This window comes from Mesorhizobium sp. M0410 (assembly GCF_040321435.1).
In the GTDB taxonomy this organism is placed as follows: Bacteria; Pseudomonadota; Alphaproteobacteria; order Rhizobiales; family Rhizobiaceae; genus Mesorhizobium.
The window spans coordinates 1-55036 of record NZ_JAMYRN010000025.1 but is presented as its reverse complement, the minus strand read 5'-3'; the positions used below and the strand labels follow the sequence as shown (position 1 = coordinate 55036).

57 protein-coding genes and 4 pseudogenes (1 of these 61 cut by a window edge) are annotated in these 55036 nt (G+C 59.7%); 28 read left to right on the top strand and 33 right to left on the bottom strand.

The window, feature by feature from the left end; translation table 11 throughout:
* From trbE to NKI63_RS26275, 7 genes are all read right to left on the bottom strand, one after another.
* Positions 1 to 1978 carry the 5' portion of a conjugal transfer protein TrbE gene (gene trbE, locus NKI63_RS26310; RefSeq protein ID WP_352618781.1) on the bottom strand. The gene continues 473 nt to the left of window position 1, outside the view, so only the first 1978 of its 2451 coding nucleotides appear in the window; its start codon is at positions 1976 to 1978; the stop codon falls past the left edge of the window.
* Positions 1972 to 2244 carry a VirB3 family type IV secretion system protein gene (locus tag NKI63_RS26305; protein WP_023680309.1) on the bottom strand — a complete coding sequence of 91 codons (273 nt, stop codon included), beginning with the start codon at positions 2242 to 2244 and terminating at the stop codon, positions 1972 to 1974. The genes trbE and NKI63_RS26305 overlap by 7 nt, the downstream gene beginning before the upstream one ends.
* The gene (locus NKI63_RS26300; protein ID WP_023680310.1) at positions 2244 to 2552 is read right to left on the bottom strand and encodes a TrbC/VirB2 family type IV secretion system protein; all 309 of its coding nucleotides are present in this window, start codon (positions 2550 to 2552) and stop codon (positions 2244 to 2246) included. Before NKI63_RS26300 ends, NKI63_RS26305 begins: the two co-directional genes overlap by 1 nt.
* Positions 2553 to 2563: 11 nt before the next feature.
* Positions 2564 to 3532, bottom strand: a complete 969-nt coding sequence (gene trbB, locus NKI63_RS26295) for a P-type conjugative transfer ATPase TrbB (RefSeq protein WP_352467841.1) — start codon at positions 3530 to 3532, stop codon at positions 2564 to 2566.
* Positions 3529 to 3942 (bottom strand): CopG family transcriptional regulator, encoded by a 414-nt coding sequence (locus NKI63_RS26290; protein ID WP_352467842.1) that lies wholly within the window; start codon positions 3940 to 3942, stop codon positions 3529 to 3531. Before NKI63_RS26290 ends, trbB begins: the two co-directional genes overlap by 4 nt.
* Before the next feature lie 119 nt (positions 3943 to 4061).
* Complete coding sequence (locus NKI63_RS26285; RefSeq protein ID WP_352755438.1) at positions 4062 to 6089, bottom strand: conjugal transfer protein TraG; 2028 nt, start codon at positions 6087 to 6089, stop codon at positions 4062 to 4064.
* 970 nt (positions 6090 to 7059) lie between these two features.
* Positions 7060 to 7293 carry a hypothetical protein gene (locus NKI63_RS26275; protein ID WP_352508341.1) on the bottom strand — a complete coding sequence of 78 codons (234 nt, stop codon included), beginning with the start codon at positions 7291 to 7293 and terminating at the stop codon, positions 7060 to 7062.
* 172 nt (positions 7294 to 7465) lie between these two features.
* Between NKI63_RS26275 and NKI63_RS26270 the strand changes: the two genes are divergently transcribed.
* Positions 7466 to 7783: a KTSC domain-containing protein gene (locus NKI63_RS26270; RefSeq protein ID WP_352823905.1), complete on the top strand. Its 318-nt coding sequence runs from the start codon at positions 7466 to 7468 to the stop codon at positions 7781 to 7783.
* Positions 7784 to 8098: 315 nt separating this feature from the next.
* Here the strand turns inward: NKI63_RS26270 and NKI63_RS26265 are convergent, their stop codons facing one another.
* Positions 8099 to 8287: a hypothetical protein gene (locus NKI63_RS26265; protein WP_352503331.1), complete on the bottom strand. Its 189-nt coding sequence runs from the start codon at positions 8285 to 8287 to the stop codon at positions 8099 to 8101.
* Positions 8274 to 8582 carry a hypothetical protein gene (locus NKI63_RS26260; protein WP_352682161.1) on the bottom strand — a complete coding sequence of 103 codons (309 nt, stop codon included), beginning with the start codon at positions 8580 to 8582 and terminating at the stop codon, positions 8274 to 8276. Before NKI63_RS26260 ends, NKI63_RS26265 begins: the two co-directional genes overlap by 14 nt.
* 176 nt (positions 8583 to 8758) lie before the next feature.
* Here NKI63_RS26260 and NKI63_RS26255 point away from each other — a divergent pair, with 176 nt between their 5' ends.
* Entirely contained in the window at positions 8759 to 9097 is a 339-nt protein-coding gene (locus NKI63_RS26255; RefSeq protein WP_352823904.1) for a hypothetical protein, read from the top strand.
* Positions 9098 to 9393: 296 nt separating this feature from the next.
* Here the strand turns inward: NKI63_RS26255 and NKI63_RS26250 are convergent, their stop codons facing one another.
* Entirely contained in the window at positions 9394 to 9765 is a 372-nt protein-coding gene (locus NKI63_RS26250) for a hypothetical protein (protein WP_352508346.1), read from the bottom strand.
* Here NKI63_RS26250 and NKI63_RS26245 point away from each other — a divergent pair.
* From NKI63_RS26245 to NKI63_RS26235, 3 genes and pseudogenes are all read left to right on the top strand, one after another.
* The gene (locus tag NKI63_RS26245) at positions 9698 to 9925 is read left to right on the top strand and encodes a helix-turn-helix domain-containing protein (protein ID WP_352508336.1); all 228 of its coding nucleotides are present in this window, start codon (positions 9698 to 9700) and stop codon (positions 9923 to 9925) included. The two genes, NKI63_RS26250 and NKI63_RS26245, sit on opposite strands and share 68 nt — an antisense overlap.
* Before the next feature lie 244 nt (positions 9926 to 10169).
* A pseudogene (locus tag NKI63_RS26240) lies at positions 10170 to 10322 on the top strand (diguanylate cyclase); the annotation flags it as partial.
* A gap of 663 nt (positions 10323 to 10985) precedes the next feature.
* Entirely contained in the window at positions 10986 to 11270 is a 285-nt protein-coding gene (locus tag NKI63_RS26235; protein WP_023680323.1) for a DUF982 domain-containing protein, read from the top strand.
* 399 nt (positions 11271 to 11669) lie between these two features.
* On the opposite strand, the gene NKI63_RS26230 is transcribed toward NKI63_RS26235, so the two are convergent.
* Positions 11670 to 12227, bottom strand: a complete 558-nt coding sequence (locus NKI63_RS26230) for a 5'-3' exonuclease (protein WP_352508345.1) — start codon at positions 12225 to 12227, stop codon at positions 11670 to 11672.
* A gap of 153 nt (positions 12228 to 12380) precedes the next feature.
* On the opposite strand from NKI63_RS26230, the gene NKI63_RS26225 reads away from it, so the two are divergent.
* The 3 genes and pseudogenes from NKI63_RS26225 to NKI63_RS26215 all read left to right on the top strand — a co-directional run bounded on the left by NKI63_RS26225 (position 12381) and on the right by NKI63_RS26215 (position 13697).
* Positions 12381 to 12629, top strand: a complete 249-nt coding sequence (locus NKI63_RS26225) for a cyclophilin-like fold protein (RefSeq protein WP_352516146.1) — start codon at positions 12381 to 12383, stop codon at positions 12627 to 12629.
* A 150-nt stretch (positions 12630 to 12779) separates the two neighbouring features.
* A pseudogene (locus NKI63_RS26220) lies at positions 12780 to 12993 on the top strand (alcohol dehydrogenase catalytic domain-containing protein); the annotation flags it as partial.
* A gap of 446 nt (positions 12994 to 13439) precedes the next feature.
* Positions 13440 to 13697, top strand: coding sequence for a hypothetical protein (locus NKI63_RS26215; protein ID WP_352508334.1), 258 nt, complete (start codon positions 13440 to 13442; stop codon positions 13695 to 13697).
* Between the two features lie 340 nt (positions 13698 to 14037).
* On the opposite strand, the gene NKI63_RS26210 is transcribed toward NKI63_RS26215, so the two are convergent.
* Positions 14038 to 14895, bottom strand: a complete 858-nt coding sequence (locus NKI63_RS26210; RefSeq protein ID WP_352508333.1) for an alpha/beta fold hydrolase — start codon at positions 14893 to 14895, stop codon at positions 14038 to 14040.
* Positions 14896 to 15137: 242 nt separating this feature from the next.
* Between NKI63_RS26210 and NKI63_RS26205 the strand changes: the two genes are divergently transcribed.
* The 6 genes and pseudogenes from NKI63_RS26205 (at position 15138) to NKI63_RS26175 (ending at position 19443) form a co-directional block, all read left to right on the top strand.
* Positions 15138 to 16187 (top strand): YihY/virulence factor BrkB family protein, encoded by a 1050-nt coding sequence (locus NKI63_RS26205; RefSeq protein WP_352685986.1) that lies wholly within the window; start codon positions 15138 to 15140, stop codon positions 16185 to 16187.
* A 62-nt stretch (positions 16188 to 16249) separates the two neighbouring features.
* A pseudogene (locus NKI63_RS30785) lies at positions 16250 to 16818 on the top strand (transposase); the annotation flags it as partial.
* Positions 16819 to 17047: 229 nt separating this feature from the next.
* A complete protein-coding gene (locus tag NKI63_RS26190) occupies positions 17048 to 17395 on the top strand; it encodes a hypothetical protein (protein ID WP_352508329.1) in 348 nt (115 codons plus the stop codon).
* A 4-nt stretch (positions 17396 to 17399) separates the two neighbouring features.
* Complete coding sequence (locus NKI63_RS26185) at positions 17400 to 17795, top strand: phage holin family protein (protein ID WP_352508328.1); 396 nt, start codon at positions 17400 to 17402, stop codon at positions 17793 to 17795.
* Positions 17792 to 18676 (top strand): hypothetical protein, encoded by an 885-nt coding sequence (locus NKI63_RS26180; RefSeq protein WP_352508327.1) that lies wholly within the window; start codon positions 17792 to 17794, stop codon positions 18674 to 18676. The genes NKI63_RS26185 and NKI63_RS26180 overlap by 4 nt, the downstream gene beginning before the upstream one ends.
* On the top strand, positions 18673 to 19443 hold the full coding sequence (locus NKI63_RS26175; protein WP_352508326.1) for a hypothetical protein: 771 nt from the start codon (positions 18673 to 18675) through the stop codon (positions 19441 to 19443). The genes NKI63_RS26180 and NKI63_RS26175 overlap by 4 nt, the downstream gene beginning before the upstream one ends.
* Before the next feature lie 690 nt (positions 19444 to 20133).
* Here NKI63_RS26175 and NKI63_RS26170 read toward each other — a convergent pair.
* A complete protein-coding gene (locus tag NKI63_RS26170; RefSeq protein ID WP_352508344.1) occupies positions 20134 to 20643 on the bottom strand; it encodes a ferritin-like domain-containing protein in 510 nt (169 codons plus the stop codon).
* A gap of 644 nt (positions 20644 to 21287) precedes the next feature.
* Between NKI63_RS26170 and NKI63_RS26165 the strand changes: the two genes are divergently transcribed.
* The 5 genes from NKI63_RS26165 (at position 21288) to NKI63_RS26145 (ending at position 26761) form a co-directional block, all read left to right on the top strand.
* Positions 21288 to 21641 (top strand): hypothetical protein, encoded by a 354-nt coding sequence (locus NKI63_RS26165; RefSeq protein ID WP_352823903.1) that lies wholly within the window; start codon positions 21288 to 21290, stop codon positions 21639 to 21641.
* Between the two features lie 989 nt (positions 21642 to 22630).
* On the top strand, positions 22631 to 23014 hold the full coding sequence (locus tag NKI63_RS26160) for a hypothetical protein (RefSeq protein WP_352823902.1): 384 nt from the start codon (positions 22631 to 22633) through the stop codon (positions 23012 to 23014).
* Between the two features lie 392 nt (positions 23015 to 23406).
* Entirely contained in the window at positions 23407 to 23772 is a 366-nt protein-coding gene (locus tag NKI63_RS26155; RefSeq protein WP_023677855.1) for a hypothetical protein, read from the top strand.
* 1091 nt (positions 23773 to 24863) lie between these two features.
* Positions 24864 to 25388, top strand: coding sequence for a YciE/YciF ferroxidase family protein (locus NKI63_RS26150; protein WP_023677856.1), 525 nt, complete (start codon positions 24864 to 24866; stop codon positions 25386 to 25388).
* Positions 25389 to 25594: 206 nt separating this feature from the next.
* The gene (locus NKI63_RS26145; RefSeq protein ID WP_023677857.1) at positions 25595 to 26761 is read left to right on the top strand and encodes a glycoside hydrolase family 1 protein; all 1167 of its coding nucleotides are present in this window, start codon (positions 25595 to 25597) and stop codon (positions 26759 to 26761) included.
* Between the two features lie 134 nt (positions 26762 to 26895).
* Here NKI63_RS26145 and glf read toward each other — a convergent pair whose 3' ends face one another.
* Together glf and NKI63_RS26135 are read right to left on the bottom strand one after the other, a co-directional pair.
* A complete protein-coding gene (gene glf / locus NKI63_RS26140; RefSeq protein ID WP_352492345.1) occupies positions 26896 to 28038 on the bottom strand; it encodes a UDP-galactopyranose mutase in 1143 nt (380 codons plus the stop codon).
* A gap of 2 nt (positions 28039 to 28040) precedes the next feature.
* Positions 28041 to 29213 (bottom strand): glycosyltransferase family protein, encoded by a 1173-nt coding sequence (locus NKI63_RS26135; RefSeq protein WP_352457923.1) that lies wholly within the window; start codon positions 29211 to 29213, stop codon positions 28041 to 28043.
* 399 nt (positions 29214 to 29612) lie between these two features.
* On the opposite strand from NKI63_RS26135, the gene NKI63_RS26130 reads away from it, so the two are divergent.
* A complete protein-coding gene (locus tag NKI63_RS26130) occupies positions 29613 to 30536 on the top strand; it encodes a glycoside hydrolase family protein (protein WP_352473704.1) in 924 nt (307 codons plus the stop codon).
* Positions 30537 to 30769: 233 nt separating this feature from the next.
* Here the strand turns inward: NKI63_RS26130 and NKI63_RS26125 are convergent, their stop codons facing one another.
* On the bottom strand, positions 30770 to 31690 hold the full coding sequence (locus tag NKI63_RS26125) for an ArsR/SmtB family transcription factor (protein ID WP_352457921.1): 921 nt from the start codon (positions 31688 to 31690) through the stop codon (positions 30770 to 30772).
* 431 nt (positions 31691 to 32121) lie between these two features.
* Positions 32122 to 32709, bottom strand: coding sequence for an alpha/beta fold hydrolase (locus NKI63_RS26120; RefSeq protein ID WP_352823901.1), 588 nt, complete (start codon positions 32707 to 32709; stop codon positions 32122 to 32124).
* A 241-nt stretch (positions 32710 to 32950) separates the two neighbouring features.
* On the opposite strand from NKI63_RS26120, the gene NKI63_RS26115 reads away from it, so the two are divergent.
* A complete protein-coding gene (locus tag NKI63_RS26115; protein ID WP_352457919.1) occupies positions 32951 to 33277 on the top strand; it encodes a hypothetical protein in 327 nt (108 codons plus the stop codon).
* A gap of 83 nt (positions 33278 to 33360) precedes the next feature.
* On the opposite strand, the gene NKI63_RS26110 is transcribed toward NKI63_RS26115, so the two are convergent.
* The 3 genes from NKI63_RS26110 to NKI63_RS26100 form a co-directional block, all read right to left on the bottom strand.
* Positions 33361 to 33951, bottom strand: a complete 591-nt coding sequence (locus tag NKI63_RS26110) for a YidB family protein (RefSeq protein WP_352823900.1) — start codon at positions 33949 to 33951, stop codon at positions 33361 to 33363.
* A 206-nt stretch (positions 33952 to 34157) separates the two neighbouring features.
* Positions 34158 to 35027, bottom strand: coding sequence for an MBL fold metallo-hydrolase (locus tag NKI63_RS26105; RefSeq protein WP_352823899.1), 870 nt, complete (start codon positions 35025 to 35027; stop codon positions 34158 to 34160).
* A gap of 1166 nt (positions 35028 to 36193) precedes the next feature.
* The gene (locus tag NKI63_RS26100) at positions 36194 to 36508 is read right to left on the bottom strand and encodes an alpha/beta fold hydrolase (protein ID WP_352823898.1); all 315 of its coding nucleotides are present in this window, start codon (positions 36506 to 36508) and stop codon (positions 36194 to 36196) included.
* A gap of 373 nt (positions 36509 to 36881) precedes the next feature.
* Between NKI63_RS26100 and NKI63_RS26095 the strand changes: the two genes are divergently transcribed.
* A complete protein-coding gene (locus NKI63_RS26095) occupies positions 36882 to 37520 on the top strand; it encodes a hypothetical protein (RefSeq protein WP_352823897.1) in 639 nt (212 codons plus the stop codon).
* Between the two features lie 21 nt (positions 37521 to 37541).
* Here NKI63_RS26095 and NKI63_RS26090 read toward each other — a convergent pair whose 3' ends face one another.
* The 7 genes from NKI63_RS26090 to NKI63_RS26060 all read right to left on the bottom strand — a co-directional run bounded on the left by NKI63_RS26090 (position 37542) and on the right by NKI63_RS26060 (position 44401).
* A complete protein-coding gene (locus tag NKI63_RS26090) occupies positions 37542 to 39203 on the bottom strand; it encodes a DNA polymerase/3'-5' exonuclease PolX (RefSeq protein WP_352823896.1) in 1662 nt (553 codons plus the stop codon).
* 107 nt (positions 39204 to 39310) lie between these two features.
* Complete coding sequence (ligD, locus tag NKI63_RS26085; protein ID WP_352823895.1) at positions 39311 to 41209, bottom strand: DNA ligase D; 1899 nt, start codon at positions 41207 to 41209, stop codon at positions 39311 to 39313.
* Between the two features lie 521 nt (positions 41210 to 41730).
* On the bottom strand, positions 41731 to 41970 hold the full coding sequence (locus NKI63_RS26080) for a DUF982 domain-containing protein (protein ID WP_352473716.1): 240 nt from the start codon (positions 41968 to 41970) through the stop codon (positions 41731 to 41733).
* 8 nt (positions 41971 to 41978) lie between these two features.
* Positions 41979 to 42224 carry a DUF982 domain-containing protein gene (locus tag NKI63_RS26075; RefSeq protein ID WP_352823894.1) on the bottom strand — a complete coding sequence of 82 codons (246 nt, stop codon included), beginning with the start codon at positions 42222 to 42224 and terminating at the stop codon, positions 41979 to 41981.
* Positions 42225 to 42703: 479 nt separating this feature from the next.
* A complete protein-coding gene (locus tag NKI63_RS26070) occupies positions 42704 to 42958 on the bottom strand; it encodes a DUF982 domain-containing protein (RefSeq protein WP_352492321.1) in 255 nt (84 codons plus the stop codon).
* A gap of 354 nt (positions 42959 to 43312) precedes the next feature.
* Positions 43313 to 43540, bottom strand: a complete 228-nt coding sequence (locus NKI63_RS26065; RefSeq protein ID WP_352823893.1) for a hypothetical protein — start codon at positions 43538 to 43540, stop codon at positions 43313 to 43315.
* A 663-nt stretch (positions 43541 to 44203) separates the two neighbouring features.
* Entirely contained in the window at positions 44204 to 44401 is a 198-nt protein-coding gene (locus NKI63_RS26060) for a hypothetical protein (protein ID WP_352823892.1), read from the bottom strand.
* 110 nt (positions 44402 to 44511) lie between these two features.
* Here NKI63_RS26060 and NKI63_RS26055 point away from each other — a divergent pair, with 110 nt between their 5' ends.
* The gene (locus NKI63_RS26055; RefSeq protein WP_352823891.1) at positions 44512 to 44844 is read left to right on the top strand and encodes a hypothetical protein; all 333 of its coding nucleotides are present in this window, start codon (positions 44512 to 44514) and stop codon (positions 44842 to 44844) included.
* Between the two features lie 201 nt (positions 44845 to 45045).
* Here NKI63_RS26055 and NKI63_RS26050 read toward each other — a convergent pair.
* Positions 45046 to 45244 (bottom strand): annotated as a pseudogene (locus NKI63_RS26050) (transposase); the annotation flags it as partial.
* Positions 45245 to 45319: 75 nt separating this feature from the next.
* Between NKI63_RS26050 and NKI63_RS26045 the strand changes: the two are divergent.
* Positions 45320 to 45571, top strand: a complete 252-nt coding sequence (locus NKI63_RS26045; RefSeq protein WP_352457909.1) for a DUF6074 family protein — start codon at positions 45320 to 45322, stop codon at positions 45569 to 45571.
* 7 nt (positions 45572 to 45578) lie between these two features.
* Here NKI63_RS26045 and NKI63_RS26040 read toward each other — a convergent pair whose 3' ends face one another.
* Entirely contained in the window at positions 45579 to 45860 is a 282-nt protein-coding gene (locus NKI63_RS26040; protein WP_352502694.1) for a hypothetical protein, read from the bottom strand.
* A 436-nt stretch (positions 45861 to 46296) separates the two neighbouring features.
* Between NKI63_RS26040 and NKI63_RS26035 the strand changes: the two genes are divergently transcribed.
* From NKI63_RS26035 to NKI63_RS26025, 3 genes are all read left to right on the top strand, one after another.
* Positions 46297 to 47775, top strand: a complete 1479-nt coding sequence (locus NKI63_RS26035; RefSeq protein WP_352823890.1) for a serine/threonine-protein kinase — start codon at positions 46297 to 46299, stop codon at positions 47773 to 47775.
* A 102-nt stretch (positions 47776 to 47877) separates the two neighbouring features.
* Entirely contained in the window at positions 47878 to 50391 is a 2514-nt protein-coding gene (locus NKI63_RS26030; RefSeq protein ID WP_352823889.1) for a P-loop NTPase family protein, read from the top strand.
* 635 nt (positions 50392 to 51026) lie between these two features.
* On the top strand, positions 51027 to 51797 hold the full coding sequence (locus NKI63_RS26025; RefSeq protein ID WP_352823888.1) for a hypothetical protein: 771 nt from the start codon (positions 51027 to 51029) through the stop codon (positions 51795 to 51797).
* Here NKI63_RS26025 and NKI63_RS26020 read toward each other — a convergent pair.
* Positions 51777 to 51968: a hypothetical protein gene (locus NKI63_RS26020; protein ID WP_352823887.1), complete on the bottom strand. Its 192-nt coding sequence runs from the start codon at positions 51966 to 51968 to the stop codon at positions 51777 to 51779. The two genes, NKI63_RS26025 and NKI63_RS26020, sit on opposite strands and share 21 nt — an antisense overlap.
* A gap of 363 nt (positions 51969 to 52331) precedes the next feature.
* On the opposite strand from NKI63_RS26020, the gene NKI63_RS26015 reads away from it, so the two are divergent.
* Positions 52332 to 53705 carry a GTP pyrophosphokinase gene (locus NKI63_RS26015; protein ID WP_352823886.1) on the top strand — a complete coding sequence of 458 codons (1374 nt, stop codon included), beginning with the start codon at positions 52332 to 52334 and terminating at the stop codon, positions 53703 to 53705.
* 35 nt (positions 53706 to 53740) lie between these two features.
* Here the strand turns inward: NKI63_RS26015 and NKI63_RS26010 are convergent, their stop codons facing one another.
* The 3 genes from NKI63_RS26010 to NKI63_RS26000 are packed head-to-tail and all read right to left on the bottom strand — an operon-like array spanning position 53741 to position 54847.
* On the bottom strand, positions 53741 to 53887 hold the full coding sequence (locus NKI63_RS26010; RefSeq protein WP_352823885.1) for a phospholipase D-like domain-containing protein: 147 nt from the start codon (positions 53885 to 53887) through the stop codon (positions 53741 to 53743).
* A 7-nt stretch (positions 53888 to 53894) separates the two neighbouring features.
* Entirely contained in the window at positions 53895 to 54563 is a 669-nt protein-coding gene (locus NKI63_RS26005; RefSeq protein WP_352823884.1) for a hypothetical protein, read from the bottom strand.
* Positions 54560 to 54847 carry a hypothetical protein gene (locus NKI63_RS26000; RefSeq protein WP_352823883.1) on the bottom strand — a complete coding sequence of 96 codons (288 nt, stop codon included), beginning with the start codon at positions 54845 to 54847 and terminating at the stop codon, positions 54560 to 54562. Before NKI63_RS26000 ends, NKI63_RS26005 begins: the two co-directional genes overlap by 4 nt.
* Positions 54848 to 55036 lie beyond the last annotated feature (189 nt).

Genomic DNA, 55036 nt, shown 5'->3' with positions numbered 1-55036 from the left:
CGGCAAAGAGCGGGTTGTCGAGATAGACCCAGGCCTCGTCGAGCATGAGCAGTGTTGGCCGGCCGTCGAGCCGCTCCTCGAGGCGATGGAAGAGATAGGTGAGCACCGGCAGCGCGGCGCCTTCCTGGTGCATCAGCTCTTCGGTCTCGAAACACTGCACATCCGACAAAGCCAGCCGATCTTCATCGGCATCGAGCAGCCGGCCGAAGGGACCGTCGAGCGTGTAGGGCATCAACGCGGCCTTGAGTCCATTGGACTGAAGCAGAACCGACAGGCCCGTCAGCGTGCGTTCCCGCACCGGCGCAGTGGCAAGGCTGATGAGTGCCGACCAGATCGCCTCCTTTACCTCCGGCGTAACGGTGACATTCTCATGGGCAACGAGGCCGGCGATCCATTCCGCCGCCCAGCTGCGAGTAGCCTGGTCGCCGATATTGCTCAGTGGCTGGAAGGCAAGCGCACCATCCGCGCCCAGAGCGTGGTGTTCTCCGCCCATGGCCAGTGTTGCCGCACGAGCCGAATTGCCGTTGTCGAAGACATAGACCTGCGCCCCGGCATAGCGTCGAAACTGCAGAGCGACTAGCGCAAGCAGAACCGACTTGCCGGCACCGGTCGGACCAACGACCAGCATGTGGCCGACATCGCCGACGTGGGTGGAAAGCCGAAACGGTGTCGACCCGTTGGTCTCTGCGAAGAGAAGCGGCGGGGATTCGGTCCCAGTCACGTTGGTGAGATGCTCGTTATCCACCGGACCGGCCCACGCCGACGACAGCGGCATGACATGGGCAAGATTCAGCGTGTGAACGAGCGGCTGGCGAACGTTAGCGTAGACATGACCGGGCAACGAGCCGAGCCACGCCTCGACCGCATTGATGCTTTCACGGATCGTGGTGAAGCCGAGCCCATTGACTATGCGCTCAACCGCTCGGAGCTTTTCCGCGGCGGTCTGCCGGTCCTGGTCCCATACCGTCACCGTTGTGGTGAGATAGCCGAAGCCGACGTGATCGCCGCCCAATGTCTGAAGGGCGGCATCCGCATCGAGCGCCTTGTTGTCGGCGTCACTATCGACGAGAGGGACGGGTTCGTTGGTCACGACCTCGCGCAGGATGGCTGCGACCGATTTGCGCTTGGCAAACCACTGACGGCGCAACCGGGTCAGTGTCTTTGTGGCTTCCGTCTTGTCGAGCGGGATGAAGCGCGTCATCCAGCGGTAGGCGAAATCCTGATGGTTGAGCGCGTCGAGGATCCCTGGCCGGGTGACGTTCGGGAAACCAAGGATGGTGAGGGTGCACAGATGCTGCTCACCTAGCATCGGCTCCAGGCCGCCGGTAAGCGGCGCGTCAACCAGAACACCGTCGAGATACATTGGCGTTTCCGGCATGGCGACCGGATGGCGGTAGGTCGAGATTGTGCCGTGCAGATAGGTTAGCGTCTCGGCATCATCGAGGGCGCGCACTTCCGGCATGAAGCCGGACAGCAAATCCAGGACGCGGTCGGTCCCGTCGCGAAACCACGCCAGCTCCTGGCGCCAGTCTCTAGCCCCTCCCGAGTGATGCGAGTCGACCAGTGCGCTTTCCGCCCGCGCCTGGCCATCTGGCGCCGGCATGAAGACCAAGGTCAGATGATAGCGACTCTCGAAGTGCGCGACCTTGCCCTCGAAGGCCGCGCGCCGTTCCTCATCGACCAGCCATGAGGCAGCATCGGGAAAAGCCGAGCTCGGATAGCCCAGCGCTTCAACGCGCTCGGCCTCGAAAAACAACCCCCATCCGGAGCCCAACCTTCGTAGCGCATTGTTGGCTCGTGCGCAGATGCCGACCAATTCGGCTTCGGTCGCGCTTTCAAGGTCGGGGCCACGGAACCGGAAGGTTCGCTGGAAGCTACCGTCTTTATTGAGCACGATGCCGGGCGCCACCAAAGCGGCCCAGGGCAGATGATCGGCCAGCCGATCGGCTTTGCCGCGATACTCCGAAAGGTTCAGCATGCAAGCCACCCTTTCAGGCGAAGATGACGGACAAGCACGCTGGCGAAGTCCGGATCGCGGCGAGCGGCAAAGACCGCGAGCGTGTGGCCGGCGATCCAGAGCGCCAGTCCGGCGATCCACTGCTGCAGGCCAAGGCCTATTGCCGCGGCCACAGTGCCGTTGAGGATCGCCACCGCTCGCGGCGCGCCGCCCAGCAGGATCGGCTCAGTCAATGCCCTGTGAACGGGGACTTCGAAACCCTCGATATGCTGCTCTCCGGTGGCCATCAAACGAGTGCCCCGCCGCCGAAGGAGAAGAAGGAGAGAAAGAAGCTCGATGCCGCGAAGGCGATCGACAGGCCGAAGACAATCTGGATCAGCCGGCGAAAACCGCCTGCCGTGTCACCGAAAGCAAGGGTCAGGCCGGTGGTGATGATGATGATCACCGCGACGATCTTGGCGACCGGTCCCTGCACCGACTCAAGGATCTGCTGCAGCGGCTGTTCCCAAGGCATGCCGGAGCCCGCTGCGTGGGCCGGGACGGTGAGAAGAAACGCGAGCGCGGTGGACGAAAGGAAGCGAAGCTTCTTGAGCATGAGGTGACCTTTCAAAACTGCTGGAGTTGCGGAAGCGTGAGCGGGGTGACGGCGTAATCACCGCTGCTGTCGAGACCGGTGACCTCCGCGATCGCGTCAATGCGGCGCGAGGATCCGCGCCCAGCGATGAAGACGATCAGATCTACCGCATCAGCGATGAGGCGGCGGGGAACGGTGACGACGGCTTCCTGGGCGAGCTGCTCGATACGGTAGAGAGCGGAGCGCGCCGAATTGGCGTGAACCGTCGCGATGCCGCCGGGATGCCCGGTGTTCCATGCCTTCAGCATGTCCAGGGCTTCCGCGCCCCTGACTTCGCCCACGATGATGCGGTCGGGTCTGAGCCGCAGGGTCGAGCGCACGAGATCGGCGAGCGTGACCGACCCCCGCCTCGTCCTCAAGGCAACGCAATCCTTCGCCGCGCATTGCAGTTCGCGCGTGTCCTCGATCAGGATCACCCGCTCGTCGCAATCGGCGGCTTGTGCCAGCAGCGCATTGGCAAGTGTTGTCTTGCCCGACGACGTGCCGCCGGCGACGAGGATGTTGCGCCGCTCGCGGACCGCCTTCTTCAGCGCATCGGCCTGCAGCGGCAGCATGACCCGATCGGCGACATAGTCGGCCAACGTGTAGAGTTTCGCCGCAGGCTTTCGGATGGCGAAGCATGGCCCCAGCACGACAGGCGGCAGCAGACCCTCGAAGCGCTCGCCCGATGGCAATTCGGCGCTGACAATCGGATTGTCAGCATGCGCCTCGGCGCGCACGTGGGAGGCGACCAGGCGGATGATGCGTTCGGCCTCAGAAGGATGCATGTGCACGCCGGTGTCGACCCGGCCTTCACCCAACCGGTCGAGCCGCAGCGCACCGTCGGGATTGACCATCACCTCAATGACGGTCGGATCGGCAAGGGCTTCGGTGATCGCCGGACCCATGGCGGTGCGCAGCATGACGCGGCGGCGATGGTCGGCTTCCGGATGAGAACTCATCCTTCCCCTCCCCTGCGATCGTCGGTGCCAAGTGACCGTTTCCCGGAAGCGATTTGGCGGCCGACCTGTTCGACGAATTTGTCGAAGCGCTCCTGGGCAATCGCTTGCGTGGCCCTGTCCGGCACCGGCGTGTGAGCATGAAGCGTGATCGAAAAGCGGATGAAGAGCGCCAGGCTCTCCAGGATCATCTCGACATCGCGCCTGACATGTCCGAGGTCGCGGGAAAGACGGTCGAGCCTCTTGCCGTAGCGCTGGTCGAGTTCATTCTCCCCACGCCGCTCGATAAAGGCCTCGACCGCGTGCGCCACAATGGCCGATTTGGTGGTCGATGGATTGCGGCTGAGGTTCTCCAGCTTCTCGCTCAACTCGGGTTCAAGCAAAAACTGGTGACGAATGCGGTGGGGCTTCATGCTGCTCGTTCCTCTGACCGGCGCTGATGCACCGGCGACGGGAACGAGCATCGTCGAGATCCTCGAAATCGCTTACGGCCGTTATCTACGCTGAGATACGCCCGCGTATGGCGCGCCGTTCAGAAGCCGGGCACGATGTCCTTGTCGTCGCCCATTCCCTCATTGAGGCCGTACGCACGTGCTGCGGTGGAAATCCGATCCATGACGCGCTTGTCGGCGAGCGTCTCGCAGTCATCGTCTGCGGGCGTGAACAGATCGCCATGATCAGGCTCCTGGGCGACGAGGGTCCGTTCTTCGGGCAGGCCCGGATGGCGCTGCTGCTGGACACCTCCGTCTTCGATTGCCGCGCCGGCACTGTCGTCGTCGCCAGCAAGACGCCGATCCACGCCGCGCACCTGTCCGCTCCAATCGTCCGGGCGCGACGTGGGCCGATCCGCGTAGGCACCGTCGCGCAGCACCGGCGAAGGCAGCACTCGCTCCGTGAAATTCGGATCCTGGTAATAACGCAACTTCTTGGCGCGAATCGGCGGCAATCCCGAAACCAGGATTAGTTCGTCAGCCTGCGGCAACTGCATCACCTCACCCGGCGTCAGCAGGGGGCGAGCGGTCTCTTGGCGGCTTACCATGACGTGGGACAACCAGGGCGCCAACCGATGGCCGGCATAGTTACGCATCGATCTGAGTTCCGTCGCGGTACCGAGCGCGTCCGAGATGCGTTTGGCCGTGCGCTCGTCATTTGAGGAAAAGGCAATCCGCACATGGCAATTGTCGAGAATGGCGTTGTTCTCGCCATAGGCCTTGGAGATTTGGTTCAACGATTGCGCTATCAGATAAGCGCGGATGCCGTAGCCTGCCATGAAGGCGAGCGCAGTCTCGAAGAAGTCGAGCCGACCGAGCGCCGGAAATTCATCCAGCATCATCAGGAGCTGATGCTTGCGGCTCTTCTTTGGATCGCCCTCCAGGCGCTCGGTCAGCCGCCGGCCGATTTGATTGAGCACCAATCGCACCAGGGGCTTAGTGCGCGAGATATCCGACGGCGGCACGACCAGATACAGCGACATCGGTCGCTCGGCATCCACAAGGTCGGCAATGCGCCAGTCGCAGGCCGATGTTGCCGCGGCCACCGTTGGATCACGATAGAGCCCGAGAAACGACATGGCGGTCGAGAGAACGCCTGAGCGCTCGTTCTCTGACTTGTTCAGCACCTCACGAGCCGCCGAGGCCACGACCGGATGGACCTGGGGCTTGTCCACCGTGCCGAGGTGGTTGGTGGTCATCATCCGCTGCAGTGTCGCAGCGAATGAGCGTTGCGGGTCCGACAGGAAGGTGGCGACACGGGCGAGTGTCTTTTCCTCTTCGGCGTAGAGCACGTGCAAGATGGCGCCAACTAGGAGTGAATGACTGGTCTTCTCCCAATGGTTCCGCCGTTCCAGCGCGCCTTCCGGATCGACGAGAATGTCGGCGATGTTCTGAACGTCGCGGACCTCATCTGGACCTTTGCGCACTTCCAGCAGCGGGTTGTACCGCGCCGATCTCGGATCGGTCGGATTGAACAAGAGACAGTGCGAGAACTTCGACCTCCAGCCAGAGGTCAGCTGCCAGTTCTCGCCTTTGATGTCGTGAATGACGGCCGAGCCGGTCCAGGAAAGAAGGGTTGGAACAACGAGTCCGACGCCCTTGCCCGAACGTGTCGGCGCAAAGGCCATGACGTGTTCCGGTCCGTCATGGCGCAGATAGCGATAATTCAGTCCGCCAAGGAAAACGCCGGCCGGCTGAAACAGCCCCGCCTTCTCGATTTCCAGCTTCATGGCCCATCGTGAGGACCCATAGGTGGTGACCAACCCCCGCTGCCGTGCGCGCCAGAGGGACCCAGCTATCGCGGCGGCACAGCCCAGGAACCCACTGGCTCCGGCAAGTATGCCAGCCTTGTCAAAGACCTCAGGCGCATAGGCGTCAAATTGGAACCACCATTCGAACAGCTTCCACGGCTGGTAGATCGGCCAGCCGACTGTCACAAACCATGGTGCGCCGAGTGACGGCTGATAGGAGAGCATGTGGGCGCACCATTGGGTTGCAGTCCACACGCCAAGAATGACAATTGCGAATACGACAGCGATCTGCCCAATCAGCAACTTCGTGGGTGTCAATGGCTTGCTCCGCTCTTCTGGCCAGACGGACCAAACATCGCGCCGAGCGATGAGAATTCGAACGGCCGCTACGTGCGACTAGGTGCGATGACAAGGTTGATAGGCATTATTCAGCTGCGAACAGCGAAAATCCGCCGCAGCAACCGATCGGCGGTGCCAGGTACGCGGTTAGGTCGCAGAAGATGTTGGGGCTTCAGGCGCGGGCACATTGAAGATGTGCTGACAGACAAACCTTTGGAGCCGACGCGTTTGTGCGAGTAGCGAGCTGAAGGGCTCGGCGAGAAATCGTCGTTCTCAATCGGGCGACGGGGGATACATCGGCGAAGACAGGGAGGATGGGCCAGACCGAGCCGACGGAAAGGTCGTAGCCAAGGCGGCCTTGGAGCGCATAGCGCCTGGCCGGGAGGCCGCCGCCAGTCAGACTTACGCGGCGCGTCGTTGAGCGAGGTGAAGACCCGAACGGGCTCGACGAGGGTCCACGGCGGTCACAATGTGGTGGTGGTGATCGCAGTAGACGCGATCCGGCGAAGTTGGCCCAGCACAAAAACGATAACCGCCGGGTACAGAAGCGTCTTCGCTCACCGGGAAGCGGCACTGATAGAGGCCTAGCTGAATGAGGGGGACATCTCTCGAAGTTGGTCTGATATTTTCAGGCATGATGGTTTCCTAGTTCGTAGCAGTTACCAGCTGACGGCCGCAGTGCGACCCGTCGGGACGAGCTTCTCTCGTTTTGGAGGGCTATGGGTCACCATATGGTGTTGGCAGCACCATCAATGAAGCCCTACGCCCTGCTTCTGAAGCCAATAGTTTGCGACTTAAGGCCACACGCGCGAACGCATTAGCAATCTACCATCGTGTCCCCGAGGCACTCGCCCGCCGCGGTTTGCCGGCGGCGGGGTGGCACTGGCTTGTGGGGCCCTAGGCCCACTCGCGGCGCTCGCACTGGATCTCGGTGCGGGTTTCCCTTGTCTCATCGCCCTGTCAGCGCCTTGCAAATGAGCGAAACCAAGCTGTCGCGCGCTCGCTCGTGGAGTGCGCCTTTCGGCCGCCATGCAAGGAAATCATCAACGCTCATCCAATCAGCCGGGTTTGTGTCGGCGTCTGGCTGGCTGAATTCCACATACAGATGCAGTTCGTCCGGCACGAAGACGACCCTCCACAATCCTTCGATGTCATTGGCAAGGTTGTAGGCGAGGACGGTCATGGCGGGGCACTCCTTTCGCCGTGGAGCGTGCCTATCTCACGGGAAAATTCCATCGCCAGAAGTTGGTATTGACGCTCCCGCTTTCTCACAAATCCAACGTCCGCATGATGCCGAAAGGTGCAGCTAGCTTTTTTGTATCCTGGTTGGAACACGGGACCGCCGCGCAAGTTCGGTGCACGCAGCCATTCCTCCCCTCCAGGTATTGCTGCAGATCGGTATCCCGATCGGCCCGCGCTCCCCGCAAGGCGCGGGCCTTGGGGCTGTGGTGCTCATGCCATCTACTTCGATCCGCAAGATGGAATATGATCGGGATAGAAGAACCCTCTCGGTGTGGTTCGTCGCCAGCCGTAAACGGTACGAGTTTGAGGGGGTACCGCCGGAAACCTTTGCCGCGTTCCGGGCCGCGTTCGCCAAGGGCCGCTATTTCAACGACCACATCCGCAACAATTTCCGCTACCGTCTGGTTGCGAGCGATAGCGACCCGGGATGACCTGACCTGCCGGCGGCTCAGTCGTCCTATCGCTCCAACCGGCGGTTGGTGGACGCGTTGCCGCTGTGGCGCTTAGGGTTGGTTACGGTCCGCGCTCACTTGGCAAGCCCACCCCCCGCATCCCCCCGCCTGGTGCAAAGCGTTTGATCGGTCCCGCCGTTCTGGCAGTGCGGCGGGACTTTTTTGCGGTCCAGGTGGAGCATCGGCGCGCGGGGAAGGCGCGGTGCACGCAGCACCCTTTTCTCATCCAACGTACGTCGGTGGCGCGCTGAAGGGTCTCAATGACGGTCTGCCGCCGGAGCTCAATTAGCTGGACTATTGCTCGACCGGAAGCGGCTCGTGCTGCGGCTCAGCGTGATGAAAGACCTGTCCAAGATCGCGCGCGTCGAACGTTTGGCCGCAGACTGGGCAGTAGACCAAGTGCTTCGACTCGTCCTCTACCGGCCCGTCATGCGGCCTGCCCTCATAGCCGGTCGCGATGTTGTCGGTTCTAATCCGGGGCATCGACAAGTGCCTTTCGTCGTTTTGGCGGCCGATATTTCTCCATTAGCCGGACCTTGTCACGGTCGACCGTGACCAGCGGCCCGAGGTCGATCGTCACGGTGTCCTCGTCGATGCGCGTGACCTCGCCTTTCAGGTCGATTTGCTGGCCTCGGTTCACCTTGGTGTGGTCGATGATGGAATGTGGGAAGTCGTAACCTGGGATAGAGACGCTTACGCGGTCCTCTGTTATTGTTATCCGCCTTCGAACCCTGGCCGTAATCGCCACCTGGTCACCAATGCCTATTCCCCGAGCCATGCCATGGATTCTGGTGCGGGCAGTGTCCTCTTCAAGAGGCTTCTAATATACGCCCGCAATCGTAAGGCTGACCTACGACCAGAGTTACAAAAGTTGAACTTCATCGGGGAACACTCCTTCTGTCTGCCTGTTCAATTTGCCAGGCGCATCCCGCGCATTCAGACAGGAGAAAGATGATGAAACGCATCCTTTTGGCTTCGGCCGTGCTGGCGGTGTCGGCCGGGCTTTCCTTTGCCCAGACGACTAGCGGAAATTCGAGCGGAACCTCGACCACCACAACCATGCCCAGTACGACGGATCAGGGCACCGGCACGACGAGCAGCGGCACCAACATGTCCGGCGATCAGGGCACCGACACGACGACCACCAGCGGCACCACAAATCCGAACTCGGCCAGAGACTGCGCGCCGGGCCAGCAGACTGGCAGCGCTCAGCAGGCGGCGCCTAGTCAGCAGGACACGACAGCCAATACCGCCGCGCCGGGCCAGGTGAAAAAGACCGACGAAGGTTGCTGATTGGCACATCGGCTCGGGTTGGAATCACCAGCGTGTGGCTGGCTGATCTCCCCCGACCACCGCCTGAACTCAACTCGGCTGGCGAGCAAGTTCCCGCCAGCTCAACGTTCTGATGCTGAAAATACTGGACCAGATCTATGCGTTCTTACCGTGGCGCCAGCGAAGCGACGACACTGGGGCGGGACAGGCGAGGCCGCTACAGCTCCAGGCTTGTCTTCCCGGTGCGCACGGCGTCGACGACTTCGCTCATCGAGTCGAGGACGAGCTGGCCGACGATCCCCATGCGGATCAGCAACTCAGGGTCGATCGAGGGACGGCCGATCGGGCAGGCCGCACCCTAATACCCAGGCGGAAAGGCCACGCCCACGCCTGGACACGGCCAGTGTATAGCGGCGGACTGCTTGCCAATGAGCTCTAGTGATGTCGAGCGCCCGCTGCGCCGATATGAGCGTGGAGGCCACGAACAGGCGTTTCAAAGGTCTGGCCTGATCGCGCCGGTTGATGATGCGGATAAAGGCCTGGTGGCCAGGCATCAGCGGCTCGGCCGCCGCCACGATCTCGGCCTGCCGCCACTTGTAGAAGGGCGCCAGATACTGGCGGATGGCCTTGAGCGTAGCGTCATGCTGGAGCGCCAACGGATCGGGATCGATGCCGCCAAAAGGCGACAAGACCAAGTACCCAGGACCGAAGCCAACAGCGATGGGGAAGCGCGACAAGATCGTGAAGTTGGATGCCGAGGGCATGACCAGAACAGCGATAGCCAAAGGAACTGGGGTCAGTGAGCGGAGCGTTTATCGGGAGCTTCAGGGGACCGGTGAGCGCCGATAGGTGACCACTAGGACTACGAGGCGAATTAGGCCCCACCAGACTATGAAACGCTCCTCTCCCAAGCTGACCCGCGCTCTTCCGTATCTTGACCCTCAGCTTCAGACGCCTGTCGAGGAAGTGTTCGACGCTGGCCATCACCCGTGCGCCCGCACGCTCGCTGCGAACATAGAGGGCAGTCGTCGGCGTAGCGAACGAAGCAGTGCTTGCGTCGCTCCAGTTCCTTGTCGAGTTCGTCCAGCATTCCGACTTTGAAACATGGCTGATTTCCACACAGTCGCGGCGGGGCAAGACCGGCTTTTAAGCGTTTGAGACGGATCTCATGGATGGTCGCTGGCTCTGGATGACGGAAACGGATCAAAACGACGGCTGGATGCTCTGCATAGCCAACGAGATCACAATCTGCGGCTTCGGAAGCGAGGCTAGTCTCCATGACGTCAGGGCACGCCGCCGCTTCCGGTCTGCCAGCCTGACGCATGTGTCAACAGTTCCGAGCCGAAGCACTGCACCGCCCTCCCAGCCAAAGAAAGTTGGCTCGCCCGACTGGCAGAAGAAGGCCTCGATGCTTCGCGCCTTCGCGGGGCCGTCAGCCAGACCATCGCCGGTGGGCCGCCGAAGGAACGTGGCATCCTTGCCGCGCTGCGCCGATCCCGCTGCCGGAGCCGATCTCCAGGTCAAGATCTGATGCGACATCTGCTCGATACAAACCGCCTCGGAGCCCCTGCTCTAAAGGAGGGCCCAACGAAACGACCATAATCTTTTCATCTCCTCCCTCACAGCCGTCGAATTCGTCGCGGTGTGCTTGAGAAGCCGTCGGCAAGCGGCGTGACGAGCTCGAAAAATAGTTCGCGGCGTCGGACGGTGCACAGATGCTTTTTGCCGGCCGGGTCCTGTTGTACGACGAGAGGATGGTCCGGCTAGGCAAAGTGCCGGGCCCAAGGAGAGCCAGCTCAGCCTCAATCGCATCGGCCAGCGATTCTTTGAATTCGCGGTAGTCCACATTCATGCAACCACTGCCCTTGTCTTCGCGTTTAGCTGCGTTCAATCGTGGGGAGCGACAAGAATGCGGGCCTTCAGTCCAATTACAATCTGCCTCAATCGCAACCTGACGGTGGTCGCGTCCATAGCCGACGCAATGAAGGTGCTTCAGCAACCATGGCCTAGAATGGGAAAGCCGGGGCGGCTCAACGCGATCCGAATGGTCGAGGAGTCCCTCGCCGGGCATTGCAGCCAGCAAGCTGCGCTCGAGGCCTTCAAGGCGGCCGCGGCTGAACAGGGACTCCTTAGAACAAGAGGGACCACCGCAGGTCTGGGGAAAATTGCGCGGATGGTTGAAGATCTGATGTGAGGTCATGCCGGCCTCCCTAACACTGAAGAGCCGCCCCACTTGAAGCCCGAAATACTGCCTTCTCCCGCGGCAGCCGAAACGCCTCAAAACGGGCTATTAGCCTGGACGTGAGGAGGCCCTGGCTGTACAGTCTAAATGAGATCGACTGGTCGTCGTAGGCCCGTCGAAGTCAACGGGCTGGACCAAGCGTGTCAAAGACACGACTGGCGAAGAGATCGTGCCCAGCAGAGCGTGAGGGATCGCGATGCCAAGACCGATGCCGTCGAGCCGAGACACTCGCGGTCGAAGAGACCACGGAGAAGCATCTGCTCATCAAGCCCAGTTCTCCGCGCAATCCTGATCGCGATTTTTGATAAGGTGCAGCCGCACTGTTTGGCCAGCGCAGAAATTCACCGTCGGTTAAGTGGGTCCTGGCTGTCCCGGACGCGGACAGCCGAGCGTCCGTGCGAAGCGTCGCGAGATTTTTGAACAAAAGCGCGAGCTCTCTACCTTACCGAGGGCTTCAGGCGGAAAGCGTTCAAGAGGGCCGTAGCGGCCAAGCAGCCGGGCAGCCGAGACCAGGCCGATGCCTTCGAGACCCGGATAGCCATCGGCGGCATCACCGACGAGCGCGAGGAAATCTGGAATGAGGGCCGGCTCAACTCCGAACTTCTCGCGTACACCCGCGCCATCGCGAATTTTCTGGGTCCTGCGGTCTACCTGGACCACGTGGTCACCGCGGACACACTGCGCGAGATCCTTGTCCGGCGTCCAGATGCACGCCTTCTGCACGCGCTCATCGGCAGCCGCGCTGTGCGCCGCGGAGGCCAGCGCGTCGTCGGCTTCGAGCTCCATCATCGGCCAGACCGCCACTCCCATCGCCGCCAAGGCTTCCTCGAGGGGGTGAAACTGCGCGAGCAACGCCGGCTCGATGCCATCCCCGGTCTTGTAGCCGGGCCAGAGCTGATTTCTAAAGATTCGACTACATGATCGGTAGCCACCCCAACGTGTGTGGCGCCATTCTCGATCATCTCCAGCACTGTGTTCAGCACGCCGACGACGGCGCCAAACGGCTTGTCATGGCCGTTGTTGAACCGGCGTTGGCCGTAGAAGTGGCGAAACAGTTCGTATGTGCCGTCCACTAAATGTACGATCATTGCAATCCTCGAGGAAAAGCATCCGGCCCGGTCTGCAAAGCTAGACGACAGTTGGCCTTCTCCAAACCTTCAAGTAGGTGCGCTCCGCGAACAACGAGAAGATCAGCTACCTGCCGCGCAAGCTCAGCGAAGAGGGCAGCGGCCCGTTCGGGACCTCTGCTACTATGCACCTTGGGGCAAACTTGCGATCTTCTACGCCGGCTACCACTGGTCCAGGGATTGATTAGGCTCGGTCGCATCGACGGCGGCTTCGATCCTCTGCTGGTGGGAGGCGAATTCCGCTCCGCATCGAACTCCTCTCCTGATCCCATACTGACGACAGGACAACAACAATGCTTGGAAGCTTGGAACAGTTCTTTATGGTCCTGGCGACATCCGCTGCGATGAAGTCGCCGACCCGAAGGTTCTTCATCCGACTGACCCATCATCCAGCTCTCGGCGACCTGCATTTGCGGCTCGGACCTGTGGCCGTATAGGGGGATCCAGAATGTCGAAGCCCGATGCACATGGGTCAAGAATACTGCGGCATCGTCATGGAGGTCGGCAGCGAAATCAGGACGGTTCGTCCCGGCCAGTTCGCTCGCGGAGAGTTGGCTTTCGAGTTTGCTGAGGCCGAGTGAGACGGCGCAAGCCACCTTGATGTTCTGAGTTCGCTCTGCACTGGGGTCATACACCTTGATATGGTCTTATGTCCTAGGACAGAGGACACACCGCATGAATGGGATGAAAAGTCAGGATATCGTGATGCTTCTGAAGCTCGTGAGCTTGCAGGAGCAGGAGGGGCAAGTTGGCTCCGGGGAGCTTCATTGGAGCTTCTCGGGCGAGGCCCCGTACTCAGTTCGCGGCCTGGAATCGCTACCCGGGATCAGCAAAACGAGATCGACGCTTCGATCAAGCGAACCCTCTCGTCGGGACTCGCCATCAAAGATCGAGATACGGGCCGAGCCAATCCCCCTCGCCGCAATCTACACAATTTTCTCGTCCACGGACTGAAATTTGTGTTCCCCGCAAGGCGGGCGGCATCACGCGCGGCATGCCGACGGCCTTTGCCGCGCCAATGCTAAAAGGACTGCTGATGAGCGGCGGTGAGTACATCCACATCTGGCCGTTTGCGGAAGGCCGGGACATGGGCCAATCGATCGAGCCCTTGTTCAAGAGCGTGCCTGAAGCTGTTCCGAAAGATGAGCGGCTGGACGAATATCTTGCGCTTGTCGATGCGATCCGGCTCGGAAACCAGCGGGAGGTGGGCCTTGCCGGTGAGCGGCTTTCTGAAAGGCTTCTGAAGAAATGACTACCATCAGAGGCGAGCTGCTTCACATGCTACAGATAGTAGCCGAGGCGCTGGGAAGCGACTTTCGGGAGCGTCTGATATTTGTGGGCGGATGCACGACCGCTCTTTTCATTACCGACGAAGTCACGCTTGGGGATGTCAGGGCGACGGACGATGTCGATCTCATTGTCGATCTACTCCGCAAAGCGCGGTGTTGGTCGGAGATAATAGAACCTTATACCGCAATCCAACTTAGCTAGTTGTAATGTCCCCTCCTCTTTTGCCGCAGCCAGGAATGCCCTGCAGGCCTCCTCCGGCTCCATCTGACGCTGCCCCCAGTTTCTATCCATTTTTGAGTTCCTCAGCCCTCCAGGAACGCCAGAAGCGCCGCATTCACCGCGTTGCTCTCTTCGCGTTGAACCCAATGCGTCCCCTCCTCGAAAGTCTGCAGGCGGCCATCGTCGCAAAGGGCGAGACTGCGCTTGGCCAGCCCGGATTCCAGAGCCTGGTCCTGCATCCCCCACATAACAAGAGTGGGCGTCGTGATCCGCTCCTTCAGGCTCGGGCGAAAGCGCAAGGCGCGATACCAGTTGAGCATGCTGGTCAGCGCCCCCGGCCGCTCCCAAGCCTGCCGATATTCTGCAATCTCCTCTTCTTCGAAGGCGCCTTCCCGGCTGGATGTCCTGAGTGCTCGTGCGAGCAAGGCGGAGCGCCGCGCACCCAAAACGGCTTCGGGCAGCAATGGGATCTGGAAGAAAACCACGTAACTGCTCCGCAGAAACTGCGTCGGAGATCGCAGGGCATGGGTAAACACCACGTCGGGATGGGGCGCATTCAGGATGACGAGCTTGTCCAGGCGATGAGGCAACTTTGCCCCGGCGGCCCAAGCGACGATGCCGCCCCAGTCATGGCCGGCGAGGTGAAACCTTCCGATGCCGAGCGCGTCGGCCAAGGCGAAGACATCGCCGAGGAGCTTGGGGAGCGTGTACTCGCGGATGCCCCCTGGCTTGTCGCTGGTGTTGTAGCCCCTCTGGTCGGGAACGATGACCCGATATCCGGCGGAAGCGAGCGTACCGATCTGCCGTCTCCAGCCGATCCAGAAGTCCGGGAAGCCGTGCAGGAGCATGACCGGCTTACCCCCGGCAGGCCCGGCCTGAACGACATGAAACCGAATGCTTCCGGCGTTGACGAACTGATGTTCAGGCGCGAGCGAGATCATGGCTGGTAACGCGGGTGTCCTAAAACTGATCCAGCGCAATGAGGATTATCAGGCTGTCGTCCCGACAACATGCACGCTCAGCCGTCGCATCCCAGCAGATGGGCATGGGAGCCGAAGGTCCAAGTGGGGATGCCGCGAGTGTTTCTGCAGCCGGGGTGTTATTTGCAAGCGCAGGTCTGCACCTGCATCCTTTGGCGCTACTATACGTTTCCCTGCGACGAAGGTGCTCCGGACCGGCGGCCATGTCGAAGAAAACAACCGAGGACGCTTACGAAGGTAAAGTGCAACTTGAGCGGCCGCCCGACCCGGAGGGCCGGGGACGCAATGCCGAATGGCCGTCAGAGATTCCTGGCCGCGGCTGGAAGGACGTGCTGTGGCGGGTGTTCGCTGAGCTCACCGAGGACCGTGTTATGCTTATCGCGGCCGGGGCCGCATTCTATCTGCTTCTTGCCTTCTTTCCAGCGCTTGCCGCCTTCGTGTCCATCTACGGTCTCGTCGCCGATCCTCAGACCATCGCTGAGCACGTTGCGTTCCTTGGCGGCGTACTGCCCTCGGGAGGTCTGGATATTATCAGATCTCAGCTTGCGTCCTTAGCCGCTCAGAAGACTGGCGCGCTCAGCTTCGGCTTCATCTTCGGCCTTGCCGTCACACTGTGGAGCGCCAGTAACGGCATAAAGACGCTATTCGAAGCCATGAACATCGCCTACGAAGAGAGTGAAAAGCGCGGCTTCATCCACCTGAATCTCCTGGCCTTGGGCTTCACACTTGGCGCCATCCTCATTGGCATCGGCTTTATCGTCGCGGTGGGGATTGTGCCGGCCGTGCTTGCACTGCTGAACCTCGGCGGCTGGATCGAAGCCCTTGTGCGGATCCTTCGATGGCCGATGATGCTCATCATGGCTGGCGTTGGGACCACGCTGATTTACCGCTACGGGCCCAGCCGTGAAAGGGCAAAGTGGAAATGGGCGACATGGGGCGCCTTCCTCGCGGCTGTGGTCTGGATCGCAGTCTCGATAGGATTCTCCTACTATCTTGAAAACTTCGCCAACTACAACGCGACGTATGGAGCCCTTGGGGCAGTGATCGGCTTGATGATGTGGACTTGGATTTCTGTGATTATCCTGGTTGTAGGTGCGGAGCTGAATTCCGAGATGGAGCATCAGACAGCGATGGACACCACCACAGGTGCGCAGCAGCCGATGGGTTCGCGAGGTGCCACGGTCGCCGACACGCTGGGCGGATCGGCCGATGACGCCGACCAGCAGTCGCGTTTTGACGAGCGCAATGCGTAGCGCGCAGCTCACTTTGCATGCCATGGTCAAGCGGCTGTAACCACGCCGCGGAGCGTGGCCCAGAACGGCTCAAGCCGCGGGCCCGGCTTGCCGAGGTGACAGGCGATCTCACCATCCAGAAGCAACGCAAAAGCGCCGTCGCCGATGCCGAACCCCTCGCCAGCCTCGACGAGGTCGTTGTTCTGCTGAAGCGTCAGAGCCACCGACTTGAAGGCGAGATCGCCTCGCTACGCGACGACGACCCGCTGTGGGCCTGTCTCGATTAGATCTTCCGTCCGGTCAACGGTGTCGCCCGCGTACTCCTGATGGCCGAGTTGTCCGAGATTGGCACCCTTTCCAATAAAGCCATTGCCAAACTCGTAGGCTTGGCGCCGATCGCCAGTGACAGCGGGAGGCGCAGCGGTCGAAGACCGGTGCGCGGCGGCCGTGAAGGTCCGCGCAGCCTCTCCTCGTCGCGCTCACCGTCGCCAGATATGGTCCCCACCTCGGCGCCTTCCATCAGAGTTGAAGCAGGCAGGGAAGGGACAGATGGGTGATTCGCATTGCGCTCGCCCGCAAGCAACTCGTCATTCCCAATGCAAACGCACCCGATCCGCGCACCGAGTTCGAAAATGCAACTTGGACACCCTAGCCAGTCGCTCATTGGGAACCAACGGGCCTTACCTCCGTTTGCTCCTCGAATGGAGGAAACCATGAACAACCGGAATTCTGAACGGCGTCCCCCAACTGCGGTAAGGGCTGGTGATGGTACCTCGGAAGACATAGGAGCAACCGTAAGGGGCGCCTTATCCAAAGCGTCGGACATAGCACAAGGGGCAGCGGGAACCGCCAAACGGGCGGCCGCTGGTGGCGCGTCCACCGTGACCAATCAGGTGAAGGAGATGTTGGACCGTCAGGTCGGCAGCGGCGCCGAGGTGATGGGCCAACTGGCGAGTTCGACCAAACGTGCGGCCGAGGACCTCGACACAAATGCACCGATCGTCGCTGGGGTCGTGCGCACCTTCGCCAATAGGCTTGATGGATACGCAGACGACCTGCGAGACAGATCCGTCGATCAACTGGTTCTTGCAGCGTCCGATTTGGCCAGGCGCAAGCCGGGTTTGGTGTTTGGGCTGGCCGCCGTAGCGGGTTTTTTGACATTCCGCACGCTGAAGAGCGCGCCTCCCGCTTCAGAATCCATCAAGGAAAGGCGGCCGGGAGCGAACTGATCTGATGGCACAGGAACAACTGAAGAATTCGCCTCTCCCTCAAGCACTGTCGGCAGTGTTGGCGGACGCCGCGGACCTCTTTCAAAAAGAGTTGCGCCTGGCGCATGCGGAGCTGTCCGCCAACGTCTCAACGAAGCTCCAAGCAGGTGTGTGGATGTCTGCTGCTGGCGCGCTGGGAGTGGTCGCCGCTCTGCTTCTAATGCAAGCCCTCGTACTTGGAATCTCGAGCTTAGGGATAGCCTTGCACTGGTCGTGTCTCATAGTCGCGACCGCAACGGCGGCTGCCGCTGTTTTCGCCTACTATAGGGGCCGCGCTGATGCGCAAAAAGAACTTCTGCCGACACACTCTATAAGCCAAATAAAGCAGGATATTGCGACAACCAAGGAGCAATTAACATGAGCCGCAATTCACAGGTCCAGGATTTTGGAACGAAAGAATGGCTTCTCAGCTCCGCTAGGAACAATCCCGAAGGCCTTCTGCTCGTCGCAGCAGGGTGCGCGCTGCTAATGCGCAGCCGCGGTTCAAGTGCCGGGCATCGCGAGCAATCCCGTGGAACCAACGGGCGCCAAAATGCTCCGCACGCACGCACCGCCAGCGGCGGGGCGTCAAAAGCGCAGGAACAGGCTAGCGAGACAGCTGAGGCCATGCGCGACAATTTAGCCGGCATTGGGGAGAAGGTGAGTGAAACCGCAAGTCACTACGCATCATCCGCCGCGTCATACGCAGAACAGGCCGGTCGCTCCGTATCCGAGAAGTCAGGGCGCGTGGTGCAGCAAGCCCAATCAACGTTGCAAGACACGATTGGCCGCATGGTGGAAGAACAGCCATTGGCTTTTGTTCTGGCCGGCTTCGCAGCCGGTGCCGCCATAGCTGCTGCTTTGCCGGCCAGCGATGTCGAGAGGCGCACGCTCGGCCCAGCAGGAGAGCGATTGACGGATGCTGCTGAAAAAGCTGGGGAACGCTTGAAGTCCTCGACATCAAAGGCGGGCGAACGGCTCAAAAGCGCCGCCGAGGAACATGGGCTGAATTCGGACGGCCTGAAGGAGGTCGCAAGGGACGTTGCGGGCGCCTTTGGAAGCGCCTTGTCAGAAGAGCAATCAAGTGAACCCGTGCAGCCGCCTTCGCCAAGCCCAAGTGGATCGAGCGGTTCATCCACTCCGGCCGCCAAGCTGCAACCGGGCAGCGCCACCCCTTCGGAAGGAATAACGGCCAAATCGCAGCGGTCGGGCAACGCTCGGTCGAGCAAACCTGCCCGCCCCGGTGGCAAGAGAGATTTATGATGGCCGATCCGCAACTTGAGCATCTTGAATACGAAGTTGAGGCTGCCCGGGCTAAGCTCGCCGAGGACTTGTCGACACTTCGGTCGCCAAACACGCTCTCCGAATTTACCGATGATTTGAAACACGAAGCGCTTGAGGCAAAGGATGCCCTGGTGGAGAAAGCAAGAGCCTCAATGCAATCGGTGGCGCAGGCGATTATTGACGATCTCAAGGCCAAGGCGGCTGCCAATCCGAGCGCTGCTTTGGCGATTGGGGCCGGTTTGGGGTGGCGTTTCCTCCGCCGTCCGCCGATCGCAACCGCACTTGTCGGAGCGGGATTGTTCAGCTTATTGCGGACCAATTCGGCCCGGCCACCCGGCGAGCAGCAGGTGGATCACCTATCGTACGCCAAGGAGCGCCTGAAGGAGCAATCTAGTGATTTGGCGGAAAGCGTCAGTGATTTCGCTCTTGAAACGGCTGGTAAAATAAAACGCCAAGCTGCCGAGTTGACCGGCGTGGCCAAGGAAACTGTAAAAGAGAAGACAGAACGTCTAGCTGCGGGTATCCGCCATAGCGGCGTTGGGCCGCACGAGGGCGAGACTGCCGCGAGAGCATCCGCACCCTTCGATGAAGCTTCGTTAGCTGTTCAAGACGCATCGGGCAATGAGCATACCGAGGACAAACTCCTTCTGGCGGCGGCAGGTTTGGCAGTCGCCGCGGCTGTCGGCTTTGCCTATCAACGACGTGTGAATGAGCAGATGGACACCGACCGAACTGGAAGAGCGTAGACAGAGGTCATTGCAGAGAAACAGTCGTCCTGAAGGCAAAGTATGATGCCGCGCTGACATTTATCGAGTCCCGACGAGTTCAGCCATCGGATTGCATATTCTGGAACCACGGACGGCGCGATGACGATGCGCACGGCGGAGAAGATCGGACAAAGCGGTCAACCCCTTCGAGCATGATGATCGTCGGCCGGTCGGTCACGGCCTTCAGCGAAACCGCCAGCGACCGGCTGAAGCGGAATTCACCCCGCAAGTGCTGCCGACCCCATAACGTGAGCGCAACGGCGCGCTCTGTCCGCTGTCAGGACGAACTTTCTCCGATCCGGCTTGGCGCTGCCGGTGCCCGCGCACGCAACTGCTCAGTCATCTAGAGCGTTCTCGGGCATTCCGCTATCGCGACCTCGTTTGGAACGTTTTAACACGCCCACTCGAGCTTTATTTCGCCGAGCGCTGCGCTAGCCCTTCCGATCTGGCTATTGCCAATGCGTATTTGACCAGGCTTGCGCAGGCGAACGCTTCGACTCTCTAAGTGACGACGCCGCAATATTAGCATCGCTCGTCGTTGCAATTTCTCGAAATGCGCAGCTCGACGACCGCCTGCTAGGCGTGTTCGTTGCCCAGCGTTCACGAAGGGGGACGCGCTAGCGGACGAATCCCGATCACCCAGTTTACGATCACTACGTTCCTACCCGATCACCGCTTGGCGCTGTCGCTGTCCGCTTCGGCCCGCGCAAGGAACTGCTCGGTCGTGGAGGGAAGACGGGATTTCAGCCAATCCGCCATCGCGACTTCCTCTCGCAGATTCTCTTCGCAAGCCCGAAGTACCTCGCTTTCGCCGAGCGATCGAGCAGCGGCAATCAGGATCGTGTAGGAGGCGATTTCCATGTGCTCGAACGTGTAGCTCGCGAGCGATCCTTTCATCACCTCGTCTCCAGCGAAGACGCCGCTCAGCGATTGCGCCATCGCCGTCAGCTTACCGCCAGCATCCTTCATCGTGGATGAACCCTCGTCCATCTGATCGAGACAAGTCTTGAGCCGGGCAGCCTGTTGCTTGGTCTCGTCGAGGTGCTGTCGGATTCGGTCGCTCAGTTCGGGATAATTCTCGATACGACTCAACTGCCCGTTCAACATCGTTTCGGCCTGCTCTTCCATGGCATGGGCATCTCTAAGCCATTGGACAAACCATTCGCGGCTTTCTGACATCTCGAATTTCCTTTGCGATCTAAGGAAACTTTCAGAAGAGGACATTGTTCCGGAGTAGAGCCCGCCGAACGGGCCTTGACCGTCGCAGAGATCAGCGCCGTGGCGGGTCTCAATTCACCTCGCGAAAAATCCTGCAGCGATGCGTGGAAAAGGCGAAGATCGGGAAGATCGGCGCAAGGAAAACGGCCCGTGGACGCTCGCCGCTGCGCCGCTCCATCACAAAGTCCAACTGGCACTGGCCGCTTCCTGGCCATCCGACGCGGCGACATATTGAAGGTCCCGCATGGCATACTGCGACCGCTGCATGTCGTTCCTGGCAAGTAAGAACGGCAAGCAGATGAAGCTACCAGCGCTCGGCGAAGCTGAAGTGGATTCTCGACGAGGCGCTGATCGCGGCCGCTGGCGCTCCGCATTGAGCCTTGTGCCTCACCGCGCCACCGCAGTCACAAGGAACGCGACGGCCTCTCCGCTCGTTGATTGCTTTTCGACTCGAGCCGCCGTCATGAGGTTCTAATATACGCCGGCCATCCTAAGGCTGACCTACGACCAGAGTTACAAAAGTTGAACTTCATCGGGGAACACTCCTTCTGTCTGCCTGTTCAATTTGCCAGGCGCATCCCGCGCATTCAGACAGGAGAAAGAAGATGAAACGCATCCTTTTGGCTTCGGCCGTGCTGGCGGTGTCGGCCGGGCTTTCCTTTGCCCAGACGACCAGCGGAACTTCGAGCGGAACCTCGACGAGCGGAACCTCGACCACGACGACCATGCCCAGCACGACGGATCAGGGCACCGGCACGACGAGCAGCGGGACCAACATGTCCGGCGATCAAGGCACCGACACGACCACCACCAGCGGCACCACAAATCCGAACTCGGCCAGAGACTGCGCGCCCGGCCAGCAGACTGGCAGCGCTCAGCAGGCGGCGCCAGGTCAGCAGGACACCACAGCCAAGACCGCCGCGCCAGGCCAGGTCAAAAAGACCGACGAAGGTTGCTGATTGGCACATCGGCTCAGGTTGGAATCACCAGCGTGTGGCTGGCCGGTCTCCCCCGACCACCGCCTGAACTCAACTCGGCTGGCGAGCAAGTTGCCGCCAGCCGAGCGTCAGTTGAGGAACCTTGTGCTTGCTTGTGCTTTCAGTGGGCAGGCCTGGCTTCTGTTTGCTTTCGGTCAGATACATATCCGCCTGCTCGCGCATCATGCCTGAAGGGAGCTGCGGTCGCGCTCAGAGGAGAGCCGCGCTGTATTGCCGATAGCGCTAGAGCGAAGAAGCCCTACGGCAACCGGCAGTTGGACTGACACCAAGTTGGCTCCGAGAGCGTTGGGAACAGCCTGGCACGGCACGTTGCTCAGTTTGGACCTTCGCAAAGGATGCATGGAATGGCGAAAGACGTTTCTCGCGAGGAAGAGCAACGCGGCACCGGAAAGGTCCTCATCTGGGGCGCCGCGATCGCCCTTGTTCTCTTTGTTGCCCTGCTGGCCATATTCGTTCTGGGGTAGTCCTGACTGCTGCAGCAGGATCTAACTTGGGTGCACGACGTTCTGAGCCTAGAGAGCTGCAGAGCCTACTTGGATCTTGAGCACCGTAGGGTTGAATGCAAGTCCGTGTGGTGCAAGTGACTGCTAGGCTTTCACGGTTTTGGTGTCCTCTTCGGTTTAGATGCCGCGGGCCGACGTCACAGCAAGTGCGGCCTTCAGGCGCTGCTCCCGAAGCCGCGGTCTTTGCGTCTCGTGCCGCACGCTCAATGTCGGTCAATCCTCGTGCAGCATCCGAGGCGCGCTCGTCTCTGGCTTGTCTTTCTTTCTCGGTAGGCAAATTCCTACACTCCGATGTGCCAGCACAGTCGGCTGTCGCACCCAACCACGGTCGCCATATCGTATTCCAACAGAAAAAACCCGCCTCGACTGCCGCTGAGCGCGCGCATCCCCGCCTCTGGAACGCTTCAAATACTTTGCCGTTGTTAAAGGCACCTGCAGGAGCCAGGCATGAGAGTATTCCAACGAATTTTGCCGCTCGCCGTGTTCGCCTTGCAGCTTTTTGCCGTGCAGTCATTTGCTCAGACCGAGCAGCAAGATCTGCCGGGGCAAGGCGCATCATCGACAACCGAAGATGCCCAGGATGTCGGCGTCGACGTTTCGCTTGGCAGGCACGAAGTGAAACAGCAGATCGCAAGGGAGCTTGGAATCTCCGAGGTGGAAGTGCCTCTGGCAGTTCATGTGCCTATCGAGCTCGCCAAGCGGGTCTGCGAGAGAGAGGTATTCGACGCACGCGCCAATGTGAACCGAAGCTGCACCGCGACGAAATACATCCCGGAAATTGCCGAAGCAGCACGAAATCGTCCGCAAACCTCTGCCGTTCCGGAGCAATAGGCGAAGACGAATACTATGGGATACAGAAGGGGTGCTTGGCTACTCTGGTCGATCGACAAAGCGCCCCCCGAAAGTGTGGAGCTTGCGCGTAAGTTTTCAGGCAGCGTCGATACCGCTTGGCTTCCCCAGAGGATGAATCAGTTTGGGGCCGTATGCTTCGACAAAAGGCGCACACCAGATTGCGAAGGCAACCTTCGACCAGTAGAGGCGGACACTGCTTGTTAGCAGCATCTTGATGATCGCCAGACTGACGAGCTTCTCTGGTCAGCCTAGTAGCTTTTTGAGACTCCCCGCCCTTTTAGGTATACTTTCCCCTGACTGTCGACAATTGTTAGGGCGTCCTCAGCTGTGAGCGACCATCGCCCTTCCGCCCCGATCGGGAGACAGCGCAGATGGAAACCTCGTTCAAGAACGAACTGTTGCGGCGCCTGAGCGCACCGGATCTGACGTTGCTGCAGCCTCACCTCGAAGCCCGTCACTTGGGACTGAGGACGCACCTGGAGCAGACCTCGGTCCCGATTGACACCGTCGATTTCTTCGAGAGCGGTCTCGGGTTAATGGTGGCGAAGCTTCGGGCTGAGGTCGAGGCCGAGGTTGGCCTTATTGGCTTTGACGGTATGACCGGGGCAGCCCTGGTCATGGGTGAGGACCGGTCCCCACACGATTGCTTTGTTCAATTGAAGGCTGAAGCTATTGCTATAGACGCGCGTTGGCGGATCGTTCTTATGGGCAGCCCGAGGCGGAATACATCCGACTGATCGGGACGCCCCCGTTGCTCATGATGTCACCCGTGCTGCCCTCTCTCCCGTCGCTGACCACATTCGGGAGGTGGCGATTGGCACCTGTCAGGACGTTCTGGCAAGGGTTGTCCAACGGTATGAAACCGCAGTGTCGATCCAGGACAGGATCGTTGAACATTGCAAGGAGGTCGGATTAACACCGCAAGCAGATGAAGCTTTTTTGCAGGCCTTGTGGTTGTCGCTGGCGAAGGCCAGGACGGCCTTGGAGCGTGAGGTCCCCCCCGGCACCGCTGCACCTGGCCGGCCGCTCTAGTCCTGGACAATTGCCGACCTCGTCGCTGGTCAGCATGCCAGAATGTCGATGGCGGAAGCCATGAGGACCCCGATTGAATGTTCTCATTCGTTTGTGATCGGGGGTGCAAGTCAATCCGGCTCCAGCGCATGTTGGCCTCAGGAACAAACCGCCGTCGCATCCGTTCAGCATCGCGAAGGACGACACGGCTGTCCACGGCCTTTCCGGTACTGCAAAGGAGACATGACATGCTCGGTCCGCAGAGGGGTTTTCGAAGACCATCTGAGGCTTCGCGCCGCTGGCGACATCGAGGAGGATCTTAGGTGCAACTATGCTGTGGACGTGGTCCTCTTGACCTCGAATTCGAATTTAGAGGCCATGATGCCGTCCGCCTGTCGTCCAAACGCCTGCGCGAGCAGCTGCCTCAAGGTGAGTTCAACTACATCGGAAAACAGGTCCGCGGCCCCTATACACTGCTGATCTGGTCGGCAACTTCGTCCAGGTTCGACGCCATTGGGGGCCCGAGAAGAGATCGGGAACCTTGATCAGGTGCGGGCAAAGGTCCGTTGCGAAAAATGCGGCCGCAAGGACTCGATGACAGCGGAAGCCCTTCAGGCAGACGATCCTCATTCCGGAACTTCCGCAATGGAGCGCAGCCGAGATGCTCAAGCCGCTGCTGGCGCGGCGGACTGAAATCAGCGGTCAACCCGACCGTCGCTCGCTGTTGGCTGCCGGTGTGCCGTCGCCGAAGGAACAACAAGAGACTGGTCCAGTTAGAGCCATGCATGCGTCGATAGAAATGAAAGAGGAGATGACAATGGCGACGAAAAAAAGCTCTCAGGGCAGCTCCAAGGGCTTGGAAGACCTTTTCTATGATGGTCTGAAAGACATCTACTACGCCGAACGCAAGATTCTGACGGCGCTCCGGAAAATGGCAAAGGGCGCGGAGTCCGAAGAGTTGAAGGCGGCGTTCGAAAAACATCGTGACGAGACGGAAGGTCAGATCGAGCGTCTGCAGCAAGTTTTCGACGCCTTTGGCAAGAGAGCCCAAGGGAAAACGTGCCCGGCGATCGACGGCATCATCGAAGAAGGACAGGAGATTTTGGAGGAATTCGAGGAGGCTCCGGCATTGGACGCGGGTCTCGTGGCTGCAGCCCAGTCCGTCGAACATTATGAAATAGCGCGCTACGGGACTCTTGTCACATGGGCCGGGTTACTTGGCTTGAAAGACGCCGTCCCGCTACTCGAACAGACGCTCAAGGAAGAAAAAGCAACCGATGAGGCGCTCACCCGACTAGGCGAAACAGGCGTCAACGAACGGGCGATGCAACAGGCCGCATAACTTCGGATCGAATCGACGCGACCGCGGCCCCCGGCAGACGGGATTGGAGCTTGGTTGTATTCGCCAATCCAGGCACACGTGTACACCGCAGCCGCCGAGCCGTCGACGTGGTGGTGGCCGACCGGTTTCGACTAGGCCACCGGAACTGACAATGGGGGACTGCGAATGCGATTACTTGCCCACGCCTTGGGCGACAGGATGTTGGTATGAACGAGGATACCGCCCGTCGGCCCACGGCAGGCTCTTCCGGGTTCGACAGCTTTTTCATGGCTGGTTTCGAGTGTTCCTCCCACAGGCGCGCCGACGGGGCCCGTCTTGATCTGATCCGCGCGACCTCACATGACATCCATGCACATGCCGACTATCGCCGTTGTGCCGAGCTTGGGCTTCGCACGATCCGCGACGGCTTGCGCTGGCACCTGATTGAAACAGCGCCCGGAGTTTTCGACTGGTCGAGTTGGACGTCGGCGATCGAAGCAGCCCAGGCGGCCGGGGTGCAGATTATCTGGGATATCTTCCACTATGGCTCGCCAGACCATATCGACCAAGGTGGCCCGGGGTTTATCAAGGCCTACGTCCGTTTCGCCGCGGAAGCTGTTCGGGTTCATCGCTCCGCTACCGGGGTGGCTCCCCTGGTGTGCCCGATCAACGAGATTTCGTTTTTTGCATGGGCTGTGGAGGTCGGCTATTTCCCCCGCGTCGGGCCGAACAAGCGTGGATGGTTCAAACGACACCTTGTCAGGGCAGCGGTCGCCGGCGTGAGGGCCATGCGGGAGGCCGAACCCGGCTGCAGGTTCATCTGGGCCGAACCGCTGATCCATATTGCTCCTCGTGACCGTACTCACCCCGAGCGGCGGCGCGCCGAAAATGCTCGCCAGGGCCAATTCGAGGCGTATGACATGCTGATCGGGCGCGTGGAACCGGAGTTGGGCGGCAGCGAGGACGTTGTGGACGTCATCGGCCTCAACTTCTATCCGCACAACCAATGGTACTTGAATGGCCCAACGATACCGATGGGGCATCACGAATACCGTGCACTTTCGGAATTGCTGGTCGAGGTCGCCGAACGATACAAGAAGCCGATGTTCATCGCCGAGACCGGCGCCGAAGGTTCAGGCCGGCCAGCCTGGCTTCACTACGTTTGCGACGAAGTGCGCGATGCGACGAGCCTCGGTGCACCTGTTCAGGGTATATGCCTGTACCCGGTGACGGCCTACCCAGGTTGGGACAATTCGCGCCACGCCGAAGTCGGCTTGTTCTCCACCATTCATGCGGACGGCTCGCGCACTGTTCGCAAGCCACTTGCGGACGAGTTGGAGCGCCAGCGCCAATCGTTCTTGGCGTTTGAGGAACAACAAGCAAGCGCGCTATAGCCTCGCTGATACGAACAGTGCGCGCTTTTCAGCTGCATCAACAGCACAGCATATCTAGAGCTGTTCGCCGAGAAGCAACATCGTTGGTCTCTTTGGCCGTGGGTCGCCCGACGCCGGTCAGGCCGGCGCATCATTCACTCGGCCGCCTCGCGCTGCGTCGGCGTGACGAGCATCCCGTTTGCTGGCAGGCGTGTCTGAATGCGCCCGAACGTAGCCAATGCCTGGCCGACCACCTGATCCATATTGTAATAGCGATATGTTGCAAGACGTCCGACGAACCAGACCTCCGGGCAGGCCGCGGCCAAAGCTTCGTATCGTTTGTACAAAGCCTCGTTTTCGGCCCGCGGCACCGGGTAATAAGGATCTCCGACGTCGGTGGGGTATTCGTAGGTGAGGCTGGTCTTCGGACTCTGCTGACCGGTCAGATGCTTGTACTCGGTGATCCGTGTGTATTTTTCCGTCTGCGGATAGTTGACGACGGCGACCGGTTGAAACTGCTCGCAATCAAGTGTCGTGTGCTCAAAGCGCAGCGAACGGTAGGGCAAGCGACCAAGCTTCCAGTCGAAATACTCGTCGATCGGACCGGTGTAGATCATCTGCTGGAAGGGGATCTTGTCGCGAATTTCGCGGTAGTCGGTCTGCAGCATGATCTTGATCTTGGGACTATCCAGCATGCGCTGAAACATGCGCGTATACCCGCCTGCCGGCATGTTCTGGAAGCTGTCGCCAAAATACCGATCGTCGCGATCGGTCCGGGTCGGGACTCGCGCCGTCACTGACTTGCTCAACTGGGAAGGGTCGACACCCCACTGCTTCCTGGTGTAGCCGCGGAAGAATTTCTCGTAGAGCTCTCTGCCTACTGTGCTCACCACGACGTCCTCGGCGGTGCGGACTTCTTTGACCGTTTCGCGTCGGAAAGCGAAGAAGTCCTGCAGCTGCTCGGACGTCAATTCAAGGCCGTAGAGGCGGTTTATGGTGTCGAGATTAATCGGTATCGGCAGCAGCTTTCCATCGACAAGCGACAGCACGCGATGTTCGTAAGGCCGCCATTGCGTGAATTGCGACAGATAGTCGACGATCGATTGGGCGTTGGTGTGAAAGATGTGAGGCCCGTAACGGTGAATTAGTATTCCCGCCTCGTCGTAGCAGTCATAGGCATTGCCGCCGACGTGATTTCGTCGGTCTATGATCAGGACGCTTTCCTGCCGTTGCGATGCGATACGCTCGGCCAGCACACTGCCGGCGAAACCGGCCCCTACGATCAACCAGTCGAACACGCTCACGCCCTCCTCAGGAATGGGACGACGCTCTTCATCGCATGGGCGCGCTCGATGTGGGCAGCCATCGCGCTCCAGGTCTTCTCCCAGGACATGTCGGCGAGGTAGGCGTCGGCCTTCTTCACCAGGAAATCGCGGGGGTGGGCCAGGATCGAGCGAAGCTTGGCCTCGATGTCCTCCGCCTCGACAATCTCGACAAGGCCTTCGACGCCGTAGGTACGCACAACGTCGACGATCGCCGTGGACAACACCGGCAGTCCTGCCGCAAGAAACTCGGGAGTCTTGGTCGGGCTGATGTAGCGGGTCGCATCGTTGAGCGCGAACGGCATCCAGCCGGCACTCCAATGCCTGAGATAGTTCGGCAGGTCTGCATAGGACTTGCCGCCCAGCCAATGCAGGTTGCCTGCCGTGGGAAGGCTCGCCCGATCGATCTTGACGACAGGGCCGAGCATGACAAAATGCACGTCTGGCATTGCCGCAGCCGCATGCGCGATAAGTTCAAGGTCGAGCCGTTCGTCGATGACCCCGAAGTACCCCACCCTCGGGTGAGGTATGTCGGCCTGATCGAACGGGTCTTCACCTGGCGCCCTAGCCTGATGGAAATGGGTAACGTCGATGCTGCTCGGGAAGGGAAAGATCGCCCGATGCAAGCTGCGCTTGGCCTCGTAGAGGCTCTGCCCGCCCGTGAAGACGACATCGGCACGTTGCAACAGCGCCTTTTCCAACTGCGTCAACTCTGCGGGAGCGTCTTTGAACGCGGAGAGTTCATCCATGCAGTCGTAGACGCAGACGTCACAGGCGAGATGATCGCTGAAGCGTAGCGCCATGGGCGTGTAATACCAGGTCGTCAATCGGTCATGCGGCGTGGAGGCGAGGATCTGATCGACGAACCTGCGCTGGATTGCGTCCGCCCTGGTCGCGGAAGTACCAACTGGGATCAGCGGCGTCACTATTCTGATCTTGGGGGTAATATTGTGCACCCGCATCGAAGGGTGGCGCCTCTCATCGAAGATCGGCTCTTCGAAGTAAATTAGCTGTTGCTGTTTTGACGCCAGGGTCAGAATGTGTTGTGGTCTCTGATATACGAAGTTCCATCGGAGGTGTGAAAAGCAAATTAAAATAGACGGTTGTACAGGGTTTTTTGGTGTTTTGGCCCGGCCCGCCGCCATTTCCATGTAGATTATCCTTCGATATAGTTACAAAATGCCTCGACTAACAAAAGTCAATCGAGGCAGCTTTGACATGAAGTTCGCAGCCTTCTATATAACTTCCATCCCGATAAGTTGTTCCATAGCTCCAAACTGTCTCGGGCGAGACCAGCCGTCCGCTCCACTTGCGACGGCTCGACAGAGAAGGGGCGAGCCGGCCGCCCCCATTCGATCCACATGATGAAGCCCCTCGCGTCAGGTCGGGCTCGCCAAATGTGGCCCTTTGCCACAGAGCGGTTCAAATCCTTCAATCGTTCAACAACCGTTCATCAGCGGAGCTATAAATACGCTTGGAATCGATTCATCTGAGTCGCGCCGGTGGTTCATTTGAATGGAGACCGAGACGAATCGAGGAATGGCTGGCGAATGAAGATCGACTTTGAAACCAACGTCTTTCCATTGTTTCACCCGCAGGTTGTGGATGATCTGAAGGACCCTTGTCCGGTGTTCGACGGCACGCTCTGGCACGTCTTCGGCTCCAGCGGCACCGTCACAACAGAGAGCTGGAAAATCCTCCACGCCACAGCGCCGGATCTTTATGGACCCTGGACAGAGCACGAGGCGATCGTTTTGCCGGTAACCGGATCTGGCATTGCGGCGCCCGGCGTCATTCATGAGTGCGGCGTCTTCCACATGTTTATCCAGACCGAATTCATGAAGTCCGGCGGACGTTGCGAGCACGCGGTGTCCAATGACGGCTTTCATTGGGTGGTGCTCAATCCGGCGATATTGTCGCTGCCCGACACCGATGAGGACGGCATCTACGATCCCCACCCCGCAATCGTCGGAGGCAAGCGCTATATCGTCTATTCAGGCATGCCCAAATTCACCAGGGTGCCCCAGCCTGATGTCTATCTGGCGCGCAGCCAATCCGATTCCTGGTTCGGGCCATGGAAACGTCTCGGCAAGATACTCGATCATCTCGACGTGCCACATCACAATGCGCGCGAGCACCCCGATTACGAATGGGGGATCGAAGGCGCGCAGCTCGTCGAGCTGCCGGACGGTCGTGTGCTTCTCAACGCCACCTGCTTCCTCCCCGAAGGTCCGCGCGGCAGCCGGCAGCGCGTCTTCTTCGCCATCGCCGATGACGTCAAGGGTCCCTACGTTTCCGTTGGCCCCGTTCTCGACCCTGGTGAGCCCGGCGAGAATGGCCATTCGACGGTGATGATCGACGGCCGGCAACTGACCTTGTTCTACCAGAGCAGGCGTGAGGCTACGAACCATCGCTGGCGGTTCGGGTTGGCTAAGTGTGACCTGGATCGGCATATACTTTCGAGAGTTGCCTAGATGGTAAGTTCCGGCATTTTGCCGGAACGGAGGATGCTCTGGCTGTTGGTTGGTGGGACGGATCCCTTTGTACTGGTGATTGAGGGTAGCAGGGGATTCGCAGCCAGTGGGCAAAGCTTGCGACGAGAGATCTATACACGTCAGGCAAGCCGGTCGCCTCATGGACGGCGGTGCCAGCTGCAAGCCAGCCTAGCGATGAACTGTAACTGAGCGCAGCAACGCGGCCAGTCGATTCACGCGGTTTTGATCCTGAGCACAATGTCCTGATCGTAATTTCCAAAGCCCTTGCCGAAAATATTGATCCCGCCGGGGCGCTTGGCGTCGTCCTTGACGCCGATACGGACGCGGATTGAATGATGGCTCTTCAGATCGAGTGCGGCGAGGCCGGTTTTGGAAATCCTGAGGCCGTCGACATGGGTGCCGTCATTGGCAATTCGCCAGTTCTTCAGCTTACCGTATTGCGAGCCCTTGAGCTTCCACCAGGAGGGCGTGAAGACGCCGCGTTTGTCACCGAAATCCCCCGGCGACGTCCAGGTGCCGACATCGACGCCATTGATCGTCAGCGTGATGTCCGACGGCCAATCGGCGCTGGTGCCCGGCACTTCCGAAGACAGCTCTATCGCCACTTCGAGCTCGGTGATCTCGGCATTAGCGAGCTTGGCATTATTGGGAAACTGGTATTCGACAAAACCGCGGGTGAACCATAGAAGCCCGGCTTTCATGCGGTCCGGATCGAGGAAAGTGTTCGGCACATCGAGCAGACCGATTATGCCGTCCGGCGAACAAAGGCCGCAGGGCGCGGTAACCTCGAAGCCGGTATAAAGCCCGATCGGCATCGACACTTCGATCGCGTCGTTCTTGACCGCACGATATTCGCTCTTGAACACGACGAGCACTTTTTCGGCGGTCGGATAGCAGATTTTCCGGTTGCCTTTCTTCGCTCTCTCGGTGCGGATCAGCCCCGCATCCTCCAGCACCTGGATGTTGGTCGAGACGGTCGACTGCGGTAGCGACAGCACGGCGGCGATTTCGTTGACATTCATCGGCCCCTTCTCATGCAGCAGTTTCAGCATCGAAATCCGCGCCGAGGAGGCAAGCCCCTTGAGCACGGCAATGCCTTCCTCAGGTTCAATCACCAGAAAATTGCGACTCATGAAATCGCCAGTCTATGCTCGTGACAGAGGTTATGGCTTCGCTCATTGCAACGGCGCTGACCGAAACGCCGAGCCGTTGATTTGGTTACATTAAGCCCTCGACCGTCAGGTATGCATCGCAAGCCGTACCCGCAAGGATGGTGCGACATGTCTACATTTGTTCTCCGACCGCCAGCTCCTTGTACTGCGGGGGTGCTTGTCAGTCCGTGGCCTCGATTTGCAGACGACTAGATACTGGCAGCCACAAAGAGAGGCAGAAGCCGAACACGGAATTGGGGCCGTTCCCCTGGCCAAATCCCCAAGATACGGGACCTCGACGTCGATGTTAGCCGAACCGGCGCGGATGGATGCACAGGATGCGGTTCGCTGAAGTGCGTGCCGCCGTGAAGTAAATCATCGGATTCGCCACCCGATAGAGTCGGGACGGGGTTCTACCTATTGCTTTTGAGCATGATCTTTTCCGAAAATCGCGATTCCACTTCTTCGGGATCGCGCCAGTGCCGGCCTACTTCACTGCTGGCCGCGGCAGCGACCCTGTCCACCATGGCGAGAACAGCTAGCGGTGCGGTGTGGTGGACCATGTGGCCGGCCTGCGGGATGATATCGACAAAGGAACCAGGAATCTCCGATTGTAGTCTAAGAGCCTCGGCTTTCGCATCGAACAACCGGTCGCCGGCCCCGGCAATAATGCCGGCAGGCATCAACAGATCATTGTAGCGGGTGAAGCGGCCGCCGGCCAGCGCGTCGGCCAGCATCAATCCCGATTCGGCCGCGATCGACCGCAGCTTTGAGGCCAGCTGGCGATGTCCTTTGCCGACGAAGCAAACCCCGCAGAGACGATGCCGGGGCGAAATACTTGCCCATGGCGAGCGGCCAGGTGAGCAGCACAAGCAGCGGCAGCAAAATGTGGGGGAAAACACCACCGGCGACAGGCAAGGGTGGCAGCCCGCCAGTGCAAGGCCCAGGCGCGGCGGCACCGATGAAGACTTCCGATCGAATCGTCGTCCGATCGAGCTCATCGACTCGCCCGCCTGCCATCGAACCCAAACTCAGGCCGCTGAGCGGCCGAGTAGTAGATGCGACTTCGCTGCTTCATGGCTCACACTCCACTTTCAGAAAAGAGCGTGTGTTGCTGCGATCCGTTGAATCCGCCACCCAAAGCGGACGCGCCGCGAACGCGGCTGCTAGGCAGGCCGAAGCCTGTGCAAGTACAGCTGTGCGTCACAAGCCAAGTGAACCAAGAAGCTGCACGAACCGCGGGTGATCGCGAATGGCGTCGAAATCGACTTCGTGACGGATTCGTTCCAATACGTTCTGACTCATGCTTCCTCCGACGGCTCTTTCCAGGTACCGCACCGCTGCTCCACTTCCCCGAGCACGGAATACATGCAAGCGGCGTTGTACTGCGTCACGAAGTCGTCCGGATCGATCGCCAGCGCTCTGGCCAGCCAGGAACGCGCCCTTCTTCCGCTCACCGATATACGCGAGCGCGAGGGCGCCGCGATGCAGCGGTGCCGCATTTTCAGGATGGCGGCCAGTTGCGCGTTCGGCGCGCTCGAACCAGATCCTTGGTTCCCGAGCGGATGAAGGCGATCGCGCAGGAGCGTCCCCGAGTGTAGAGTTGCCACCCCGGATCTCGCCTTGGCCGGCTGCATTCCTGGCTGTGTCTCCTAGGATACATTGTCGAGCAGGGTCGACTCATCCAAGCCTTGTCTCGGCTCAGGCGGCCATTCACCATTCGGCGTCATCTCGTTGACTGCCTCGGGTAGATCCCGCGCAATCCTTCTGATTAGCTCCTCGCGCGAAAGGCCCGTCTGCATCGAAATGGACGTGAGTGTACCTTCGTCCATTGCCGCTTCGACGTCCCTTGGCTCGATCGGTTGGTTTGGCCCGCTGCCAACCCACGAGTCGACCTTCGATCCTGCCCCCACCTCCCTGAACCGGTCGAGGATCTCACCAAGGTCAGCCCTCGACACGCCATTCGTTATCTGAGCCAGAATTCTGCGTTGCGGGTCGTTTGGGTTAAGATACCCCGCTCCCGGAATCAATTCACAGAGCTTGTCGCGATTTTGGTATGCCAGAACGCCAAGCATCGCGATCGCCAATCTTCCCAGATTTGCCATTTGGTCTCCTCCACGGTTTGGCCGATGAGCGAAAGAAGCCAAGTCTTGGCGGATGCCGACGCGTGTGTGCTCGAACAACTTCTTGCCGGTCGGCTCACCGGCGGAGAGGACGCGTCCTTCGGGGTACTCGTTTTCCATCTGACGTCTTCTCCTGACGCAGAACTTCGGGGCGCTTGGCCGCAGTCGCCCTGCGCCGATCGAACGACCTAACCGGCGCTTCTCGGGTTTGTTCCGCTTGTCAGAGTTTGTGACGATGGGGCGCGATCGGACGGTAACTCTACCGGCTCGAGAGGTGGAGTCTGCGCAACTTGACCATATTCAGAACGACGGCGGCTCGGTTAGTCTCAGCCATCTTGGACTGCCGCCGGCTCGCGCACAAATTTCAATTTCGGCGGGACGGCGAACACCCTGAACCGCTCAGCCAGGCTGTCAAGAGCGTGACGCATTCCCACTCCCGCAGCAGCCGCACCGTGTCCACTGATGACTATCTGCGGGTTCAGGGCAGCCAAGTGCTTCACGGATCTTTCCGCCGCATCCCAGTCCGGCGTGAAGTAGCGCGGCGGACCGTGCATCTCGAGACCCTGGACGGCGACTTCATAGACTGACTCCTGACCGGTGGTGATGAAAGCGTCCCCTACGATCAGCGAACGGTCCTTCTCGCGCCAGAGCGAGATATGCCCAGGGGCGTGCCCGGGTGTGTGTAACCATCGCCATCCGGGCATTCCGGGGATCGATCCGTCGGCAGGTAAGAGTTCCAAACGGTTGCCAAGGTCAATTGGCCCGCGTGGAAAAAGCGGCGACAGCAGTGCCATCAGTCCACCCCCGACCCAGGGATCGGGTGGCGGATAGGATGCGGTTCCGTCCAAATAGGGGCGCTCGAGTGGATGCGCGAAGACAGGCACGTCCCATTTATTTGCGAGGTCTAGAACCGTTCCCACATGGTCGAAATGGCCGTGGGTCAGGATGATCGCGGCCGGCCGTGCGTTCGTGCCAAACCGCCTTTCCGCGACCGCAAGAATGCTGCTGCGGGACGTCGGCAACCCCGTATCGATCAGCACCCAGTTCCGATTTCCGCTGCCGGGTGCGCCGAAGAACACGACATTGACGATGGCTAGCCGCAAGTAACCCAAGTCCGGTGCGATGCTCCAAGCGCCGTCGCCACGATCCTCGCGCCTAGCGTGGTCGATCTCGGAAAGTCGAATCTGAACGGTCATGTGATCCCGTGCCTCTTTTGTTGCTGAGCAGCCGCCGATCGGCGGCGGTGGTACATCGCCCCGAACTTGGCACGGCCCTCCTTGTTCCTCCTTCGCCACCCAGCTCCGGACAGTCCACCACAGGAACAAAGGCTCGACCAAATCGGTTCGGCATTACCCGGTCGCGCCAGGACGAGCTGCACTGAGCAACGAAGATGGCGCGCGCCCCATTGGATGCGGTATTTCGCCAACGCGGTTCCCGGTCCTAACAAGGCGGCCGAGTTCGAAGCCGACTGCTGAAAGAAGACTTCGAATGAGCGAAGTGGGGCGTATGGACGAGCACCAGGTGGAGGCTCCGGTTCCGCAAGCTTCGCCTATGACTGGTCAAGTTGGGCGCCAATGGTCGAGGCGGCCCGATCGGCAGGTGTCCAGGTTATCTGGGACATCTTCCATTGCGGATCTCCAGACCATGTCGATCAGCGATCGCTGCATTTCATCGATGCCTATGCCTCGTTCGCGGCAGAAGCCGTGAGCGTACAGCGTTCGATCGCCGGAACACCGCCTCTGTTGTGTCCCATCGACTAGATCTCCTTTTTCGCATGGGCTGTTGAGGTCGGCTATTTCCCGCGTGGGGCCGAACAAACGTGGATGGTTCAAGCGGCATCTCGTGAAGGCTGCCATCGCGGGTGTTCGTGCAATGCGGGAGATCGACCCCGCCTGCAGATTTGTCTGGGCCGAGCCCCTTATCCAAATCGCTCCTCGTGACCGGACCCGCAGCGAACGGGGTCGGGCCGAAAACGCCCGTCAGGGGCAGTTCGAAGCTTACGACATGTTGCTGGGCCGCGTCGAACCTGAGTTGGGCGGGAGCGAAGATGTTGTCGATGTCGTGGGCCTGAATTTCTAGCCGCACAATCAATGGCAAATAAACGGGCCGACGATATCGATGGGACACCATGAGTACCGCGCTTTGTCGGAAATGTTGCTCGAGGTTGCTCATCGGTACGGTAAGCCGATGTTCATTGCCCAGACCGGCTCAGAGGGATCCGGCGGGCCGGCTTGGCTCCACTATGTATGCCGCGACGAGGTGCGTGCCGCTATGGGTGTCGGAGCATCGATTCGAGGGTATTTGCCTGTACCCGATAACGGCCTACCCGGGCTGGGACAATTCGCGTCATGCAGAGGTGGGGTTATTTTCGGCCATCCACCCGAATGGCACACGCCGCCTCCGTCAGCCCGTCGCGGACGAACCGGTGCATCAGCAAGATCTGTTCACGGCAAACCGGACGCGCTGATTGTGTTGCGACACACCGCAAGGGCGAGCACCGAAGACCAGGGCAAATTACGGTGTATTCCTCAGCCAAAATCGGCGCCACGCGATGCCAAGTGGCATGGGTGCGAGGATGACCGTGCAGCATCAGGAAGCGGTGGCCCCTTCCACCAACCCGCACTCTGAGCGTCGCTTCCGGAAGTTTGATCTGCTCCAGCGAGAAACCTTCAAACATGCAACTCCCTCCATTCGCAACATTTGCCAAACGTGTAAACGGAGAGGCAGTTCAATGTCGGCTTCCGCGGGATCTGAACTTGCCTTGTATTCCGCGAAGAGGTCGTGAGCCGAACGGCGGCTTTAACTGGTCCCTCGGCAATAACCGGACGGACAGCAAACGGCCCCCAAAAAGCCGCCAGGCGGCGACGCGCCTGATATCGCACTTCGAGATCAACTCTGCCGTTTCCTGTTAGCCGAAGTTGCAAGCGGCCCCGCTAACAATCGTGGTTGCGCCTTTGGCCATCGTGGTTCAGACCGCTGGCGGATTAGAACTCTGTTGGGTTTGCGATCGGCTCGTCGCTGCCGAAAATCAGTGACCTATATAAAGGGGCATGTCCACGCGCCGAAAAATCAATGCAACAGCGAAGCTGATTCGAGAGTGGCCCTTAACCCCGGCTGCAACGTTTGGATCGTCCGTGAGAGCGAGGGGCATTTTTCTGGAAATACGCGCCCGCCTCCCAACGGAGTTCAGGAAATCGCTCAATATCGAGTCCCGCGTGCTTACCCTGCGCCTGTCTGAGGGCGCCGAGAATGATGTGCAGGTGGTATTCGGGATCGTATCCAAAGCACTGCAGAATATCGAAGAACTGCCCGTAATCCCCCGTGAAATCGAGGACATTCTGACGATCTCGACGGCCGAACGGCACCGCTGGTTGAAAGATGGTCGCTTGCAGAGCGCCGGGACGAAAACGGTGAAACTCCGCGGGCGGGCAAGAAACATCACCTTTCACGTGTTCGACCCGCAGCACGTGGAGGATGTGCTTGACCGCGACCTGGTAACGGTCTGGCGCGAACAGGACGCAGCGACAGCTGCAGAGAATAGGCGGCGAGCCGCGGGGAGGGCCGCTATGAAACGCGCTCACAGAAGCGGTCGCGAAACTGCAGCTTCAACTGGCTACGGCCACGATGAGAACTCGCACTCCAATTTGCGCGGCTGGGAAGATTTTGAGAAGGACGGACTCCTGCGCTGATAGGCCGGGCGCACAGGCAGGTTAAAACGTTTGCCTGCGCCGTGCGAGATGCGCAAGGAGGGCCGTCAAACGCATCGCGTTCAGGACCCGCTTCGCAGGGACACCGCCCTTGCGCGCCATCTCGACACCCCAATGCATGTGATCGAGCTCGCGGATCGAATGAGCGTCCGGACTGATGCTGAATATGCAGCCCTGATCGAGTGCCTTTTGATGCCAGCGCCAGTCCAGGTCGAGTCGCCACGGATGTGCGTTGATTTCGACAGCGACGCCGTGTTTCGCACACGCTTTGAGGACTTTGTCGACGTCGAGATCATAACCGGGCCGGCGCAACAGCTGGCGACCGGTCATGTGCCCGATGACTGTCGTCCGGGGATTTCCGATCGCCTCAATGATACGCTCCGTCTGTTCCTTCTTGGGCAACTTGAAGCGGCTGTGCACGCTCGCGACGACGAAATCGAACTGCTCCAAGATATCATTCGGGTAATCGAGCGAGCCATCTGCCAGGATGTCCGCCTCGATGCCCTTCAATATGCGAAATTTTCCACTATATGCCTTGTTCAGCCGGTCAGCTTCGCGGTGCTGTTCAGCAATCTCCTGCAACGAAAGGCCGCCTGCGTAATGAGCGGACTGCGAATGATCGGCGACACCATAGTATTCGAAACCGCGCCTACGCGTGGCTTCAGCCATTGCCTCAAGCGTTTCGGTGCCATCGGATGCGGTCGTGTGAGAATGCAGGATGCCATGCAGATCTTCATCCCGAATGAGGGCGGGGAGCTTCTGCTTTGCCGCTCGCTCAATCTCGTCCCTGCCTTCGCGCAATTCAGGCTCGATAAACTGCAAGTCTAGAGCTTGGTAGATTTCTTCTTCTGTCGCTGACGCGATCAGCTTTCTCCCGCGATGAAGCCCGTCGGCGTCTAGGGTGAATCCCTTGTCGGCCGCGAACCTCTTCAGTTGCTCAAGGTGGTCTGCCGAACCGGTTGCTTCGAGCAGGCTCGCGCCAAAGTGCTTGCTGTCCGTGACAACAAGCCTGAGGGTCGTATCCTCGATACCAGTCGACTTTAAGCCCTGCGCTACCAGAACGAAGTCGGAAACGAGCTCGCAACCGCGCCGGAAGTCGCCTGCAATTTCGACGCGCGAAAACTCTGGATGCTCTTGCTTCACCGATATGACCGCATGTTCCAGAAGAGCGGCGGCCTTGTGCAGGTGAAGTTGCGTTTCGCCGCTTCGCACGATGGCCAAGTTCTGCAGCAGCTTTGTCTGAAGCGCGGCGCCGAGGCCTTTGACTGGGCGGATGCGGTCTTCTCTCGCTGCGGCCTCGAGCTCCGCCAACGAGTTCACGCCGAGCGCCTGATGAAGCTTCAGTATCTTATCGGGACGAAGCCCGGGTATGGCAAACAGCTCCATCACGCCCGCTGGAACATCCTCGCGCAGCTTCTCAAGGCTTGGGTGCGTGCCGGTTTGGTAAAGCTTGGTCACGATGTCTGCGATCGCGTCACCGATCCCCGGGATCTTGGTGAGGGCGCCGGCGGCGATGATCCGATCAAGCGGCTGCGACAGCGCCGTCAGACTGTCTGCCGCGCGCAAGTATGCCTTTATGCGATAGGGATTGTCGCCGCGCATGGACGCCCGTTGTGCGTATTCCTTCAAAAGACTGGCGACGGTCCTCGGATTGATTTTTGCCATGGCTTCAGCCCAACGAGGCCGATCTCCGCAGGTTCCAATCAGGCAAGATCACGAGCGCCGCGTTGCCCTTTAAATCCCGGCTTTACTGCCTCTTCCCGCGTCGGACGCTACAGATTGGGCAAGGATTGGTCAGCGCGACCCCATCCCGCCAGAGCTTTGGAGGCTGCGCGTTTCTTTAATTCAAGAGCATCGCCCACGTGGAAATGAGAGGGCGCGTCTATTGTCTTCATCTCCGCCCACGTGATCGGTGCCGCGACAGGAGCGCCCGGACGTGATCTCGCGCTGTAAGGCATGATCGCGGTCGCCCCGCGCTGATTGCGTAGATAGTCCACAAAGATGCGACCCTTGCGGCGCGCCTTTGACAACACGGCCGTGAAATGGGCCGGATCGCTCCGGGCGACCGCCTGCGCCAGGCGAGACGCGAAGTCCTTAACCTGTGGCCACTCGGCGCCAGGGGTGAGCGGCGCGATGACGTGCACTCCTTTGCCTCCCGTCAGCATCGGAAAAGTCGTAAGTCCCAGCGATTTAAGGATAGCGCGGAACTGAAAGGCAGCGGCGCGGACGGCCTCAAAATCGAGGCCTTCATCGGGGTCGAGGTCGAACACGAGGCGGTCGGCCTTTTCGACATCCTCGATCCGAGCCCCCCATCCGTGCAGCTCGATCGTTCCCATCTGGACGCAAGTCATCAGTCCGTCGGCATCGTCGACATAGAGATATGGTTCCTCGTGCCCGTCTTTCTCTGTGATGCCGACGTGGTGGACTTTGTCGCCAAAGCTGCCGGCGTCGTGTTTCTGGAAGAAGCACTTCTTCGCGCGGCCCTGTGGGCATCGAACCAGACTGATCGGCCGGCTGCCAACCCAAGGAAGCATGATCGCCGCGACCGCTGCGTAATGGTCGGCGAGCTGTCCCTTGGTGATGTTGGACTCCGGATAGATGACGCGGTCACGGTTACTTATCGCGATGGTGGTTGTCGCAGACGCGGCGAGATCGGCTGCATGACGTTCCGTCTCGAGCACGACCGCCTCCGGCTTCTTGTCTTCGCGGAGACCAAGATAGCTCGGATGTCGTAATGTCCCTTCATTTGTCATTTCGGTGAAGGCAATCTCAGCGACCAGTTTCGGACGGAGCCAGTGTGCGCCGCGCACTTCGGCGCGTGGTGCGTCGACGGTGGCGGCCTTCTGCTCAAACGGCGCCATGATCTTCAAGAGACGAAGAAGTTCAGCGGTATCGAAGCCGGTGCCGACTTTCCCGGCGTAACGCAGCTTGCCGCCGTCATGAATGCCAAGGATCAAGGACCGAAACGCGCGGATCTTGTCGGACGGCGTCCAGCCGACAATCACAAATTCCTGCCGCCTGATGCATTTGATCTTCAGCCAGCTTGCGCCGCGGGCCGCCACATAACTCGAATCCGCGAGCTTTGAGACGACGCCCTCAAGTCCGGCTGCGCAGAAGCGATCGAGCAGCTCTTCTCCGCGGCCGAGAATATGGTCGGAGTAACGAAGCACCGGATTTTTCGCAGGCAAGATCGCCTCCAGCTTCGCCTTGCGCTCAACAAGAGGAAGCCTTGTCAGATCTTCGCCGTCGAGCTGCAGCAGATCGAACGCATAAAAGTCGATAGTCGCCGGGGCACCCTTCAATGCATTTTGAAGCGCTTGGAAGTTAGATCTTCCTTCCGCATCGACAACCACGGCCTCGCCGTCAATCAGGGCGGAGCGCACCTTGAGCTTGCGAGCCTCGGAGAGGACCGAGGGAAAACGGCTAGACCAGTCCAGACCAGATCGTGTGTAGGCTCGCGCCTCGCCTCCGCCGACGGCAACGAGAATACGATAACCGTCGTATTTCATTTCATGGATCCAACGATCGCCGGCAGGGACCGTGTCCACGAGCGTCGCGAGCTGGACCGGCCGGAAAGCGGGCGGCGCTAAAGTGACCTCGTCACGAGCGGGCGACTTCGCTTGAATAGCGCTCGACCCATTGATTGCCTTACGCGACGTTGGCTTGACCACTCTGACCTAAACCATACTCAGAGACGAAACAGCGTTATCCGCCGTCCAACGCGCGACTACTTCTTTAGTTTCGCTGCCGGCCGTGTTGAGCTTTTCGCGATCATTGCCGACCCGCATGATTAGCGCCTCGGCCTGAGGCCGTGCTTCCTGCCTCCGGCCCTTCCATTCCCGATTTTCGCACACAGCTCACAGGCAATAATCAAGAGCAGGAACGGGCCCTCAAATGCCGCCACAGCGTTCCGGTTTCTGCCATCGGCTTTAGAAGCCTGACATTCCGGTTCCGGTCCCCTGTGCGTACGGTTTTGATCTTCTCGTCGAAACCCATGTTTCAATTGATGATTACTCGACGTGCCCCATTGACGCCAACTACCTCGCCCAGAGCAGCTCCGATGCCAGTTTCAAGAAGTGCAAAATGGCCATAAATGCGCCGACCAGAGTGGGTCTATTTCGAGCAGCGCGGACTTGGTCAGCATTAGACAGCCTAACGGGTCCTTCCCAACATAGCCATGGGCACCGGCCTGCTACTCACGCAGCACCCTCTCCTCCTTGGCAGCAGCCTCGAAAGCCTGACGGACCTCTTCCGGAGTCACACGGTCCTGAAGGGCGTCGGCGCACAGTTGCACAGCCTTCCTCCACTTAGGTCCCATCTTGGTCCACTTCATGAGTTCCTCGGCGGCACCCTCGACGTTGTTGCACCCGTAGGTGACCCCAGGTCGGTCGGTCTTGACGTACACCGGAGGGGAGAACCAATGGGTTGCCACGACAACTCCTACTCAGGGGAGAGATACACGTTGGCCTCCTTAGCGGCAGCCTCAAAGGCCTTTCGTATTATGTGGGGGTCAATCGAATCGCCCTCCAAGGCTGACAGGCAGAGGGTCACCGCCTTATGCCAGCGAGGCCCTCGCCGGGTCCACATCTTGAGCTGCTCAAGGGCTTCCTTCGCATTGTTGCAGCCATGCCTGACACCGGTTTCAGTCTTCACGAACACCGGAGCGACGAACCAGATGGGCGCCATGATACCTCCTACTCAGGGGAGAGATACACGTTGGCCTCCTTGGCAGCCGCCTCAAAGCTTCACGCACCTCATGGGGGACATCCTGCCCTCGAACGCGTCGATGCAGGATTGGACCGCCTTCGTCCACCTCGGGCCCTTTGTGTCCCATGCCAGGAGTTCCTCGGCGGCTCCCTCGACGTGGCTGACCCCATTGCGAATGCCCGGACGTTTCGTCTTCACGTAGACCGGGGGAGCGAATCAGAGGGGACCCATAAGAGGGAACTTAGAGCGGCAAGAGCCCGCCGACCAACCCCGCTTTAGCTGCAGCTAAGGGAACGATGTAGGCCCTCGCGGGTTTAGAGGCGGCAGCGGGATTACTTCGTGGATGTGCAGCCGCTGTGGGGGGGTCCGTCGCCTCTCATCTCCATGCTTGGCGGCGGGCTCCTTTCGCGAAGGCGGTGTTGGTCTGAGACACCTAGAACCTTACACCGCAATCCAATTTAGCTGGTTGTCATTGGGGGGAGTAATGTCCCCTCCTCTTTTGCAGCAGCCAGGAATGCCTTGCGGGCCTCCTCAGCTTCCATCTCGTCGAAAATCACGGCCATGCAAACACGCACCGCGAGGTCCCACCAAGGGCCACGCTTGGTCCACTTCATCAGCTCCTCGCCGGCTGCTTCGGCGTTGTTTACGCTGCGGATGATCCCGGGACGCTCGGTCTTGACCGGGACCGGAGGGTTGAACCAGTGGAGAGCCATGCGGTCACTCTTTGTCGGCCCGATCAAGTTCCTCCAGCAAATACTTTTGCTCAGCCCAGTTCCCGTTCTACAGGCAGAGTGAGCAGGTTGCGAAGGTAATTACGGATTACCTCTGACTATTGAAATGGCGCAGGACGGCGCGCTTCCGTTGCGATGCCACAGCGGCTGAAGTTGGCTGACAGCTACTCGCGACCGTCGATAGCCACGCAGAGGCCCATGGCAGTTGCTGCCTCGACGATCGCCTCGGTTAGTTCTTCGTTGGAGGCCACCAAATAAGGCGCAGTCTCCCGAGCTTCGCGTAGTGCCGCTTTGATCGAGACCGTGTCGCCACGGTCCGCCCTGTTGAGGAGGCGGTTATTCGCGAAGATCGAACCCGACGAACAGGCCAAAGGCTGGGGCAACATTGACAATAAGCTCCACCAGCTCGCAGTCAGTTTCCGCCAGATGTGGCCCGTCTCGGCGCACCGCTGCAATAGTCTCTTTGACGGAGATGATTTGGCCGCGACGGACTTGTAGGATCAGCTCGTAAACAAGGTGTTCGGCAGTCACTTTGTCGGGTCGGCAGTTCGTCCAAACGTTCATACAAGGCCTCCCACCTCAGCGAGAACCCAAGGGAACATTCATGACCCTCTGTCGAGAAAAATCAAGAAGAATGTTTGATAACTTCTGAGTGGGAATCAGGGGGACAAGCCACGAAGCGAGCCTCTATACTCTTTGACCTGACGCTCAGCCAGCCCGCTAAGGGACTTCTTCCGTCGGCCCCTGTTTGGCCCGATCAATAGCCGCAAGTAATGACTGTAGGGTTGGCGGCAGTTCTGGTTCGACCTCCAGATTTAAGAACGTTTGTACGTGATGACGATAGCCTTCGGAACGGATCAGTTTCCGAAACGCTCCGGAGACAGACTGATGGTCTGCTTTGTTGCTCGTTGTCATGTTCGGGAAGTCCGTCCCCAATGAGCCGTAACTCGCCCGCAACGAACGGGTTCCATCAGGAGGTCGGAATATTTTGGCTGAAATTTCTGAGCGGGAGATCGGCTAACTGGCTCGCGCGAAGACCCCCGTGCCCCCTTCGATCCGCCGAGCATTAATCCCCGCTGTTTGAACAGAAGATCGTGTCGATCTAGCGTCGGTGTTGCACATAGCGACCGTTGAAATGCTTCTGTCCAATGTTTGCTCACGCTGTGATGCCAACAGGGCAGGCTCTTGCGGCAGGGTGCCGCAAGGCGAATGAAACGCCGGCCCAGTTCAACCCGCGCGACGTCGTTCAAAGCTGGGGGGATCGATCTTCATCAAGCGGTCTGCGGCCTCGACCGCGGTTCGTATCCTGCTGCACAGCGCGAGATTTTCCGCCAGCATTTCTTCAGTGCGTTGAATCGCGAGCTCGGTCCGGTGGATGCGCTGCCTGGCATTGGCAACTTCCGATGTCAAAAGATCGGCCGCCATCCCGTGGCCGTGGGGTTCCATAGTGTCCATCAGTTTCTAATACATGGGGGCCGATATCGTTCCCTGATGTCGGGCGAAACGGCGGGCCGCAGAAAAGCGCGATGGGCCGAATGACCAATGCGCGCCCTGTCAAAACAGCGCCGGCAACAGGCGAACGGCTTCGGCCGCTCTACATCCCACGGGCAGAGGCGATCACGGTCCAGAGGGCCATTGATCTGTTCAGGCACGACTACAACGTAAGCGAAGACACACTCAGGCGGCTGGTGATCAAGCACCGTCTTCACAACCAGACAATGCCCGGTGCTCCGTGGAGAATAAGCGCTCCCGGTTTGGCTATGGCGCTCGCCGGCGATGATGACGCGCTTGCGCGGTTGAGGCGGGACGATCGCGAGCATCCGGACGTAACCCGGTATTTCAAGCGGCTCGGCATCCCGCGACCCTGACCTGTTATCAAAAGTTATGGTCGCGGCGACTGTCTAAAATAGACATTAAGTAGATGTCGCGGCCCGACAGGGCTCCACACAAGAGCGAACCGTTGCTGCCTTGCGCATCGCCCTCTAGGCCGCCGGCGTCGAGTTCATCCCGGAGAACGGCAGCCGCGCCGGCGTGAGGCTCCGCAAACCTTAGGCCGTAGACTCGTTACTGCGCAGCCACACACCTGCTTTTCGCCATCGGACGAAGCGGTTGCAACAGGTGGTGCGCGGGCCATAGCGCTGAGGCAGGTCGCGCCATGGAGCACCGGAGCGCAGCACCCAGAAGATGGCCGTTCAGCACGCGCCGATCATCAACACGTGGCACACCTCTTGGCTTGTTGGGTAGACGCTTTATTCCATTGCTGACCATTGTCCAAAAGCGCTGTTAACCAAATTTTCTCACCCGCCAATGCTTATTCGCGCGACTGAAGGGGTGAGGTGATCGATGTGTGATTCAAACATAAGCGCGTTTCCGCTGCATCGGCGGCGGAAGTTGGTCGAAGGGATCGCCCGGGTCCTGGAATCCAAGAACGGGAAGGACGCGAACGCCTTCTGGCGCAACACCGCCAAGGCAATTCTCGTTCAACTGTCCGAATCAGGAATTGCACCCGGGGTCGCCGAACAGGAAGTTGGAACGCTTCTTCATGCTGTCTTGGGCGATATCGCCACCCGCAGTGCTGCGAAACTTGCACAATAGCATCGGCTCACGATGAAGGATTGCCGCATAGAGACGCCCCGGGCTCCACAAGCGTAGCACCACTGCATCCGTCAAACGCAGGTTTCTCACTGCGGATGAAAAGATAGGCGCGTTCGTCGAAATCATGCGCGCGAATGTGCTCTCGGGCGAGATACGGCTCCGCCTCGCCTGTCCGGCGGTCATCGACGAAATCGAGGTAGGCGATGCGGAAACCGGCATTCACGGAAGGCCGACGGACCTTTTCCACGAGCTGAACCCGCAAAACCAATGAGCCGCCGTTGAGTTCCACACTGCCTTATATGCGACGTTCGAAGCACATATCATGAACATCCGTTGGGCCTGAACTTGCTAACTCAACGTCGGCTTTGCGCCTCATGTCGGACATTCAGGCATGTCGAGCACTTCCTGGAAGCGGACATATGTCGTGTAGCTTCTTCTCGACGTCCTGAGCACGATGCAAGCCAATGCAGCTGGGCAATTGTACCTATACCGCGACAGGTCGCCCGCTTGCCGAACAGCTAGGGAGACGAATTTCAACTGGTTAGCATATTGGCAACTTCCCAAACCGAAAGACCTTTCGGTGTTCGAGATTCATATTCCCTTCACGCCGAAAGGCAGACATAACGACATTATGCACAGAACTCCGGCCTCGCGTCGGTGTTTTTCTTTGTGCGACTCACTTCGCGTAGTAAGATTCGCCCTTTCGTCTTGGGAGCGAGGTCGCGGTGGGCACTATAAAGCTGGACAACGGCGTTTGGACGCTACACGAAAACCAGCCGTTGGGTGCTGGGGGTGGATTTGGCGAGGTCTTCAACGGCTCCGGCCCGAACGGTGACGTTGCCATTAAGCGACTGAAGCTTTCCGCTGGCGCTGCGGCTCACCGCGAGCTGAATATCGGCAAATCGCTGGGCAGTCGGACACTCGTCAATGTCGTGCCTGTGCTCGACCAAGGGCAGGACGCCGATACCGACCGATATTTCTTGGTCATGCCGCTTTGCGAATATAGCCTTCAGGACCGTATTCGGGATGCCGGAGTGCTGACCTGGGAGGAGACTAAAACAGCCGCGCTCGACATCATTAACGGGCTGAGAGAGGTAAGCGATATCGTTCATCGGGACCTCAAACCGGCCAATGTCCTTTGGCATGAAGGTCGCTGGAAGGTCGCGGATTTCGGCATTGCGAAGTTTGTTGAAGATGCCACCTCACTCGACACGCTGCGAGATTCGCTCACGCCGCCCTATGGGGCTCCAGAGCAATGGCGTGGCGAACGGCCCACAACAGCCACTGATGTCTATGCCTTGGGCTGCATCATCTACGGTATGGTGACCGGACGCCCTCCATTCCAAGGCGACTTTGACGCAATTCGGAAAGCGCATCTCAACGACATGCCGGCCGAACTCAAGGGGGTTGACCCGCGCATCAACGGCCTCGTGCAAACGATGCTTAGGAAAAGCCCGGCCTCTCGGCCCTCTCTTGACCGTTGTGCAACCGTGTTGGCGAGCGTCACCGAGAAGCCGTTGAGGTCATCGGGTCATGCGTTGGCAAAGGCAGGAAGTGCTATTGCCGAGGCGGAAGCCGCTGAGGAGGCTGTTCGTCAAACGGCAGAGGCCACGAAGCGCGAACGGGCTGCCCTTAGCAAAGAGGCCATCTCCGAGCTAAACCGGATATTGCAGCGGTTGTTCGATGAAATCGTTCATGCCTCACCCACCGTCAGACGCGAGACGAGGTTAGTGCAACTTGGACCAGCTCAGCTCATCACGGGTGACAGTGAGCCTGTAATGCCGAGCGCATCACCGTATGACAACGGATGGGATATTGCCGCGTTTTCGAAGCTGACCCTACAAGCGGCTCAAGACCTAATTTCGCAATATGACCCTGCGGTGTACACATTTGCTGTCTCCCTGGTTTACGCCCGAGCGCCGAAGGAAACAGATTACCGCTGGCACGAAATGTCATTTTGGACCTGGAACAGCCGTGCACCGATGAGTGAGGCTCCGGTTGCCCTCAGTCCCCGCGATAAAGAGTTTCAGCTCGCGCTCTCCAACGTGGTCAGCGGATGGCAGCTTGCTCATGGCCCATTGAAAATCGACGCCGAAGACGAAGACAATTTCCAAGATAGATGGGTCCACCTCTTTGCTAAAGCTGCGCAAAAGAAGCTTAGACCGCCGAGCAGCCTGCCGTTGTCACCGGAATTCTTCAAATAGCCCCGGTCTTTGAGGCGGAAAATATCTGCGCAATCCGGGAGAGAACACTGACCGAATCAGCAATCTTCTCGTAAGTTGACGTTCTAACTCTATGAGGGCGCAATGATAGCCCGGCTCCAACAGAAGCCGAAGCCAGCAAACCCCCGGTACGCAGCCAACGAGCTTCGAACCGAGAGCGATGTTGAGCAAAAACTCCTCTATCCCTTTCTGGCAAGTCCCACATATCTCAACATTCCTTCGGCCTGGCTTCGGACGAAGGAATACATGTCGCCCACCGAAATCGATAAGGCCGCCGGGAAGCGGTATGGCTATATTCCCGACTATTCCGTCTGGCTGAGCGGCCTGCCACTGGCCATTGTCGAAGCCAAAGCACTGGACGTGAAGATTGAGGTCGGGTTGAGGGAAGCCCGGCTATATGCCGGAGAAATCAATCGGCGGTACCCGCCTGAAGTCAATCCAATCGGTTACGTGCTAGCGAGTAATGGCGAGCAGATTGGCCTTTGCGAATGGGATAGCGAGACAAATGTGCTTCTGGCACAGGCGGCGGATGTCCAGCCTGGCACGGCGGTCTTTGACGCTATTGTGGGAGCGATAGGCAAGCACGCATTAGAAACGCGCGCTGCGTCTCTGGCGCCGCATTTCCAAGGGCGTCGGTTCTGGCCAGTGTCAACGGCGCTGGGAGGGCAAGCGAAGCTCCGTCAACAGCTGGGCGTCAATGAGTTCGCCAACCCACTCTTTCCCGTCCTGACTAAGTACTTCAATAACACGGATGACACGTCGGACGACGTTATCGACCGCGCCTACGTCACGTCGGATGAAATCACCGGCTATGAAGGGCTACTGGAGACGTTCCTAAAGGACCGCACCTCTAGCATCACAGGCAACCAGCTAAAGACCCTAGAGATAACCCGCACCGCCGCCACCGGCCTAACGACAGAGGTCAAAAAATTCGCCGGTAATCCGATGTTCTTTAGCCGCGTGCAGCTGATTGTAGGGAATGTCGGGGCCGGTAAAAGCACCTTTATTCGCCGGTATTACCGCCACCTGATGACAAGGGAGCTTTCCAGCAAGACGGTATGGGCATTCATAAACTTCAACAATATTCCTCCAGATTTGGACCATCTCACCACGTTTATAGCTGAGAAATTCCTCGCTTCGTTCGCGGAAGTTAATGGGGTCGACATCTACGATCTGGAGCAGGTCGAACGTATTTTTTCAAGCGAGTTGGCGAAGTTTGAGCGCGGCCCGGCGAAGCTACTGCAAACCGCAGACCCGGCGGACTATGCACGTCGGCGGACCTCACTTCTCGAAGCGCTGATGGCCGACCCGGTGAAGTTTGCGGAGTGCATCTCGCGCCACTTCTCAGGTGAAAAGCAGCTGGGAATGGTCATCGTCTTCGACAACGTGGATAAGCGTTCGCGCGACCAGGAATTGAAGATATTTGAGGCATCCCAATGGTTCAAAGATGTCACCAAGGGGCTTGTCCTCATAAATCTCAGGGATTCGACCTTCGAAGCCCACAAAGACGAACCGCCGCTGAATGCGTTCATCAACGCCATCAATTTCTATATTCGCCCTCCGCGCTTCGCCCAGGTAATCAAGAAGCGCATGGAGCTGGTGCTGGAGACGCTACCTAGCGAGGTCGAGAAGCATCAGGAATATTACCTCTCCAACGGGAATCGGGTTCGCTACCCTGCATCGCGGCTTGGTGAATTCCTGATGGCGATTTACCTCTCGCTTTTCGATAACCACGAAATCCAGGTTGCACCTGCTTTGGAAGCCCTCGTCGCAAAGGATGTGCGGCGGGCATTGGGCATGTTTGGCGACATAATCATCTCCCCTCACGTGCCAACGAACCAAATCACTGGCGCGGCGATCTTGGGAACATCATTCCGCATCCCCGACCGGCATATCATTCGGGCACTGATGCGCGGTCGCTACCAGTATTTCAACGGCGGTTCGAAATACATTCACGACATCCTCAGCGCAGATGAAACCCACGTAAGGCCCAGCAATCTGCTGACCTGTGACATCCTCGAATACCTCATCCGTAATCGGAAGTTTCGACTTGATTTCCAACAGGAGGGTTATGCCACTGTCCGCAGGATGGTAAGTGAAATGGGCCGTCTCGGTTATGATGAGCAAGACTCGTACAAGGCCTTGATGATTTTGGTCGAGAAAGGGCTTGTTGAACCGGAAAGCCACATGATTACGGACCTGAAGGACGACGATGCCGTTCGGGTTCATGCCTCGGGGTTTGCGCACGGGCGTATGTTGTTACGCCGCGATGAATACCTGGTCGGCGTGACGACCAACCTGAAGCTCGCATCGCGCGATACAGCCGACGCTATTGGGTCGATTTGGTCGGGGGCTGAGCAGCAACAACAAGAGATGTCGATGGGGTCCAAAGTGAGGGTCCTCAACCACCTTAAGGAATATTTTTCCTTCGAATTTCAGCGGCGTTGTCGCCGGCATCCATTCTACGAAGAGGCTGGATTTGGCGGCCGGCAAATCATTGCGTCGATTACTTATGCGCATGCCCAAATGGAAGGGCTCCGCACGGGCACCAAGGCTGCTCCGCGCCTCGGCTATAAAGGTCGGCCTGGCGGAGCTTGAAATGATTCATCAAGCTGAAGCCAAACGCTAAAGCCGTCTAAGAATCTCTTGCCAAGCTAAAATGTCTTTACACCAGGTGGGAAACGAGTGTGGTTCTTGCCCCGCCTCCGGGCTGTTAAGTTTGATAAGGGATTCAACCTGCGACACCACCCGTGTGCAGGTTGTTCTCTCGCGCTGAGCGCTAGCCTCGTGGCCAAGCATTAAGCAAACGGGCCAGGACGCATCAGGTCACCGTGTTTCACCGAAATGCCGACTCGAGCAGGCCGCGGCTGGACATCATCATCCTGTAAGCTGCCGGTCCGTTATCGGCCCCAAGGCTGCCGGGCGCAAGGCGCCTCATGTACAAACCCGCTCCGCGGGAGGGTCGCCTAGTTGTGGGGCTGCGGTAAATCATCGTCCGTGAGCAGGTAAAGGCCGCTATCAGACGATGAAGTTCCTTCAACGAGAGGAACTCCCCATGGCTACTCGCTTCAACGAAGGCCGACATGAGGGCGTCCCAGCGACGGGGCGCTCTGTTTTTATTCGCGCGACGTGCGCGCTATCCGCCCCGCTCCGCAGTGTCGCCTCTCGATCCCGCCGAGCCAAAATCCGCTCGCCTATACCCAAATGGTGGGAATGCGCTATGGATGCTCGTCATGAGACAGTCGCCTGGCAAACTTGGTACGGAAGCGCGCATCTACGCGAAAAATCTCGCCTCCGAGATTGCTCGACGAGAGAGGATAGGCGCGCCTGCGCTCGATCCTTGCGGCAAGGCGACGACGTGGCGCGATGCGCAAGTCGCGTTGCGTCATGCGTTCATGGATGAAAGATCGCCGCCGCGACGGGCAAAGCTTCTTGATGCCGCTGCTACGCGTCTGGAGCGCCTCCCTCCCTCTGATCGTGGCTTTCGCATCGCGCTATTTTTGGAAGGCAACCGGCAGGCAACGATATTCGATCTGCGCATGCTGGTGCACGGCAGCCATCCGCTTCAAGGGTTGGAGCACGAAAGCGGAGTAACTGCACTATGCGCCACCTTCACCACAAATCGGGGCAAGCGCGACGCTTTTGACGTTGCCCCATCTGTTTACCTTTCAGATCACACCATCGGGCGCCTACGCGAGCGTTCTGAGCAATGGAGTACCCCCGAGGCTGGGTTAGCTGCTCTGCATATCGCGACAGTTGCTGCCGATCTTGCGCGTCCTGACCATCGGTTGAGTTTCTTGAAAATGTCTTCGCTGTCCTGTGCGATCGATGGAGGTATCCTTACGGGAGCGATGCGACGCAGCCCCGTCGACGATGGGACCGTCCCTCTATGGGACGTCCGCACACTGCTTGATGACGATTTCAAACTCGATCCGGCGACTGTTCAGCAGGCCAGTCAAGTCGCCGAGCTTGTCACTCGCGTCCTAGTAGGTGGCGAGAACTGAAAGACGATCAGCCTTCAATCGAGGAATGGTGACGCTATCGATTTCGTTGAACCGCGCGAGGATCATGTCACGGCGACGCTGCGCGCTCGAGTGGGGGTCAAGAACTGACGCGCGGTGGGCGGCGAACGAAAGACCATCCTTGTTTTCCGGATGAGAATGCGCCACGTCCATCTGCATCCAAAGAGGCAGTGATTTTCCGTTGTCATTCTTGGGCCGGAAGCAGGCGTTCTATGTGCGTCGCGACGAATGGCAGCTATCCCACCCTCGGTGCCTGAAGCGGACAGCTGGAACCGGCCTCAAAGCTGCCAGGCGGAACGCGCATAATGTCAGACGTTCAGCCGACACACTGCTTGTCCTGAAACCGGTCATTGATTCAGGATCGCTTTGGCACCAAGCGGGAGGTCTGCAACAGGGACTTTCGTGCTGTTTGCAGGTGTCGCCGCGAACTAGCGGTGTCGTCAGTAGAAGACATAGTTCGACGGTCTGTCGAGTGGCCATCGCCTTCGCGGTGCCGCCGCTGGAGTGGCTGCTGCGATGGGTGCGACCATTGAAGTGGCGTTCGGAGCGCAGGCACGGTGCCGATGGGGCGCAGTCCACCAATCGGACGTGGTGGCAAGCGCGATCAACCGCCAAAACCAACCACATGGGTCGCGACGCCCACATCACCTCCGGCTCCGCCCCATCCCGCGCAGACGATCTGCACAGCGTGTGGCGCGTGCGATCGGTCCAAGCCGGTTCGAACCGCCAGAAATCGCTTGCCTAGAAATAGCTGCGTGCTTTGATGCGAGCAGAGGGATTTCTAAGATGCCGTCGCTAGACTTCGAAGCCGAGAAGGCCACTTTCCGTGAATACTACAACGACAACGCCCAGCGTCTCGATCAGGCGAAGGAGGCGTTCCTGACCTTGCTCGGCTCGCTCCTCGCGCACGCTGAGCTAGACGTGGCGGGCGCGAGCGGACGCATCAAGGACCGCGAGGAATCGATCAAGAAGTTCATGCGGAAGTATCAGGGCGACCTGGAGGAGAGCGGCACGCCCTATGAGATCAAGGACCACATCACCGACCTGATCGGGCTTCGGCTCGTCTGTCTCTACGAGGACGAGATCGAGCCGATCGGCCAGCTCATCCGCGAGCACCTCGACGTAATCGACGTAACGGACAAGACGGCCGAGATCGAGGGCACCGAGAACGCGTTCGGCTACAAGGGGCTCCACCTCGACCTGCGGCTGGACGGGGTGCGTGCCGCGATGCCAGATTATGCTCTGTTCGCGCCATACAGCTTCGAGCTGCAGATACGCACCGTCGTCCAGGATTCCTGGAGCACGCTCGACCACAAGATCAAATACAAGAAGTCGATCCCCGCCGCGCTGAAGCGCCGCATCAACACCCTCGCTGCGCTGTTCGAGCTGGCCGATCGCGAATTCCGGCAGGTGCGCGAGGAGACCGAGCTTCAGATCGTGAAGGCGGAAGCCGAGCCGGACGCCGAAGCCGAGGCCCAGGAGATCGCGCAGGGGGTCGAGGCGCCGGGGCCTGCGGTCGATGCCGACATCGAGCGGAGACAATACGCGCCGCTGGATGCCTTTAGGCTTCTCCGCATCGCGCGCCACTTCTTCCCCGGTGTCGAATTTGAGGCCAAAAAGGTCGACGGTTTCACCGCCGACATCGTCGAGCGCGATCCCGGGATCAGCCGCGGGAAGTTCAACTTCTACCTGCGTTCGACGATAGGGCTCGTACGGCAATACAAGGCATGGTTCCTCGACAGCGGGCGCGGTGAGAAGTTCAACGCGTTCACCGAGATACGCCACGCGCTCTACGCGGCGAACCCGGCGGCCTTCGCGGGCATGCTGACCAATGTCGCGCGCGAGACCTTCGACGAATGGCGCGCGGACAATGCGAACCAGCAGGCCTAAACCGTCGCCAGCCGAATCGGCGTCGGCGATCGTGGTCACCGCGTCCAGCAGCACCTTCCCTCGACGAGCATCCCGCATTCGAGGATTGTCGACGTCGACCGCTTCAGCAGATTCGCCGATCCGACATAGGCTGCGACGCCGTCGGCCAGCACGATCTTCGCGTGGAAGGTTTCGTTGGCCAAGTTCGCGTCACCATAGTCGATGATCCGTGTCGCGCTGGCCTCGACACGCGGCCCTCCGGCCCCGCAGCTCAGAAGTTGGGACGCGTCGCGCAACACGAGCGGCGCTCGGCCGCCTTAGTCGCCTCGAACAGCTAGGCAGCCATTCGGCGCCGACGCTATCGATAAATGGGATCATGATGCTGAACCGCTCGCGCGCGAGGCTGGCCAGATGCCTGAACGCGTCCGTGGTGCGCGTAAGCGAGACATACTCGCTGGCGACGTCGGCGGCGAGCGCATCGGCTCGGCGGCTAGGTTCCGGCGGCATGGTCACGACCAGCCTAGCAGTCGCCTTGGGCGAAAAGAGGATTTCGCCGAGCGAGGAATCGAAGAAGCCGATCAGGTTCGGGGCAGATTTCGGTTCCCACTCGGGTCCTTTTCCGCCCTTCAGCACGGCTCGCGACAGGAGCAGGTTCAATGCGATGCAGCTGACCTCCGACACCATCACGCAGGCCCGGCAGGCGCCGCCGCGGGCATCGCAAAGGCTGCCCGATCCGCACCGCAGCGTGCGCGGGTCCAGCGCGCGCTTCAGGAATGCCTCGGCGTAGTTGCGGCTTCCGAACTCGCGGGTGGATCCGCAGATGCCGCATCGGTAGAGCAGCGGATAGGGGACGTAGCCGACCTTGTCCGGGCTGGTCATCTGGAAATGGGTGCGCTCGACCCGCGCTTCGCCGGTCTTGGAATCGCGGAACGGCAGTCGAGGACGAGTTCGGGTAGGGCGTCGGGTAGCGCCTTGATCGCGCGGTCACGCCAGTTCGTGACGGAATCGCGCAGGTTCTCGAAGATCAGCGCGATGGTTGTCGGCTTCAGGTCCTTCGCCTCGTTGGCCAGCGAGGCCGAGCGGCAGATCCCCTTGCCGCCCTCCCATGTCATGAGCACGCCGGGCGCGTAGGAGCCGGCGATCTGGACGCGCGATCGCGACATGGTCGGTGGCTCGAGCGGATCGGGTTCCGATCGGGCGGCGCCGAAGGCGGCGGGTCGTCGCGTCGAAGTTGTGTGCGTCAAGTTCTGCAAAATGGCGTGGCATCGCGGTGACGTCGGCGTGTCCGCCGCGCAGCCCCCGTGTTTAGCGGAGCGGCGGACACATGACGGTGCTCAGGCGGCCAGGGCCCT

Excerpts from the sequence above, each read along its gene's own strand:
- NKI63_RS26305 (WP_023680309.1), bottom strand. The coding sequence starts at position 2,244 with ATGGCCACCGGAGAGCAGCATATCGAGGGTTTCGAAGTCCCCGTTCAC.
- NKI63_RS26300 (WP_023680310.1), bottom strand. The coding sequence starts at position 2,552 with ATGCTCAAGAAGCTTCGCTTCCTTTCGTCCACCGCGCTCGCGTTTCTT.
- trbB (WP_352467841.1), bottom strand. The coding sequence starts at position 3,532 with ATGAGTTCTCATCCGGAAGCCGACCATCGCCGCCGCGTCATGCTGCGC.
- NKI63_RS26290 (WP_352467842.1), bottom strand. The coding sequence starts at position 3,942 with ATGAAGCCCCACCGCATTCGTCACCAGTTTTTGCTTGAACCCGAGTTG.
- NKI63_RS26275 (WP_352508341.1), bottom strand. The coding sequence starts at position 7,293 with ATGACCGTCCTCGCCTACAACCTTGCCAATGACATCGAAGGATTGTGG.
- NKI63_RS26265 (WP_352503331.1), bottom strand. The coding sequence starts at position 8,287 with ATGCCCCGGATTAGAACCGACAACATCGCGACCGGCTATGAGGGCAGG.
- NKI63_RS26260 (WP_352682161.1), bottom strand. The coding sequence starts at position 8,582 with ATGGCTCGGGGAATAGGCATTGGTGACCAGGTGGCGATTACGGCCAGG.
- NKI63_RS26255 (WP_352823904.1), top strand. The coding sequence starts at position 8,759 with ATGAAACGCATCCTTTTGGCTTCGGCCGTGCTGGCGGTGTCGGCCGGG.
- NKI63_RS26245 (WP_352508336.1), top strand. The coding sequence starts at position 9,698 with ATGGCCTTGAGCGTAGCGTCATGCTGGAGCGCCAACGGATCGGGATCG.
- NKI63_RS26235 (WP_023680323.1), top strand. The coding sequence starts at position 10,986 with ATGCGGGCCTTCAGTCCAATTACAATCTGCCTCAATCGCAACCTGACG.
- NKI63_RS26215 (WP_352508334.1), top strand. The coding sequence starts at position 13,440 with ATGCCGACGGCCTTTGCCGCGCCAATGCTAAAAGGACTGCTGATGAGC.
- NKI63_RS26210 (WP_352508333.1), bottom strand. The coding sequence starts at position 14,895 with ATGATCTCGCTCGCGCCTGAACATCAGTTCGTCAACGCCGGAAGCATT.
- NKI63_RS26205 (WP_352685986.1), top strand. The coding sequence starts at position 15,138 with ATGTCGAAGAAAACAACCGAGGACGCTTACGAAGGTAAAGTGCAACTT.
- NKI63_RS26185 (WP_352508328.1), top strand. The coding sequence starts at position 17,400 with ATGGCACAGGAACAACTGAAGAATTCGCCTCTCCCTCAAGCACTGTCG.
- NKI63_RS26180 (WP_352508327.1), top strand. The coding sequence starts at position 17,792 with ATGAGCCGCAATTCACAGGTCCAGGATTTTGGAACGAAAGAATGGCTT.
- NKI63_RS26175 (WP_352508326.1), top strand. The coding sequence starts at position 18,673 with ATGATGGCCGATCCGCAACTTGAGCATCTTGAATACGAAGTTGAGGCT.
- NKI63_RS26170 (WP_352508344.1), bottom strand. The coding sequence starts at position 20,643 with ATGTCAGAAAGCCGCGAATGGTTTGTCCAATGGCTTAGAGATGCCCAT.
- NKI63_RS26165 (WP_352823903.1), top strand. The coding sequence starts at position 21,288 with ATGAAACGCATCCTTTTGGCTTCGGCCGTGCTGGCGGTGTCGGCCGGG.
- NKI63_RS26160 (WP_352823902.1), top strand. The coding sequence starts at position 22,631 with ATGAGAGTATTCCAACGAATTTTGCCGCTCGCCGTGTTCGCCTTGCAG.
- NKI63_RS26155 (WP_023677855.1), top strand. The coding sequence starts at position 23,407 with ATGGAAACCTCGTTCAAGAACGAACTGTTGCGGCGCCTGAGCGCACCG.
- NKI63_RS26150 (WP_023677856.1), top strand. The coding sequence starts at position 24,864 with ATGGCGACGAAAAAAAGCTCTCAGGGCAGCTCCAAGGGCTTGGAAGAC.
- NKI63_RS26145 (WP_023677857.1), top strand. The coding sequence starts at position 25,595 with ATGAACGAGGATACCGCCCGTCGGCCCACGGCAGGCTCTTCCGGGTTC.
- NKI63_RS26135 (WP_352457923.1), bottom strand. The coding sequence starts at position 29,213 with ATGGAAATGGCGGCGGGCCGGGCCAAAACACCAAAAAACCCTGTACAA.
- NKI63_RS26130 (WP_352473704.1), top strand. The coding sequence starts at position 29,613 with ATGAAGATCGACTTTGAAACCAACGTCTTTCCATTGTTTCACCCGCAG.
- NKI63_RS26125 (WP_352457921.1), bottom strand. The coding sequence starts at position 31,690 with ATGAGTCGCAATTTTCTGGTGATTGAACCTGAGGAAGGCATTGCCGTG.
- NKI63_RS26120 (WP_352823901.1), bottom strand. The coding sequence starts at position 32,709 with ATGAGCTCGATCGGACGACGATTCGATCGGAAGTCTTCATCGGTGCCG.
- NKI63_RS26110 (WP_352823900.1), bottom strand. The coding sequence starts at position 33,951 with ATGGAAAACGAGTACCCCGAAGGACGCGTCCTCTCCGCCGGTGAGCCG.
- NKI63_RS26105 (WP_352823899.1), bottom strand. The coding sequence starts at position 35,027 with ATGACCGTTCAGATTCGACTTTCCGAGATCGACCACGCTAGGCGCGAG.
- NKI63_RS26100 (WP_352823898.1), bottom strand. The coding sequence starts at position 36,508 with ATGTTTGAAGGTTTCTCGCTGGAGCAGATCAAACTTCCGGAAGCGACG.
- NKI63_RS26095 (WP_352823897.1), top strand. The coding sequence starts at position 36,882 with ATGTCCACGCGCCGAAAAATCAATGCAACAGCGAAGCTGATTCGAGAG.
- NKI63_RS26090 (WP_352823896.1), bottom strand. The coding sequence starts at position 39,203 with ATGGCAAAAATCAATCCGAGGACCGTCGCCAGTCTTTTGAAGGAATAC.
- NKI63_RS26075 (WP_352823894.1), bottom strand. The coding sequence starts at position 42,224 with ATGGCGCCCATCTGGTTCGTCGCTCCGGTGTTCGTGAAGACTGAAACC.
- NKI63_RS26070 (WP_352492321.1), bottom strand. The coding sequence starts at position 42,958 with ATGGCTCTCCACTGGTTCAACCCTCCGGTCCCGGTCAAGACCGAGCGT.
- NKI63_RS26065 (WP_352823893.1), bottom strand. The coding sequence starts at position 43,540 with ATGAACGTTTGGACGAACTGCCGACCCGACAAAGTGACTGCCGAACAC.
- NKI63_RS26060 (WP_352823892.1), bottom strand. The coding sequence starts at position 44,401 with ATGGCGGCCGATCTTTTGACATCGGAAGTTGCCAATGCCAGGCAGCGC.
- NKI63_RS26055 (WP_352823891.1), top strand. The coding sequence starts at position 44,512 with ATGACCAATGCGCGCCCTGTCAAAACAGCGCCGGCAACAGGCGAACGG.
- NKI63_RS26045 (WP_352457909.1), top strand. The coding sequence starts at position 45,320 with ATGTGTGATTCAAACATAAGCGCGTTTCCGCTGCATCGGCGGCGGAAG.
- NKI63_RS26030 (WP_352823889.1), top strand. The coding sequence starts at position 47,878 with ATGATAGCCCGGCTCCAACAGAAGCCGAAGCCAGCAAACCCCCGGTAC.
- NKI63_RS26025 (WP_352823888.1), top strand. The coding sequence starts at position 51,027 with ATGAGACAGTCGCCTGGCAAACTTGGTACGGAAGCGCGCATCTACGCG.
- NKI63_RS26020 (WP_352823887.1), bottom strand. The coding sequence starts at position 51,968 with ATGGACGTGGCGCATTCTCATCCGGAAAACAAGGATGGTCTTTCGTTC.
- NKI63_RS26015 (WP_352823886.1), top strand. The coding sequence starts at position 52,332 with ATGGGTGCGACCATTGAAGTGGCGTTCGGAGCGCAGGCACGGTGCCGA.
- NKI63_RS26005 (WP_352823884.1), bottom strand. The coding sequence starts at position 54,563 with ATGACCAGCCCGGACAAGGTCGGCTACGTCCCCTATCCGCTGCTCTAC.
- NKI63_RS26000 (WP_352823883.1), bottom strand. The coding sequence starts at position 54,847 with ATGTCGCGATCGCGCGTCCAGATCGCCGGCTCCTACGCGCCCGGCGTG.